At 61.1% G+C, this 52,244-nt stretch carries 52 protein-coding genes and 1 tRNA gene; 19 read left to right on the top strand and 34 right to left on the bottom strand.

The window, feature by feature from the left end; all coding sequences use genetic code 11:
- Window positions 1-346: 346 nt before the first annotated feature.
- Window positions 347-4,033 (bottom strand): vitamin B12-dependent ribonucleotide reductase, encoded by a 3,687-nt coding sequence (locus IE095_RS11855; protein ID WP_189411866.1) that lies wholly within the window; start codon window positions 4,031-4,033, stop codon window positions 347-349.
- Between the two features lie 140 nt (window positions 4,034-4,173).
- Here IE095_RS11855 and IE095_RS11850 point away from each other — a divergent pair, with 140 nt between their 5' ends.
- From IE095_RS11850 to eno, 4 genes are all read left to right on the top strand, one after another.
- Complete coding sequence (locus IE095_RS11850; protein ID WP_189411865.1) at window positions 4,174-4,347, top strand: hypothetical protein; 174 nt, start codon at window positions 4,174-4,176, stop codon at window positions 4,345-4,347.
- 198 nt (window positions 4,348-4,545) lie between these two features.
- Window positions 4,546-4,971 carry a Fur family transcriptional regulator gene (locus IE095_RS11845; protein ID WP_189411864.1) on the top strand — a complete coding sequence of 142 codons (426 nt, stop codon included), beginning with the start codon at window positions 4,546-4,548 and terminating at the stop codon, window positions 4,969-4,971.
- Window positions 4,968-5,897 (top strand): DMT family transporter, encoded by a 930-nt coding sequence (locus tag IE095_RS11840; RefSeq protein ID WP_189411863.1) that lies wholly within the window; start codon window positions 4,968-4,970, stop codon window positions 5,895-5,897. The genes IE095_RS11845 and IE095_RS11840 overlap by 4 nt, the downstream gene beginning before the upstream one ends.
- Window positions 5,898-6,010: 113 nt before the next feature.
- Window positions 6,011-7,288, top strand: coding sequence for a phosphopyruvate hydratase (gene eno, locus IE095_RS11835; RefSeq protein ID WP_189411862.1), 1,278 nt, complete (start codon window positions 6,011-6,013; stop codon window positions 7,286-7,288).
- Window positions 7,289-7,432: 144 nt separating this feature from the next.
- Here eno and IE095_RS11830 read toward each other — a convergent pair whose 3' ends face one another.
- From IE095_RS11830 to IE095_RS11810, 5 genes are all read right to left on the bottom strand, one after another.
- A complete protein-coding gene (locus IE095_RS11830) occupies window positions 7,433-8,035 on the bottom strand; it encodes a superoxide dismutase (RefSeq protein ID WP_189411861.1) in 603 nt (200 codons plus the stop codon).
- A 116-nt stretch (window positions 8,036-8,151) separates the two neighbouring features.
- Entirely contained in the window at window positions 8,152-8,919 is a 768-nt protein-coding gene (locus tag IE095_RS11825; protein ID WP_189411860.1) for a hypothetical protein, read from the bottom strand.
- 79 nt (window positions 8,920-8,998) lie between these two features.
- Entirely contained in the window at window positions 8,999-9,544 is a 546-nt protein-coding gene (locus IE095_RS11820) for a sarcosine oxidase subunit gamma (RefSeq protein ID WP_189411859.1), read from the bottom strand.
- A complete protein-coding gene (locus IE095_RS11815; protein ID WP_189411858.1) occupies window positions 9,537-12,548 on the bottom strand; it encodes a sarcosine oxidase subunit alpha family protein in 3,012 nt (1,003 codons plus the stop codon). The genes IE095_RS11820 and IE095_RS11815 overlap by 8 nt, the downstream gene beginning before the upstream one ends.
- A gap of 172 nt (window positions 12,549-12,720) precedes the next feature.
- A complete protein-coding gene (locus tag IE095_RS11810) occupies window positions 12,721-13,041 on the bottom strand; it encodes a sarcosine oxidase subunit delta (RefSeq protein WP_189411857.1) in 321 nt (106 codons plus the stop codon).
- Window positions 13,042-13,099: 58 nt separating this feature from the next.
- Here IE095_RS11810 and IE095_RS11805 point away from each other — a divergent pair, with 58 nt between their 5' ends.
- Entirely contained in the window at window positions 13,100-13,261 is a 162-nt protein-coding gene (locus IE095_RS11805) for a hypothetical protein (protein WP_189411856.1), read from the top strand.
- A 275-nt stretch (window positions 13,262-13,536) separates the two neighbouring features.
- On the opposite strand, the gene IE095_RS11800 is transcribed toward IE095_RS11805, so the two are convergent.
- Window positions 13,537-13,821, bottom strand: coding sequence for a hypothetical protein (locus IE095_RS11800; RefSeq protein ID WP_189411855.1), 285 nt, complete (start codon window positions 13,819-13,821; stop codon window positions 13,537-13,539).
- On the bottom strand, window positions 13,821-15,068 hold the full coding sequence (locus IE095_RS11795; RefSeq protein WP_189411854.1) for a sarcosine oxidase subunit beta family protein: 1,248 nt from the start codon (window positions 15,066-15,068) through the stop codon (window positions 13,821-13,823). Before IE095_RS11795 ends, IE095_RS11800 begins: the two co-directional genes overlap by 1 nt.
- Window positions 15,069-15,221: 153 nt before the next feature.
- On the opposite strand from IE095_RS11795, the gene ccmI reads away from it, so the two are divergent.
- From ccmI to IE095_RS11780, 3 genes are read left to right on the top strand one after another with little or no spacing between them, the layout of a single operon-like run.
- On the top strand, window positions 15,222-16,418 hold the full coding sequence (gene ccmI, locus IE095_RS11790; RefSeq protein ID WP_229804738.1) for a c-type cytochrome biogenesis protein CcmI: 1,197 nt from the start codon (window positions 15,222-15,224) through the stop codon (window positions 16,416-16,418).
- Window positions 16,415-16,909 carry a Holliday junction resolvase RuvX gene (gene ruvX, locus IE095_RS11785; protein ID WP_189411853.1) on the top strand — a complete coding sequence of 165 codons (495 nt, stop codon included), beginning with the start codon at window positions 16,415-16,417 and terminating at the stop codon, window positions 16,907-16,909. Before ccmI ends, ruvX begins: the two co-directional genes overlap by 4 nt.
- Window positions 16,902-17,147, top strand: a complete 246-nt coding sequence (locus IE095_RS11780) for a DUF1289 domain-containing protein (protein WP_373295413.1) — start codon at window positions 16,902-16,904, stop codon at window positions 17,145-17,147. The genes ruvX and IE095_RS11780 overlap by 8 nt, the downstream gene beginning before the upstream one ends.
- A gap of 88 nt (window positions 17,148-17,235) precedes the next feature.
- Here the strand turns inward: IE095_RS11780 and queA are convergent, their stop codons facing one another.
- Window positions 17,236-18,285 (bottom strand): tRNA preQ1(34) S-adenosylmethionine ribosyltransferase-isomerase QueA, encoded by a 1,050-nt coding sequence (gene queA / locus IE095_RS11775; RefSeq protein WP_189411851.1) that lies wholly within the window; start codon window positions 18,283-18,285, stop codon window positions 17,236-17,238.
- 2 nt (window positions 18,286-18,287) lie between these two features.
- Window positions 18,288-21,605: a YhdP family protein gene (locus IE095_RS11770; protein WP_229804737.1), complete on the bottom strand. Its 3,318-nt coding sequence runs from the start codon at window positions 21,603-21,605 to the stop codon at window positions 18,288-18,290.
- Between the two features lie 78 nt (window positions 21,606-21,683).
- Here IE095_RS11770 and IE095_RS11765 point away from each other — a divergent pair, with 78 nt between their 5' ends.
- The 4 genes from IE095_RS11765 (at window position 21,684) to IE095_RS11750 (ending at window position 25,001) form a co-directional block, all read left to right on the top strand.
- Window positions 21,684-22,160 carry a peroxiredoxin gene (locus IE095_RS11765; protein ID WP_229804734.1) on the top strand — a complete coding sequence of 159 codons (477 nt, stop codon included), beginning with the start codon at window positions 21,684-21,686 and terminating at the stop codon, window positions 22,158-22,160.
- Window positions 22,157-22,987 carry a ferritin-like domain-containing protein gene (locus IE095_RS11760; protein ID WP_189411850.1) on the top strand — a complete coding sequence of 277 codons (831 nt, stop codon included), beginning with the start codon at window positions 22,157-22,159 and terminating at the stop codon, window positions 22,985-22,987. The genes IE095_RS11765 and IE095_RS11760 overlap by 4 nt, the downstream gene beginning before the upstream one ends.
- Before the next feature lie 183 nt (window positions 22,988-23,170).
- The gene (locus IE095_RS11755) at window positions 23,171-24,505 is read left to right on the top strand and encodes a M23 family metallopeptidase (protein WP_189411849.1); all 1,335 of its coding nucleotides are present in this window, start codon (window positions 23,171-23,173) and stop codon (window positions 24,503-24,505) included.
- Window positions 24,495-25,001, top strand: a complete 507-nt coding sequence (locus tag IE095_RS11750) for a bactofilin family protein (protein WP_189411848.1) — start codon at window positions 24,495-24,497, stop codon at window positions 24,999-25,001. The genes IE095_RS11755 and IE095_RS11750 overlap by 11 nt, the downstream gene beginning before the upstream one ends.
- 48 nt (window positions 25,002-25,049) lie before the next feature.
- On the opposite strand, the gene IE095_RS11745 is transcribed toward IE095_RS11750, so the two are convergent.
- From IE095_RS11745 to IE095_RS11730, 4 genes are all read right to left on the bottom strand, one after another.
- Window positions 25,050-25,793: a DUF2189 domain-containing protein gene (locus IE095_RS11745; RefSeq protein ID WP_189411847.1), complete on the bottom strand. Its 744-nt coding sequence runs from the start codon at window positions 25,791-25,793 to the stop codon at window positions 25,050-25,052.
- Between the two features lie 56 nt (window positions 25,794-25,849).
- Complete coding sequence (prfB, locus tag IE095_RS11740) at window positions 25,850-26,977, bottom strand: peptide chain release factor 2 (protein WP_189411846.1); 1,128 nt, start codon at window positions 26,975-26,977, stop codon at window positions 25,850-25,852.
- Window positions 26,978-27,062: 85 nt separating this feature from the next.
- Entirely contained in the window at window positions 27,063-29,615 is a 2,553-nt protein-coding gene (locus IE095_RS11735) for a penicillin-binding protein 1A (protein ID WP_189411845.1), read from the bottom strand.
- 90 nt (window positions 29,616-29,705) lie between these two features.
- Window positions 29,706-30,896: an N-acetylmuramoyl-L-alanine amidase gene (locus IE095_RS11730; protein ID WP_189411844.1), complete on the bottom strand. Its 1,191-nt coding sequence runs from the start codon at window positions 30,894-30,896 to the stop codon at window positions 29,706-29,708.
- A gap of 146 nt (window positions 30,897-31,042) precedes the next feature.
- On the opposite strand from IE095_RS11730, the gene IE095_RS11725 reads away from it, so the two are divergent.
- Window positions 31,043-31,786, top strand: a complete 744-nt coding sequence (locus IE095_RS11725; RefSeq protein ID WP_189411843.1) for a DsbA family protein — start codon at window positions 31,043-31,045, stop codon at window positions 31,784-31,786.
- A gap of 9 nt (window positions 31,787-31,795) precedes the next feature.
- Here IE095_RS11725 and IE095_RS11720 read toward each other — a convergent pair whose 3' ends face one another.
- Window positions 31,796-33,100, bottom strand: a complete 1,305-nt coding sequence (locus IE095_RS11720) for a calcium-binding protein (RefSeq protein ID WP_189411842.1) — start codon at window positions 33,098-33,100, stop codon at window positions 31,796-31,798.
- Window positions 33,101-33,221: 121 nt separating this feature from the next.
- Window positions 33,222-33,298, bottom strand: a tRNA-His gene (locus IE095_RS11715).
- 127 nt (window positions 33,299-33,425) lie between these two features.
- Here IE095_RS11715 and IE095_RS11710 point away from each other — a divergent pair.
- Window positions 33,426-33,641 carry a DUF6324 family protein gene (locus IE095_RS11710; RefSeq protein ID WP_189411841.1) on the top strand — a complete coding sequence of 72 codons (216 nt, stop codon included), beginning with the start codon at window positions 33,426-33,428 and terminating at the stop codon, window positions 33,639-33,641.
- 15 nt (window positions 33,642-33,656) lie between these two features.
- Here IE095_RS11710 and IE095_RS11705 read toward each other — a convergent pair whose 3' ends face one another.
- The 3 genes from IE095_RS11705 to IE095_RS11695 all read right to left on the bottom strand — a co-directional run bounded on the left by IE095_RS11705 (window position 33,657) and on the right by IE095_RS11695 (window position 34,889).
- Window positions 33,657-34,142: a hypothetical protein gene (locus tag IE095_RS11705; RefSeq protein WP_189411840.1), complete on the bottom strand. Its 486-nt coding sequence runs from the start codon at window positions 34,140-34,142 to the stop codon at window positions 33,657-33,659.
- A 3-nt stretch (window positions 34,143-34,145) separates the two neighbouring features.
- Window positions 34,146-34,334 (bottom strand): hypothetical protein, encoded by a 189-nt coding sequence (locus IE095_RS11700; RefSeq protein ID WP_189411839.1) that lies wholly within the window; start codon window positions 34,332-34,334, stop codon window positions 34,146-34,148.
- Between the two features lie 87 nt (window positions 34,335-34,421).
- Window positions 34,422-34,889 carry an MmcB family DNA repair protein gene (locus IE095_RS11695; protein WP_189411838.1) on the bottom strand — a complete coding sequence of 156 codons (468 nt, stop codon included), beginning with the start codon at window positions 34,887-34,889 and terminating at the stop codon, window positions 34,422-34,424.
- A gap of 126 nt (window positions 34,890-35,015) precedes the next feature.
- On the opposite strand from IE095_RS11695, the gene cmoA reads away from it, so the two are divergent.
- Window positions 35,016-35,747, top strand: coding sequence for a carboxy-S-adenosyl-L-methionine synthase CmoA (gene cmoA / locus IE095_RS11690; protein ID WP_189411837.1), 732 nt, complete (start codon window positions 35,016-35,018; stop codon window positions 35,745-35,747).
- On the top strand, window positions 35,744-36,442 hold the full coding sequence (locus tag IE095_RS11685) for a methyltransferase family protein (protein WP_189411836.1): 699 nt from the start codon (window positions 35,744-35,746) through the stop codon (window positions 36,440-36,442). The genes cmoA and IE095_RS11685 overlap by 4 nt, the downstream gene beginning before the upstream one ends.
- Window positions 36,443-36,648: 206 nt before the next feature.
- Here IE095_RS11685 and IE095_RS11680 read toward each other — a convergent pair whose 3' ends face one another.
- The 8 genes from IE095_RS11680 to IE095_RS11645 all read right to left on the bottom strand — a co-directional run bounded on the left by IE095_RS11680 (window position 36,649) and on the right by IE095_RS11645 (window position 42,921).
- Entirely contained in the window at window positions 36,649-36,990 is a 342-nt protein-coding gene (locus tag IE095_RS11680; RefSeq protein ID WP_189411835.1) for a hypothetical protein, read from the bottom strand.
- A gap of 55 nt (window positions 36,991-37,045) precedes the next feature.
- A complete protein-coding gene (locus tag IE095_RS11675; RefSeq protein WP_189411834.1) occupies window positions 37,046-37,342 on the bottom strand; it encodes a hypothetical protein in 297 nt (98 codons plus the stop codon).
- Window positions 37,343-37,403: 61 nt separating this feature from the next.
- On the bottom strand, window positions 37,404-37,868 hold the full coding sequence (nusB, locus tag IE095_RS11670) for a transcription antitermination factor NusB (protein WP_189411833.1): 465 nt from the start codon (window positions 37,866-37,868) through the stop codon (window positions 37,404-37,406).
- A gap of 5 nt (window positions 37,869-37,873) precedes the next feature.
- Window positions 37,874-38,347 (bottom strand): 6,7-dimethyl-8-ribityllumazine synthase, encoded by a 474-nt coding sequence (locus tag IE095_RS11665; protein WP_189411832.1) that lies wholly within the window; start codon window positions 38,345-38,347, stop codon window positions 37,874-37,876.
- Between the two features lies 1 nt (window position 38,348).
- On the bottom strand, window positions 38,349-39,449 hold the full coding sequence (gene ribB, locus IE095_RS11660) for a 3,4-dihydroxy-2-butanone-4-phosphate synthase (RefSeq protein ID WP_189411831.1): 1,101 nt from the start codon (window positions 39,447-39,449) through the stop codon (window positions 38,349-38,351).
- 151 nt (window positions 39,450-39,600) lie between these two features.
- Window positions 39,601-40,938, bottom strand: coding sequence for a cytochrome P450 (locus tag IE095_RS11655; RefSeq protein WP_189411830.1), 1,338 nt, complete (start codon window positions 40,936-40,938; stop codon window positions 39,601-39,603).
- Window positions 40,935-42,134 carry a hypothetical protein gene (locus tag IE095_RS11650; protein WP_189411829.1) on the bottom strand — a complete coding sequence of 400 codons (1,200 nt, stop codon included), beginning with the start codon at window positions 42,132-42,134 and terminating at the stop codon, window positions 40,935-40,937. The genes IE095_RS11655 and IE095_RS11650 overlap by 4 nt, the downstream gene beginning before the upstream one ends.
- 43 nt (window positions 42,135-42,177) lie before the next feature.
- Window positions 42,178-42,921, bottom strand: a complete 744-nt coding sequence (locus tag IE095_RS11645; RefSeq protein WP_189411828.1) for a cytochrome c biogenesis CcdA family protein — start codon at window positions 42,919-42,921, stop codon at window positions 42,178-42,180.
- A gap of 90 nt (window positions 42,922-43,011) precedes the next feature.
- On the opposite strand from IE095_RS11645, the gene IE095_RS11640 reads away from it, so the two are divergent.
- Window positions 43,012-43,254, top strand: a complete 243-nt coding sequence (locus IE095_RS11640; protein WP_189411827.1) for a sulfurtransferase TusA family protein — start codon at window positions 43,012-43,014, stop codon at window positions 43,252-43,254.
- Between the two features lie 221 nt (window positions 43,255-43,475).
- Here the strand turns inward: IE095_RS11640 and IE095_RS11635 are convergent, their stop codons facing one another.
- A complete protein-coding gene (locus tag IE095_RS11635) occupies window positions 43,476-46,250 on the bottom strand; it encodes an Rne/Rng family ribonuclease (protein ID WP_189411826.1) in 2,775 nt (924 codons plus the stop codon).
- 519 nt (window positions 46,251-46,769) lie between these two features.
- Between IE095_RS11635 and IE095_RS11630 the strand changes: the two genes are divergently transcribed.
- A complete protein-coding gene (locus IE095_RS11630) occupies window positions 46,770-48,044 on the top strand; it encodes a DUF4874 domain-containing protein (protein ID WP_189411825.1) in 1,275 nt (424 codons plus the stop codon).
- Here IE095_RS11630 and IE095_RS11625 read toward each other — a convergent pair.
- From IE095_RS11625 to IE095_RS11615, 3 genes are all read right to left on the bottom strand, one after another.
- The gene (locus tag IE095_RS11625; RefSeq protein WP_189411824.1) at window positions 48,041-48,493 is read right to left on the bottom strand and encodes a hypothetical protein; all 453 of its coding nucleotides are present in this window, start codon (window positions 48,491-48,493) and stop codon (window positions 48,041-48,043) included. The genes IE095_RS11630 and IE095_RS11625 overlap by 4 nt on opposite strands.
- A 72-nt stretch (window positions 48,494-48,565) precedes the next feature.
- Window positions 48,566-49,255, bottom strand: coding sequence for an ABC transporter ATP-binding protein (locus IE095_RS11620; RefSeq protein WP_189411823.1), 690 nt, complete (start codon window positions 49,253-49,255; stop codon window positions 48,566-48,568).
- Window positions 49,248-50,534, bottom strand: coding sequence for a lipoprotein-releasing ABC transporter permease subunit (locus tag IE095_RS11615; protein ID WP_189411822.1), 1,287 nt, complete (start codon window positions 50,532-50,534; stop codon window positions 49,248-49,250). Before IE095_RS11615 ends, IE095_RS11620 begins: the two co-directional genes overlap by 8 nt.
- Before the next feature lie 159 nt (window positions 50,535-50,693).
- Here IE095_RS11615 and IE095_RS11610 point away from each other — a divergent pair, with 159 nt between their 5' ends.
- Window positions 50,694-50,960 (top strand): hypothetical protein, encoded by a 267-nt coding sequence (locus IE095_RS11610; protein WP_189411821.1) that lies wholly within the window; start codon window positions 50,694-50,696, stop codon window positions 50,958-50,960.
- A 33-nt stretch (window positions 50,961-50,993) separates the two neighbouring features.
- On the opposite strand, the gene IE095_RS11605 is transcribed toward IE095_RS11610, so the two are convergent.
- From IE095_RS11605 to IE095_RS11595, 3 genes are read right to left on the bottom strand one after another with little or no spacing between them, the layout of a single operon-like run.
- On the bottom strand, window positions 50,994-51,272 hold the full coding sequence (locus tag IE095_RS11605) for a helix-turn-helix domain-containing protein (RefSeq protein ID WP_189411820.1): 279 nt from the start codon (window positions 51,270-51,272) through the stop codon (window positions 50,994-50,996).
- Window positions 51,241-51,513 carry a BrnT family toxin gene (locus IE095_RS11600; protein ID WP_189411819.1) on the bottom strand — a complete coding sequence of 91 codons (273 nt, stop codon included), beginning with the start codon at window positions 51,511-51,513 and terminating at the stop codon, window positions 51,241-51,243. Before IE095_RS11600 ends, IE095_RS11605 begins: the two co-directional genes overlap by 32 nt.
- A 59-nt stretch (window positions 51,514-51,572) precedes the next feature.
- On the bottom strand, window positions 51,573-52,232 hold the full coding sequence (locus IE095_RS11595; RefSeq protein WP_189411818.1) for a ThuA domain-containing protein: 660 nt from the start codon (window positions 52,230-52,232) through the stop codon (window positions 51,573-51,575).
- Between the last annotated feature and the right edge of the window lie 12 nt (window positions 52,233-52,244).

Below are 52,244 nucleotides of genomic sequence, written 5' to 3'. Positions count from 1 at the left end.
ACAGTCCTCAAACGAGGATCAAAATGGACCCCCACCGCAATCTGAACACGGTTGCTACTTCGATCGTGCCAAAACCAACGCCGCCCAGATTGCTTTCAAATTCGACCCAATAGGGTCCATATAACGCCACCATGATGGTGCCCTCGCATCTTTATCCCCAGCACCCCACACAAAAGATTGGGCAAAGCTGTGGATGGTTGATGAGACCAATTGAAACGAACCACTCATCCTCCTATGGCTCTTTGGCCACTTTCCATTTGTGGTTGCTCTTCAGGCCAGTCTCTTTCTCGCCTGAAAGCTAGGGCGCGGAACTCTCACCTTCCGCGCCCCAACCCAATCTCAAAACTCAGCTACACCCGCTCGTGCCACCACAAGTGTTGCACTTCATGCAGGTGCCATTCCGCACCAGCGTGAAGTTCCCACACTCGCCGCAAGCTTCGCCCTCATAGCCCTGCATCTTCGCCTTTGCCCTTGCATCCATCGGCGTGGTCACCGAGGCGATGGTGTAGCTGGATGCGCTTTCGGCAAACCCAGCCACCCGCGCCTCTGGCATCAGCATCGACAGGGCCGCGCCATCGGTCCCGGTCAGGGCCGTCGCCCCCATCCCGCCTTGCAGCACCACGAAATCTTGCGGCACGCGCTTGCGCAGGAAGCCGGTGGAGCTGATCTGTTTCAGCACCTCCAGCGAAGACGACGCTTTCACTTCGCTGACGGTCGAGATGTTCGGCCGCCCTTCATCCGTGCCGCCGCCCAGATCGTCGAACGACGCCCCCTGCGGTTTCACATGGGCCAGGTCCGAACGGTCCAGATAAGACACGGCCAGTTCGCGGAAGATGTAATCCAGGATCGAGGTCGCGTTCTTGATGCTGTCATTGCCCTGCACCATGCCCGCCGGTTCGAATTTGGTGAAGGTGAAGGCCTCCACGAATTCCTCCAGCGGCACGCCATATTGCAGACCAACCGACACCGCGATGGCAAAGTTGTTCATCATCGCGCGGAAGCCCGCGCCTTCCTTGTGCATGTCGATGAAAATCTCGCCCAGCGTGCCGTCCTTGTATTCGCCGGTCCGCAGGTAAACCTTGTGGCCGCCGACGATGGCCTTCTGGGTGTAACCCTTGCGGCGTTCCGGGAGCTTTTCGCGGTGGTTGCGGATGATTTCCTTGACGATCACCTTTTCGACGATCTTTTCGGCAATCACCTGCGCCTTTTCCATGACGGAACCCGAGGCGAGGATTTCTTCGGCCTCTTCGTCATCCTCAACCAAGGCCGAGGCCAAAGGCTGGCTCAGTTTCGACCCATCCCGATACAGCGCATTCGCCTTGATGCCCAAGGAATGCGACAGTTCATAGGCCGCCAGCGTTTCGCCGATGGTCGCCGTGTTCGGCATGTTGATGGTTTTCGAAATCGCGCCCGAGATGAAGGACTGCGCTGCCGCCATCATGTGGATGTGGCTTTCGACCGAAAGGTAACGCTTGCCCGTCTTGCCGCAGGGATTGGCGCAATCAAAAACCGCATAGTGTTCGGCCTTCAAATGCGGCGCGTTTTCCAGCGTCATCGTGCCGCAGACATGGTCATTCGCGGCGGCCACCTGCGCACGGGTAAAGCCCAGATGCGCCAGCAGATCAAAGGTCGGATCGGCCAGCTTTTCCGCCGGAATGCCCAAGGTGCCTTTGCAGAAATCCTCGCCCAGCGTCCACTGGTTGAAGACAAACTTGATGTCAAAGGCCGTGGGCAGCGCCGCTTCGATCTTTTCGATCTCACGCGGTCCAAAGCCGTGACCGATCAGCGAGGTGTGATTGATCGCAGGCGCCTGCCCCAAGGAACCATGACCCACCGCATGTGCGATGATTTCCGCGATCTGGGCCGAGCCATAGCCCAGCTTTTCCAAAGCCGCTGGAACCGATTGGTTGATGATCTTGAAATAACCACCGCCCGCCAGTTTCTTGAATTTCACCAGCGCAAAGTCCGGTTCAATCCCGGTCGTATCGCAATCCATCACTAGGCCGATAGTACCCGTGGGCGCAATCACCGTGGTCTGCGCATTGCGGAAGCCGTGCTTCTGGCCCAGCGTCAGCGCCTCATCCCAAGCGGATTTCGCAAGGGCAACAAGGGTTTGATCGGGGCAGTTCACAGCGTCCAAAGGCACCGGGTTGACGTTCACCCCCTCATAGTCGCTGGCCGAATAGGCCGCCGCGCGGTGGTTGCGGATCACGCGCAGCATATGCTCCGCGTTGCGGGCATAGCCGGGGAAGGCCCCCAGCTCGCCTGCCATTTCGGCCGAGGTCGCATAGGAAACGCCCGTCATCAGCGCCGTCAGACCGCCGCAAAGGGCGCGGCCTTCGACGCTGTCATACCCCAGCCCCATGTTCATCAAGAGGCCGCCGATGTTGGCATAGCCAAGACCCAGTGTGCGGAAGTCATAGGAACGCTGCGCGATTTCCTGCGACGGAAATTGCGCCATCATGACGCTGATTTCCAGCGTGATCGTCCACAGACGCGAGGCGTGGATATAGGCGGCGTTGTCGAACTTGCCAGCCTTGAGGAAGGTCAGCAGGTTCATCGACGCGAGGTTACAGGCGGTGTCGTCCAGGAACATATATTCCGAACAGGGGTTCGACCCCCGGATCGCGCCATCTTCGGGGCAGGTGTGCCAAGCGTTGACGGTATCGTGGAACTGAATTCCAGGATCCGCACAGGCCCAAGCGGCATGGCCCACCTGATCCCACAGATCACGCGCTTTGATCGTTTTGGCGACCTTGCCATCGGTGCGGCGCACCAGCGCCCAGTCGCTGTCGTTCTTAACTGCCGTCAGGAAAGCATCGGTCACCCGGACCGAGTTGTTCGAGTTTTGGCCCGAAACGCTGATGTAAGCTTCGGAATCCCAATCCGTGTCATAGGTCGGAAATTCAATCGAACCAAAACCTTGGCGTGCGTATTGCAGAACCCGGTTGATGTAGGTTTCCGGGATCATCGACTTTTTCGCCGAACGGATCGCGGTTTTCAAAGCCTCGTTCTTGGTGACATCGGTCGCGCCTTCGGGCGTGCCGTCCCAGCCACGGATCGCGGCGAAAATCTCATTCAACTTCTGTTCGTGCATCTTGGAACCCGCGACCAGGCTGGCCACTTTCTGTTCTTCGATGACTTTCCAGTTGATGAAATCTTCGACATCCGGGTGATCAACGTCGATGATTACCATCTTGGCCGCGCGGCGGGTCGTGCCGCCCGATTTGATGGCGCCCGCCGCGCGGTCACCGATTTTGAGGAATCCCATCAGCCCCGACGATTTGCCACCGCCCGAAAGTTTTTCGCCTTCGCCCCGCAGCGAAGAAAAGTTCGTGCCGGTGCCCGAGCCGTATTTGAACAGGCGTGCCTCACGCACCCACAGGTCCATGATGCCGCCATCGCCCACCAGATCATCCTTGACAGACTGGATAAAGCAGGCGTGCGGCTGGGGGTGTTCATATGCGCTGGCGGATTTCGTCAGCACACCCGTTTTGTAATCGACATAGTAGTGCCCCTGCGACGGGCCGTCGATGCCATAGGCCCAATGCAGACCGGTATTGAACCACTGGGGGCTGTTCGGCGCGGCCATCTGCGCGGCCAGCATATAGCGCATTTCATCGTAATAGGCGCGTGCGTCGACTTCGGCGGTGAAATAACCGCCCTTCCAACCCCAATAGGCCCAAGCCCCCGCCAGCCGGTCAAAGACCTGCCGCGCGCTGGTTTCGCCGACGATCCGCTGATCTTCGGGCAGGGCTTCCAGCGCCTTGGTATCGGCCACCGAACGCCACAGGAATTCGGGAACCCCCGCCTCTTTCACCTTTTTCAACCGGGCCGGAACGCCCGCCTTACGGAAATATTTCTGCGCCAGAACGTCAGACGCCACCTGGCTCCACCCGTCGGGAACCTCCACCGCTTCGTTGCGGAAAACGATCTTGCCGTCCGGATTGCGGATTTCCGACGTGGTCAGCCGGAAGCCCAGCTTGCCATAGGCCCCCGATTCCGCCGTCGTGAAATTGCGTTCGATTTTCATATGCCTGCTGCCCCCGTTTATAACCGCGATTCGACGCGGATTCATGACCAAAAAATCACCGGCCGGGGCAAGAAAATCAGGCCATCAGCGCCGATGCGCTGTCAATACGGCCTATTTTGACAAACCCTACGTCCCCCGGCATGACCACAACATCTAGTGTGCTGATTGGCCACGAACGCCAAGGTGAAGTGTTTGACCGCGCAGCGCAACGCAAAAATTTGCCTTTGATACCGCATTTTTTGCTTGACGCAATTTTGCCTTATTCACACGACTGCGGGTTCTGGCGTGGATCATTCTGTGGACAAATCGGCTGACCTTTTCGGCATGTGCCGAATTTCCTTAGTTGGGGCAGGCTTGGCCGCAGCAACTGCAATGTGGGATGAAGTCATCCACCGCTGTGGGAATCGGGGGGGCCTGTCGAAAGACGATTCCCCAGCCTGTTGCCGCAGTGCCACCCCGCTTTGCAACGCGCATCAAATCGCCTATGGACGGGGCAAGAACGGGGGCGCGTCATGGCAGACAGCACAATCATTCAGCGCTGCGAGGCCAAGGGCCTGCGCATGACCGACCAACGCCGCATCGTGGCCCGCGTCATCGGTGCCGCCGATGATCACCCCGATGTCGAAGAGCTTTATGCCCGCGCCAGCGCAGTGGACCCGAAAATCTCGCTCGCCACGGTCTATCGCACGGTCAAACTGTTCGAAGAGGCTGGGATTCTGGAACGCTTGGAATTTGGCGATGGGCGCGCGCGCTATGAGGATGCCGAACGCGATCACCATGATCATCTGATCGATGTCACAACCGGGCAAGTCATCGAATTCATTGATCAGGAAATCGAAGACCTACAGGAAAAGATCGCCGCCCGGCTGGGATACAAGCTGATCGGCCACCGCCTTGAACTATTGGCGGTGCCGGTGGCCAAGCCCAGCAAGACATGAACGGCCCGGACAACACCCGCGCCGCGCTGCTGATGGTCGGCAGCATGGCGGCCTTTGCCTTTGAGGATCTGTTCCTGAAACGCGCCGCGGGTTCCCTGCCCCCCGGTCAGGTCATTGCCCTGCTGGGCTTTGGCGGCATGGTGATCTTTTGGATCATTGCGGCCCGCATAGGCCAACCGATTCTGACTCGCGCAGCCGTGCAACCAGCGCCCCTGCTGCGTTCGCTGTCCGAAGGTGGCGCTTCGATGCTATATGTCACAGCGCTGTCGCTGATACCGCTGACGATCAACTCCGCGCTTTTGCAAGCCACGCCGTTGATCGTCACCATGGGCGCGGCCCTGTTTTTGCATGAACCCGTCGGCTGGCGGCGCTGGTCGGCCATCTGCGTCGGCTTTGTCGGGGTGCTGATCATCCTGCGCCCCGGCACCGAGGGCTTTCACTGGGCCGGTCTGCTGACCGTCGCCTGTGTCGTGCTGATGTCCGTGCGCGACCTGTCGACACGCATGATGCCCGCAAGCATCGGAACCTTCCAGCTGACGACTTGGGGCTATATGTCGCTGGTCCCTGCCGGGCTGCTGTTGATGCTCCTTCAGAACACCGCCCCTGTTGGGCTGGATCCCAAGGGCAGCATCGACATGGGCGCAGCCCTGATCACGGGACTTATCGGCTATTACGCCGTCACAGCCGCCATGCGGATGGGTGAGGTGTCGGTCGTGGCCCCCTTCCGCTATACCCGTCTGGTGTTCGCCATGACGCTCGCTTGGATGTTTCTGGGGGAACGCCCCGATCTGCTGACGCTGATCGGTTCGGCACTGGTTATCGCCTCGGGGCTTTACACCCTATGGCGCGAGGCTTTGCGCAAGCGCCGCGCGCTGGCCAGCCTAGCCAGCAACCAGCCGCTGGGCAGCCCGCTGAAAAACGGCTAGACCCTTGACACAAGCCTGTTCCAAATTCTGCGCAGAATGGCCGAATGGGTCGCAATTTTCTTCCAAGCGCGCTTTGTTAGCGCTAAAAGCCCACAAACCGACAGGAGACAGTGATGAGCACGATCATCGACATTCACGCCCGCGAAATTCTGGACAGCCGGGGCAACCCGACCATCGAGGTGGACGTCACCCTTGAAAGCGGCGCGATGGGCCGCGCCGCCGTGCCCTCGGGCGCATCGACCGGCGCACATGAGGCCGTGGAACGCCGTGACGGCGACAAGGGCCGCTACAAGGGCAAGGGCGTGTTGGAAGCCGTGGCCGCCGTGAATGGCGAGCTGGCCGAAGAGCTGGTGGGCTTTGACGCGGTGGATCAGGTCGGCATCGACCGCACGATGATCGAAATGGACGGCACCCACAACAAAGGCCGTCTGGGCGCGAATGCGATTCTGGGCGTGTCGCTGGCGGTGGCCAAGGCTGCAGCAGAGGTGACGGGTCAGCCGCTGTATCGCTATGTCGGCGGCACCAACGCGCATATCCTGCCCGTGCCGATGATGAACATCATCAACGGCGGTGAACATGCCGACAACCCGATCGACATTCAGGAATTCATGATCATGCCGGTGGCGGCCACGAACATTCGTGAAGCGGTGCGGATGGGTTCGGAAGTGTTCCACACGCTGAAGAAAGAACTGCATGACGCGGGCCACAATACCGGCATCGGCGACGAAGGCGGCTTTGCACCAAACCTGAACTCGGCCCGCGATGCTTTGGATTTCATTCTGAAATCCATCGAAAAGGCGGGCTACAAGCCGGGTCAGGATATCTGTCTGGCGCTGGACTGTGCCGCGACGGAATATTTCAAAGGCGGTAAGTATGAGATGAAGGGTGAAGGCAAATCCTTGTCCATCGCTGAAAACGTCGATTTCCTGGCTGGCCTTGCCGCCGACTATCCGATCATCAGCATCGAAGACGGCTGTTCGGAAGATGACTGGGAAGGCTGGAAACTGCTGACCGACCGTCTGGGCAACAAGATCCAACTCGTCGGCGACGATCTCTTCGTGACCAACCCCAAGCGTCTGGCCGAGGGCATCAAGAAGGGCTGCGCCAACTCGATGCTCGTCAAGGTCAACCAGATCGGCACGCTGACCGAAACGCTGGCCGCCGTCGACATGGCCCACCGTGCGCGTTACACCAACGTGATGAGCCACCGTTCGGGCGAAACCGAAGACAGCACCATTGCTGATCTGGCGGTTGCGACAAACTGCGGTCAAATCAAAACCGGCTCGCTGTCACGGTCGGACCGTCTGGCGAAGTACAACCAGTTGATCCGGATTGAAGAGATGCTGGGCGAAGTGGCCGAATACGCGGGCCGTTCGATCCTGCGCGCGTAAGCCTTGCTGAAAGAATTGAAAAGGCCCGCCGGTTGGCGGGCCTTTGTCGTTGTAAATGGGCTCACTACAAACTCAGCTGGCGAAACGTCACCCAAAAGAAAAGGCCCGCCAGATCGGCGGGCCTTTCGCATTCCATAGGCCAGATCAGCCCATCTTGGCGGCGACGGCTTCCCAGTTGACCAGCTTTTCAAGGAAGTTAGACAGATAGGCCGGGCGCTTGTTGCGGAAGTCGATGTAATAGGAATGTTCCCACACATCACAGCCCAGCAGCGCCGTCTGGCCAAAGCACAGCGGGTTCACACCGTTTTCCGTCTTGGTCACGCGCAGCCCGCCATCAGCGTCCAGCACCAACCAGCACCAGCCCGAACCGAACTGGCTGGCCCCTGCGGCCGAAAATTCCTCTTTGAACTTCGCCACCGAACCAAAGCTGTCCTTCAGCGCCTTTTCCAGCTCACTGGGGATCTTTTTCGGGCCGGGGCCCATGATCTCCCAGAACAGGTTGTGGTTCCAATGCTGGCTCGCATTGTTGAAAATGCCGTTTTGCGCCACAGCGCCCGCCTGATAGGTGCCGGTCACGATATCTTCCAGCGGCTGGTTTTCCCATTCCGTGCCCGCGATCAGCCGGTTGCCGTTGTCGACATAGGCCTTGTGGTGCAGGTCATGGTGGTATTCCAAGGTTTCCTTCGACATGCCAAGGGCGGCCAGCGCGTCATGAGCATAGGGAAGATCAGGAAGGGTAAAGGCCATTTTCGGGCTCCTTTGCGGATATGTCGGTTTTTTCCAATAAGAGACCGAAGCCCCGAAAGGTCAAGGGCGCGAATGGCCGCGCCCTTGGAATTGTTGACGAAATTCTTTTCTTGGCGCTATTCCGCGCCAGTTTCATCCACCGCCAGCAGAATACCCCAGCCCCCCGCATTGTCGCCCAGCACATCGTCATTGATGCAGAACTCCAACGGGCCGGTCTGGTTCGCCACAAAGGACCGCCCCTTGCCGCCCTGCTCCACCTGCGTCCCGATCCGCATGACCAGCGAATGCGCCTTCAGGCCGGGGAAGGGAAAGGCATAGGGCGGGCCAAGCGCCACTTCGGGCGACCCGTCGATCCCGCGCTTGATCACACCGTTAAAGCTGATCATCGATTCCGGATTGGTGATGGCGTCCACGCTCACCCGACTGCCTGCCCGCACCGGCGGAAAACCCGGCACCGGCGTGCAGGCACTGGCCGGGCGCCCGAACATAGCGATCTTCAACTGCGCGGGTTCCACATTCACCGTGCTGCTGACCTGCCCGATGCAGTTTTCAACACTTTCCGCTGTCAGCTTTTTCGGCCCGCTCCAACCGGTATAGGTATGCGGCACGCTCACCTCACCGTCGAAATTCGCAGGGCGCACCTCGGTCGATGTGCCGTCGCCAAAGCGCACGCGGATGGCCCCGCATTCGCCGCGCCCCTTGACCACGAACTGCGCACCGGGGCGGTCGCGCACCAACCGGTTGCGCTCTCGAATCGCAGCCTTGTGGTCTGGGGCTAGGCCTTCATAGATTGGCCATTGGGAATGTTCGACGCTTTGGATCGTGCCTGCGGTGCAGGCCGCAAGCGTCAGGCATGACACGGCAAGGATTGGAAACAATCGCATGGGAATCTCCTATAGGTGCTGAAAACACCGTTAGGATAGGCGACGGATCCGATTTTGCAAGGAACACAGGTCTTGGGTGTCAGCCCAACTCACTTCCCGGCTGCGCCGAATGCTCCAGCAAGCCCATGACATAAGCCGCAACCGACCGGAAACAAACCAGGGTATAGCCCGTTTCATCCTTCCAGAACGCGACGGCCACCTGCGCGGCGCGGGTCCTGCGAACCTCATTCGGCGCCATTTGCGCCAAATCAGCGGGGCATAGTTTCGCAATCACCTGATCGGCCTTTTCCCCTTCGATGCGGAACACGGCGCGGGCATCGGACACATTGGCGGCCAGATGGTGCTGGCCCTCCAACTTTTTGGCCAAAGCCTCCATCGCCTTGCCGACCCCATCATAGGGCACGATCAGCAGATATTCGTCGGGCGACATCCAGGCGGTGGCCTTGTCCCCATCCATCACAATCCGCCGCTGTTCGGGCAGGCCCGCCGCCACCTTCAACGCCGCCGTCAGCCCCTTGACATCGGGCTTGGCGCGCAGGGAAATCATGCCCAGCGGCCCCATTTCCCGCACAGTCACAAAGCCTTCGAACGAAACGCCCCCAAGGGCCGAAACCGCCTTAGACATTCTGTTTCGCCCCTTCCTTGTCATAGAACACCGGATCGACGATCCGCGCCACCACCTGACCGCCGCCCACTTTGGGGAAGGTCACGCTTTCACCCAGCCGTGCCATGCCGCCCTTGACCAAACCCATCGCGATGCCGCGTTTCAGCGTGGGAGAATAATAGGTGGACGTCACCCGCCCCTCGACATTCCGCTGCCCGTTGGCATTCACCCCCTCGGCCGCCGCATAGGCTCCGTCGGGGATGACCGAACCGTCCAGCGTTTCCAAGCCCACCAATTTCCACCGATCCGGGTTGACCAGATGGTTGCGCTCTTGCCCCCGCTTGCCCAGATAGTCGGCCTTTTTCTTGGAAATGGCCCAGTCGAGGTTCAGATCCTGCGGAATAACCGTCCCATCGCTTTCATCACCGATCATGATGAAACCCTTTTCGGCCCGCATGATATGCATCGCCTCGGTCCCATAGGGCATGACCCCCAAGGCCGCCCCTTCACGCACCAAAGCCTCCCACAGCGCCAGCCCATGCCCCGCCGGAACGGCCAGCTCATAAGACAATTCGCCCGAGAAGCTGATCCGATAGGCGCGCACCGGCAGTCCCGCCAGCGTGCCTTCTTTCATTGTCATGAAGGGGAAGCTTTCGGCGGAAACATCCATCCCACCGAGCCGTTCCAGCAGCATCCGCGCTTTCGGGCCCGCAACGGCAATTTGCGCGTATTCCTCGGTCACATTGGCAGTATAGACCTGCCAATCCCACCATTCGCATTGCAGCCAGTCTTCCATCCAGCCATGGATCCGGTCCGCCCCGCCGGATGTCGTATGGCAAAGCCAAGTATCCTCGGCCAGACGCACCACCACGCCATCATCCGACAGAAAGCCCTGTTCGTTGCACATCAGCCCATAGCGGCATTTGCCCACGGGCAAGGACGACATGACATTCGTATAAAGCATGTCCAGAAACCGCCCCGCATCCGGCCCTTTGACAAGGATCTTGCCAAGGGTTGACGCATCCAGCAGCCCCACATTGTCCCGCGTGTTCAGGATTTCCCGATGCACCGCTTGTTCATGGTTTTCACCGCTGCGCGGATAGCAGAACGGCCTGCGCCACAGACCCACGGGCTCCAGATAAGCGCCCTGCCCCTCATGCCAGCCATGCATCGGCGTTTGCCGCACGGGTTGGAAAATCGTGCCCCGCGATTCCCCTGCCAGCGCGCCCAAGGTGACAGGCGCATAGGGCGGGCGGAAAGTGGTCGTCCCAACCTCGGGGATCGCAATATTCAAACTGTCGGCCAAAATCGCCAAACCGTTGATATTCGACAGTTTCCCCTGATCCGTCGCCATGCCCAGCGTCGTATAGCGTTTCGTGTGTTCCACCGAAACATAGCCTTCGCGCGCCGCAAGCTGCACATCGCTGACCTTCACATCGTTCTGATAGTCGAGCCACATTTTTGAACGCAGCTTGACCGGCGCCCCCTGCGGCATCACCCAGACCGGGGCCATCGTGGCCCCCTCCAGCGGGTTCGTCGCTACCTTGGCCCCGTGGCCAGGCGCTTTGCCTGCCAGTTTCACCGCCTCGGCTGCCACCTGCGACGCATCGGCCAGCACATCGCCCGCCAGAAAATGCCCATTCGCCGCGCCCAAGGCCAGAACCATCGCGCTGCCATCATGGTTCAGCGGAGGCCGCGCCGCATCGGGGCGGAAGCAGGACAGGCTTTCGTCCCACAGCAGTTTCCCGCCACAATGGCTCCACAGATGCACCACAGGCGACCAACCGCCCGACATCGCCACCGCCTCGCAAGGCAGTTCCTCGGTCGCCGTCCCCTCACCGGCCTGCGCGCAAAGCGCCACGCCGACAACCCGCTTGCCACCCTTGACCTTGGCCACAGCCTTGCCAGAAGCCACACGCAGACCCAAGGCGCGGGCCTTGTCGACGCCGGGCCCGGTCGGATTGTCCCGTGCATCGACAATCGCCGCCACGTCCAGCCCGGCCTGTTTCAAGGCAATCGCCGTCAGATAGGCGTCGTCGTTGTTGGTCACCACCACCGTCCGGTCGCCCGGACTGATCCCGAAATTCACCACGAAATCGCGGGCCGAGGCGGCCAGCATCACCCCCGGCACATCATTCCCGGCAAAGGCCAAGGGCCGTTCAATCGCCCCGGTCGCCGCCAGAATCCGCCCCGCCCGAATGCGCCACAGCCGATGCTTCGGCCGCCCGTCGCCGGGCGTGTGGTCCGCCACCCGCTCGTCGGCCAGCACATAGCCGTGGTCATAGACCCCCGCTACCATACAGCGCGCCCGCAGCGTGACATTCTCCATCTTGGCCAGCGCCGAAAGCGTCGCCTCGACCCAATCGCCCGCCGGAACGCCATCCACCAGCACGCCATCAACCGGCGCACGCCCGCCCCAATGGGCCGCTTGCTCCATCACGATCACCCGCAGCCCCGCCTGCCCCGCAATCAGCGCCGCCTGCAAGCCCGCCAACCCGCCCCCGGCAATCAGCAGATCGCAAAAGGCATAGGCCTGCTCGTAACGATCCGCATCGCGGTCTTTCGGGGCCTTCCCCAGCCCCGCCGATTTGCGGATGATCGGTTCAAAGACATGCTTCCAGAACGCACGCGGGAACAGGAAGGTCTTGTAATAGAACCCCGCCGGAAGGAACCGCGACAGCTTGTTGTTGATCGCGCCCACGTCGAATTCAAGGCTTGGCCAATGGTTCTGGCTGGTCGCTTCCAGCCCGTCAAACAGCTCCGTCGTTGTCACCCGCTGGTTCGGCTCATGCCGCGCGCCCGTGCCAAGGTTCACCAGCGCATTCGGCTCCTCTGGCCCCGCCGCGACAATCCCGCGCGGACGGTGGTATTTGAAACTGCGCCCCACCAGCATCTGGTCATTGGCGAGCAAGGCCGAGGCGAGCGTATCCCCCGGATGCCCGGTCAACCGCTTGCCGTTGAAGGAAAATTCCAATTTCGTGGTGCGGTCGATCAGGCGACCGCCTTTGGCAAGACGCGTGCTCATGGGCGGACTTTCAGCTTAGGTTTCGACAGGGCGGGCGTGGTGTCCCCCCACCCTAGCCCTCCCCCACAGGGGGGGAGGGAAGCGCCCATTCGGTTAGGGCGCGACAGATTGGCCGGGTGCAACAGGGCCCCTCCCCCCGCGTGGGGGAGGATGGGAGGGGGGGCGACGCGCGTCATTCCATCACCCATTCCGGCCGCCGCGCCTTGATCTTGGCAATGATATCCTCGGGCGGTGCGCCAACCTGCGCCGGATAAGTCCCGAACACCTCCAAAGTCGCCGTGCAACGCGCCGCAAGGAACCACTTGCCGCAGCCATAGGCATGGCGCCAACGTTCAAAATGCACGCCCTTGGGGTTTTTGCGGGCGAACATATAGTCGTTGAACTGCTCGTCCGTGGAACCCGGACCAAAGCGTTTCAGATGCGCCTCATAGCCGGGCGCGAGTTCGGTTTCCTCGGCGGTCACACCGCAATAGGGGCATTCAAGCGTGAGCATCGTCTAACCCTGACAAGAGAGAGTTTACATGGAATCGAAGGTGGCCTAGCATCAAGACATGCAGTGGTTTTGGATCGCCCTCAAACTTTGGCCTATCCTGCTGATTGTGATATTGGCCGCATTTTTCATTTGGCTTGCCCGACCTAAAAAGCTTAAAGCGACCGATCTCAACGAACTTGGTAGCACCAGCAGTGCGGGCGACAGCGTCGGTTCTGACTGATGTAATCTTTTTGCGCCTTTGCACCTTGAACAGCAAAAGTTCGCTGACGATCTCACATGTATGAGCCCGCCCTCTGAGTCCCTTACGCCAGTGATTACAGCCGCTATCAGCGGCGGCATCTTCGTTGCATTTTTGGCCATCTGTTGGGCCCACTGGCGTAAACAAGAACGCGAAAGGCCCAAGGAAAATTTCAGTGGTCCGCCTGTAGCGCGGTTCGCAAAGACAGTCCTTTGTGCTCTTGGCGATGGCCTGCTTTCTGGTTTGAGCTCTTTTATCTAGCATTCCGGTGTCCCCCGCAAATAGGGGGCCATCGTTTTTTGGAATTTTTCTTGCGGGATATGCACCTCATCAAACTCTGGCAAAATGGCATAGACAGAGATCAGCGTCGTGGCGGGATCATAGCTGTAGCCGATCGTATTGCCTTGCAGGCTCAAAGGTTTGCCAGCATCAATAGCCTTCTTCAAAGGCTTCCAAATATCATACCAAGTCCCACCACCTGCCGCCCGCGCAGACAGAAGCCACTCTTGCAATCCGGGCGGAATCTTCACCAATTCCCCCATCAATGCGCCACCCCAGCCGCGACGCTTTCATCAATGAAGCGCCCCTCTTTGAACCGCCACATATCAAACTCCGCCGCAAGCGGCCCCGGCTCGCCCTTCGCCATCAGTTCCGCCATTGCCCAGCCCGAACCGGGGATCGCCTTGAACCCACCCGTCCCCCAGCCGCAGTTAATGAAGCACCCGGCCAAGGGCGTTTTGGAAATGATCGGCGAACGGTCCCCCGTCATATCGACAATCCCGCCCCACTGCCGAAGCATTTTCAGCCGCGAAATCATCGGGAAAGTCTCTACCAGCGCCCGCAGCGTTTCCTCGATATGGTGGAACGAACCGCGCTGGGTAAAGTTGTTGAATCCGTCCGTGCCGCCGCCAATCACCATCTCGCCCTTGTCGGATTGCGACATATAGCCGTGCACGGTGTTGGCCATCACCACCACATCCATGCAGGGCTTGATCGGCTCCGACACCAGCGCCTGCAGCGCCACCGCCTCGACCGGCAGCCGGAACCCCGCCATATCGGCCACCTGCCCCGAATGCCCGGCGACAACGATCCCCAACTTGCCGCAGCCGATGAAACCCTTGGTCGTATCGACCCCCGTCACCCGCCCCGCTTCGGACCGCACACCCTTCACCTCGGTCTGCTGAATGATGTCCATCCCCATCGCGCTGCACGCCCGCGCATAGCCCCAGGCCACCGCATCATGCCGCGCCGTGCCGCCCCGCGCCTGATACAGCGCGCCCAAAATCGGATAGCGCGGCCCGTCAATGTTGATGATCGGGACCAGTTCCTTGACCCGCTCCGGCGTGATGTATTCCGTCGCCACCCCTTGCAGCATATTGGCATGAACCGTGCGCAGATACCCCCGCGCCTCATGATGCGTCTGCGCCAGCATCAGCAGCCCACGCGGGGAAAACATCACGTTATAGTTCAGATCCTGCGACAGCGTTTCATAAAGGCTCCGCGCCTTTTCATAGATCGCGGCGGATGGGTCTTGCAGATAGTTCGACCGGATGATCGTCGTATTCCGCCCGGTATTCCCGCCCCCCAGCCAGCCCTTTTCGATGATCGCCACATTGGTGATGCCGAAATTCTTGCCCAAGTAATAGGCGCTGGCCAACCCATGCCCCCCGGCCCCCACGATGATCACATCGTAATGCTTTTTCGGCTGGGCATCGCGCCAGGCCTTTTCCCAACCCAGATGGTTGCGCAGGGCTTCGCGGGCGATGGCAAAGGCGGAATAGCGGCGCATGGTGGCTCCCTTGTCTGTGCGTTGTTTATCGCGCTTTGACGCAGAAATTGCATCCCCCACCTGCGGCAAGATGGGGAAAATTGCGACATTGGGGGATGGGGGGTTTTTCGGCGGGGGCAGAAGGGCTATCTAAGGGGCGAAAGGCAGGCGATCTTGAACGAGACTTGGATTTTCTGGGCGCTTGCGGGCGTGATGGGCTTGGGTGTCGCAGGGGTTTTGGCGCGCAGCCTGCGCCCTGCCGGTGCGGATACGACGACAGAATCGGCCGAACGCCCCGATCTCGCCATCTACCGCGATCAGCTGGCCGAGGTGGAACGCGACCTTGCCCGTGGCGTGTTGGGGGCCGATGAGGCTACACGGCTGCGCGTCGAAGTGTCCCGCCGCCTGCTCGATGCCGACCGTCAGGCGCAAGCGCGCGGCAGTCGCGGGCCGGGCCTGCCCGCCGTGGCGCTGATCCTGCTGGCCCTTGGCGGGGCGGGAGCAACCTACTGGCATTTGGGCGCACCGGGCTATCCCGACCGGTCGCTGGCCACCCGCATCGCCGCCGCCGATGATCTGCGCCTGAACCGTCCCACCCAGGCCGAGGCTGAGGCAGAACAGCCCGCTTGGACCGACCCGCAGATGGATGCCGAAACCGCCGATCTCATGGCCCAATTACGCGCCGCCGTCGCCGCCCGCCCCGAGGACGCGCAGGGTCTGGAATTCCTGCGCCGTTATGAGGCCGAGTTGGGCAATTTCCGCGCTGCCGCCGCCGCCCAATCGCGGCTGGTGGCATTGATGGGCGACAGCGCCGGGGCCTCTGACCGTCTGGCCTTGGCCGATCTGCTGATCCGCGCGGCCCAAGGCTATGTCTCGCCCGAGGCCGAGGCGCAACTGACCGCCATCCTGACCGAAGACCCAGAAAACGGGCTGGCGCGCTATTATTCCGGCCTCTTGCTGGCGCAGGTCGGCCGCCCCGATCTGGCCTTTCGTCTGTGGGAACGGCTGCTCGCCGACAGCCCACCCAACGCGCCCTGGCTCTCACCGCTTCAGGCCAATATCGCCGCCGTCGCGGCCGAGGCCGGGGTCAGCTATGATGCCCCCGCCCTGCCCGGCCCGACCGAGGCCGATGTCGATGCCGCCGCCCAAATGTCGGCCGAGGATCAGCAGGCCTTTATCCGCAGCATGGTGGACGGGCTTGAAGAACGCCTGCGCGGCCAGGGCGGCACAGCCGAAGAATGGGCGCGGCTGATCCAGGCCTATGGCGTTCTGGGCGACACCTCCCGGCAAAGCCGCACGCTGGCCGACGCCGAACGCATCTTTGCAGGCGATACGGCGGCTTTGGCCCTGATCCAAGGGGCCATGCCATGACCCAAACCTATGAAGACGCCGCCGAATTTCTGGCGATCCTGCCCAAACATGCCGCCCTCGCGGGCCTCGATCTGGGCGACAAGACCATCGGTCTGGCGCTCTCAGACCCCCGCCGTCAGGTTGCCAGTCCCGCCATGACCATCCGCCGCGTCAAATTCACGCTGGACGCGCAGGCGCTGCTGGCCTTTTGCACTGAACGGCAGATTGCAGGCCTTGTGCTTGGCCTGCCCCGCAACATGGATGGCAGCGAAGGCCCCCGTGCCCAGACTACCCGCGCCTTTGCCCGCAACCTGCTGCGCCTCTCGCCCCTGCCCATCCTATTCTGGGACGAACGCCTGTCCACCGTCGCCGCCGAAAGGGCGCTGCTCGAGGCGGATATGTCGCGCAAGCGTCGCGATCAGGTGATCGACCATGTGGCGGCAGGCTATATTCTGCAAGGCGCGCTGGACCGCATGGGGTATCTGGCGCGGCAGGGAAATGCCGATGGATAAGCGCATCGACGAAAACAACATCTGGGCGCGGGAAGAGCTGGACAGCCCCTGTGTCAAGATTTGCGTGATCCATCCCGAAGAACGGCTTTGCGTCGGCTGCCTGCGCAGTCTCGATGAGATCGCCAAATGGTCAAAAATCACAACTGCAGAACGCCGCGCCATCATGGCAGAACTGCCCGCCCGCGCGCCGCGTCTGCGCAAACGCCGTGGCGGTCGCGCCGCGCGGATCGAAAGCTGAGGGCCCGATCTCTTGTTTTGTTGGCCAAATGGCCCTGATAGAAACGCTGGAATCACGAACGGCTGCGCCGACAAAGCAACACGATGCCCTAAGGGATCAGCAAAGACCCATCGCCATAGCTGAAGAAGCGATAACCCTGCGCAACGGCATGAGCATAGATCCGGTCGATCCGATCCTTCCCCATAAGAGCCGAAACCAACATCAGCAGAGTCGATTTTGGCAAATGGAAGTTGGTCATCAAACCATCCGTCACCCGAAACCGATGGCCGGGGTAGATGAAAATATCTGTCGGACCTTGCCAAGGCTGCATCTGGCCATGTTCATCAGCCGCGCTTTCGATTAGCCGCAGCGCGGTGGTGCCCACCGGGATGACCCGCCCCCCGGCCGCCTTGACGGCGTTGATCTGAACCGCCGCCTGCGGTGTTACCTCACCCCATTCCGCATGCATCTTGTGGGTCGTCACGTCTTCGACCTTCACCGGCAGAAAGGTGCCGGCACCCACATGCAGCGTCACCTCTGTCAAGAGCACCCCTTTGGACCGCAGCGCCGCTAGCAGGGCTTCGTCAAAATGCAGGCTTGCCGTGGGCGCAGCGACGGCCCCCCGATGCCGGGCAAAGACTGGCTGATAGTCGTTATTGTCTTGGGCATCAGGCGCACGTTTGGCGGCAATATAGGGCGGCAAGGGCATCAAACCCGCCTGCAATAGCGCTGCGTCGAAATCCGGACCAGTCAGGTTGAATGTAAACGAAAGGTCGGCTTCAGATTTGGAGTCGACCGTCCCCACCAATCCAGCCGCAAAATGTACGTGCTCACCAACTTCAACCTTCCGCAACGGCTTGGCCAGTGCCCGCCAATGCCCATCTGGCAAGGGTTCCAGCAGCGTCACCTCGATTTTTGCCGACACCGGCCCCTGTGCGGACTGCCGTTGCCGGTGACCGGTCAACCGTGCGGGAATGACCTTGGTGTTGTTCAGCACCAACAAATCGCCGGGGCGCAAGATATCGACCAAATCAAAAATATGTTTGTCCTGAATTTCATCACCTTCTGCCAGCAACAAACGGGCCGATGTGCGCGGTTTAGCGGGCCTTGTGGCGATCAGCGCCTCGGGCAAGTCGAAATCGAAATCGGAAAGCTGCATGCCTATCCCCTTGGCAAGGCCGGTGGGGCGGTGCGAAAAATCTCGCGGAACATGCCGGGCGTCAGAATCGACAAAGGATTCACCCCCACCTGTGGCGCATCCGCAGTGCCGGACAGTGTGTAGTTAAATCCAAACAATCCTTCACCTTTCTGTCCGAAAATTTCGCCGATGCCATTCACCAGATAGATGGGAGAGACAACCCCCTGCATCCGCAGCTTTTTGCCCTGATGCACATAGAGCCCTGCCATCGAAACCCCCATCGAGGCCCCAATGGCCGAGGCGCGGCTGATTTCAACGGCTTGCGGTGTCAGGCGGAACTGGGCCTCGGCCTGACCGAACAGAATGCCCTGTCCACCCAGTTGTTCCAGCAAACCAATCACGCTGACCGCTGAAAGCATCTCGGCCAGAATCGGCGCATTTTGGACACGGATGCCGCTGGCCTTGGCCACGCCGTCATAATTCCCCTCACCGCCGGTCGGCACCAGTTGCATGTCCAGTGCGCCACCTTGGGCCTTTTCAAACAGGCCCGCCGCGGCCATCACGCCCCCCGCGTCATTCGACAGGATGCGCACACCTGTTCCGTGATCCAAGGGTGCCACGGCCCCTGTGACTGCCGCCTTGCCGTTTACGGCACCGCTGAACTGGCCCTTGATGCCGCCGCGCAGGGTGAATTCGCCGCGAAACCCTGTCAGGGCGATGCCTTCGGTGACTTGCAAGCGATCCAGCCGCACAGGCAGCGTGCCAAAGGAACCGCCACCACTGCGCCCACCGCTGAACTGCGGCAGCGCGCGCAGATCGACCCAGCCGGACTGCACAGCAATGGCGGGGGTCTTGCCTGCGCCCTGCCCTGTCAGGGTCACCTGCCCCTCCAACCATTTGCCCAGTTTCAGCGGGGCAAAACGCGCGACGTCCAGCCCGCCTTTGGCCCGCAGCGACACTTCGCCCTGCAAGGACAGGCCTGGGGCGGACAGCGACAGGTTTTCGACGCGGGCCGGCTGGGCAAGCGCAGCGGTCAGGTTGAGTTTGCCCTTGGCCCCCTTGTCCTTTTTGAAACCGACTTCCGGCAAGGCCAAACCGACCCCTGCCAGATCCGAGGTCAGATTCATGACGGGCGGCTGACCCTTGCTCAGCGCAATATCGACCTGCGCCTTGCCCTTGCCCGAAACCATCCCATCGGGCAGACCCAGATTGAATTCTGCGACCGTAAGCGAAGACAGCTCCACCGTGCCCTCGACCCGCGACTTGCCCTTTGCCTCTGGCCCAAAGGCCTGCGAATAGCGCACATCGAAGGGCAAAGCCCCGATCTTGCCAGGCCCGAGGATCGAGAGGCCCTTCGGATCAGCATGAAGCGTCAGACGATCCGCAACGATGGCCTTGCCCGGCACGATTTTTTCGGAACGCACCCCCATCAGCACGCCGTTCAATTCATAGCGTACGTCCTTGGGCATCACCTTCTTGACCAGTGGCAGGCGCAGGATCCCTTCGGTCAACGCCCGCCCCTCGGCCAGATCAACCGGCTGACCCGCTTTGGTCAGAAACTCAAAGGGCTTTTCATCCAGCAAAGACAGCGCCGCCGTCACCGAACTGTCGGTGCGCAACTGAATTTCAGCCTGCGCCGGTTTCTGCGTGATGTCGAGCACGGTAAAGATCGTCCCCGCCAGATCAACATCGCCCCCTTTCGGCGGCGTCACATGGCCTTGATCCAGCACCATGGTAAAGGTGTTGCCCTCGACCGTGGCATAGCCCTTGCCCTGCTGCGCCGGGGGCAGTGTGCGAATAAAGCGCACATCCGTCCCTTCGAATTCATAGCCCAAGGACAGCTGCGGTGCGCGGCCCGGCTTGATCCGAACGGCCCCTTTCACGTCGAACAACACGCCCTGCTGCACATTGTCAGCCAGCCATTCCCGCGTTTTGGGCACCAACGTCACCGGCCACAACGCCATCAGCCGGTCATTGGCAATCTCATTCAGCCGCAGGTCCAGCCCCACATCCCAACCCTGATCCGCCGCAGCAATCCGCCCCTTGGCGTTCAAACGCAACTTATCCTCGACCAAGGCCAGTTGGCCGATATCCACCACAAACGGATCTAGCCGCAGTCGCAGGTCGAGCGCCCCATCGGAAAAGCGCACCGGTTGGCTGAACAGGCCTTCGGGATCAATCTGCACCTCGTCTAAAGCGATCTGGGTGATGAACTCGCCAGCCCTGCCCTGCGCGATGCCCGGCACCAGAACCTGCGCGCTGGCCTTCAGACGCAGCGTCCGCCCCTCGGCCTCAATCCGGCCCAAGGTCAAACGTTCCTGCCCCGCATCATAGGCCAGATCAATCGCCAGCCGGTCAAAGGCCACAGGCCGCGTTTCGGCGGAAGGCAGCACCGCCCCGGGGCCAATCTCCAACCCGCCGGTCAGCGTCGAAAACCCCCCTTTGGCATCGACATCGACCTGCAAGTCGCCGGCAATCGGCGCATCCAGCACGGTCAGAAAACCCAGGGGCGGCGACAATGCCGCCAGATCGCCCGCGCGCACCCCATCCACCCGTGCCGAAAGCCGCGCGGCAGCGCTGGCCTTCTGCGTGACCGCTGTCACCTCGGCCCGTGCAGGCATGCCCTGCCCGCCCGAAAGCGTCATCCCCAGCACCACGGCCACGGCGTCGGGCCGGTTGTCCAGCACCAGCCGTCCATCGCCCACATCCCATGTTCGCCCGGAAAGCGCATCGGTCAGCGTCAAGGACATCGCCTCGGCCTCGATGCTTTGCAGGCTGGACAGCAGAGGCAGTTCAAAGGCTGCCTCGCCCTTGTCCAGCAAGGCCGCGAAACTGTCGGCCCCCGCCCCGCCCGCACCGCCGAAATCCACATCGAAACGACCGCTTTCATCCCGCCGCAGGCTGGCCTGCGCCCCGACAAGCGTGATGCTTTCTGGCTGCAAGGCCCCCCGCAGCGCCGCCGCCGGATCCAGCGCAATCCGCGCCTCGGGCAGCGACAGCAGGGTTTCGCCATTTGGTCGGTTCACCCGCAGGTCGCGCAGCAACAGACGCGGGGCCCATTCGCGGTCGACCGCCATGCCGATGCCCTTCACCGTCAGCGCAAGGGGTGCATCGTCGCCCAACCCCTTGTTCAAGCGCCGCTCAACCTCGGTCACGGCCCAGCCGGGCAGGTTCATCGGCCTACCCGAAAGCGAAAGAAAGACATAGCCCAGAACGGCGACGACCAAGGGCAGAACGATCAGCACATGCACAAGCGCGCGCAGCAAACGCAGCGTCATATGCGCCCGCAGATGGCGGCGCATGAAGATGCCCATCTTGCCTTGCCCCGCCCCATCGGTCATTCGTCGCGTAACCTTTCCGGGTTGCCGTCCAGCCTTGTAACCTTGCCAGACCTGCCCCGAAACCGCAAATCCACTGCCATGCGCAAAGAGGTGCCGATGATCACGACTGGCGATGCCGCCCCCGATTTCACGCTGATCCGCGACGGCGGGACGGAAGTTACCCTTTCGGCCAGTTGGCCGCTGGTGCTGTTCTTTTACCCCGGCGACAGTACGCCGACCTGCACGACCGAGGCACAGGCGTTTTCGGCGACGGTTGCAGCCTTCCATGCCAAAGGCGTCAAGGTCATGGGTGTTTCACGGGACACCTTAGCCAAGCACGACCGCTTTGTCGCCAAATCCGGCCTGACGGTTCCGCTGTTGGTGGATGAGGATGGGTCCGTCTGCAATGCCTATGGCGTCTGGGCAGAAAAAACGACCTTTGGCAAAACCTATATGGGAATCGTGCGGACGACATTCCTGATCGGGCGCGATGGCCGCATCCTGCATCGGTGGGAGGTGGCGCGCATCAAGGGCCATGTCGATGAGGTTCTGGCAGCGGTGGAGGCGATGGGATGATGAGTCTGGCCGAACGGGCGGTGCAGGTGCTGACCACGGCGGATGGGCGGGAGAAGACGCGTCTGGCCCGCGCCCATGCCGCCGATTGGTTCGCAGCGCGGGCGGCGGGCACGCCCCTGCCCATCGGCCATTCTGCGCCCCCCGACAGTCCGGCGCGGCCGGAAAAGCCCGAACTTTTGCAGCCGCGCGACATGCCAAAGCGGGGGTCAGGCTCGCTGGAGGGGCGGCTGGCCCTGCTGCATGCGGTGGCGCATATCGAATTGAACGCGGTCGATTTGCACTGGGACATCATCGCCCGTTTCACCGACACACCCATGCCCTTGGGTTTCTACGACGATTGGGTGAAATCGGGCGACGAGGAAGCCAAGCATTTCAACCTGGTCAGCGATTGCCTTGAGGCCCATGGCAGCCACTACGGGGCCTTGCCCGCCCATGCCGCGATGTGGCGGGCGGCGCTGGAGACAAAGGATGACTTTCTGGGCCGTCTGGCGGTGGTGCCGATGGTGCTGGAGGCGCGGGGCCTTGACGTGACGCCGGGGATGATCGAGATTTTCAGGCGGGCCAAGGACACGCAGGCCTTGGCGGCATTGGAAACGATCTATGCCGAAGAGGTTGGGCATGTCGCCTATGGGTCGAAATGGTTCAACTGGCTATGTGGCCGGGCGGGGCATGATCCAAAGGAACAGTTCCACGCGCTGGTGCGGCGCTATTTCCACGGCACGTTGAAACCGCCCTTCAATGAAGAAAAGCGGGCCGAGGCGGGACTGCCGCCGGATTTCTATTGGCCCTTGGCGGATGAAACAGCGGTGAAGGCACGGGGCGTCTAGGCAAAAACCCGCCGATGTCGCGGCGAAACCGGCGACTTCCCCCCTGAAGCGCACGGCCATGTTGCGGGCCTGCCGCCCGGTCGCTAATCCTTTCCGCGGGGGAAGATCGGCGGCCCGGCAGGGTTGCCAGAAGTTTGCTGTTGCACCTTGCGGGGTGTGACCACTGACAGGGGATAGGGCGGCTTGCTGACAAGGCTTGGCTACCGGATCAATACAACGCTGGAACAATACCTGCCTGAACAGCGGTTGTTCCTGAAATCGGATGAGGCAACGCGCTTTGTGCGTCTGCGTCCTCTGACCCAAGCCTTGGGGCTTGGCATTGCGGGTCTGACACTTACCTGGACCATCATCGCCACGGCGATGATTCTGATGGATTCGATCGGGGCCGGATCGGGCCGTGATCAGGCGGCCCGACAGCAAGCGCTTTATGAACAGCGGTTGACCGCGCTTTCGACCGACCGCGACCTTCGCGCGGATGAGGCGATGCGCGCACAGGAACGGTTCAACCTGGCGCTGGCGCAAGTGTCTAAGATGCAGGAAACCCTGCTGGCCTCGGAAGACCGCCGCAAAGAACTGGAAACCGGCATCGAGGTGATCCAGAACACGCTGCGCCGCACCATCAAAGAACGGGACGAAGCGCGGGCTGAAGTGGCTGCGTTGTCCGGAACGGGCGATGTTCTGGCGGCGATGACGCCCGATGAAAAGATCAAGGATACGGTCGCCACGCTGGAATATGTGACGGCGGCTTTGGGCGGAATCGCGGCCGAACGCGACGCCAGCGAGGCCGAGGCGGAAGAGGCGCGCAAGGAAACCGATGAAATTGCGCTGGCCAAGCGGTCGCTGGAAATGCGCAACGACGAAATCTTCACTCGCCTTGAAGAGGCGGTGACCGTGTCGATGGAACCTTTGGACAAGATGTTCCGTGACGCGGGCCTTTCCCCCGATGATCTGCTGGATCAAGTCCGCAAAGGCTATTCGGGGCAAGGCGGGCCGCTAAGCCCTTTCGTGGTGTCGACAGCAGGCATGCAACTGACCCCAGATGAAGTCCGCGCCAATGCGATCCTGCAAGGTTTGGACCATATGAACCTTTATCGTATGGCCAAGGACAAATCGCCCTTCATGATGCCCATCAGCGACAGCTTCCGCTTTACCTCGGGCTTCGGCTATCGCCGCGATCCCAAAGGCGCTGGCACGCGGATGCACACCGGTCTCGATTTCGCCGGCTCCTATGGCACAGCCATCTATGCCACCGCTGACGGCGTTGTCACAGATGCTGGCTGGGAAAACGGTTATGGCCGGATGATCACCATCCGCCATGACTTTGGCATCGAAACCCGCTACGCCCACCTTTCTGATATCCATGTCTCGGCAGGCCAAAGGGTCTCGCGCGGGGAAAGGATCGGTGATATGGGTAACTCAGGCCGGTCGACCGGCACCCATCTTCACTATGAGATCAGGATCGGGGGGGACTTCGTAAACCCCATGACCTTCATCAAGGCAGCCAAAGATGTTTTCTAAGAGCAGAATCAACGAACCCGGCCCGAAGCAAGGCGAAACCGCCGACAAGCCGCGCACAGAGATGCCCATGACCAAACCTGCACCTGATTTCGCCTCGCCCGCGTCCAAGGCCAAACCCGGGGCCTCGGTGCTTTCGGCTGACCTGACCGTGGTGGGCAACCTGAAAACCACCGGCGACATTCAGGTCGAAGGCACTGTCGAAGGCGACATCCGCGCCCATCTGCTCACCGTGGGCGAAAGCGCCACGATCCGGGGCGAAATTGTTGCCGACGACATCGTGGTCAACGGTCGCGTCATTGGCCGGGTGCGGGGCCTCAAGGTCCGCCTCACCTCGACCGCACGCGTCGAAGGCGACATCATCCACAAGACCATCGCCATCGAAAGTGGCGCGCATTTCGAAGGCTCGGTCCAACGGCAAGAAGACCCGCTGGCCGGGGCCGACGCCAAAGCCCTGCCACCGATGCGCGGCGGTTCGGCCGAAACGGCTGGCGAATAATCTGATCGACAGAATCAGGCAAGGCCGGGTCACAAGACCCGGCCTTCGTCATTCCAAAGCGCGGCGATAAAGATGCCAGGTGGCATGGCCGAACAGCGGCAGAACCAGAAACAGCCCCAAAAACCCCGGCAACATCGCCGCGAACAGGGCCAGTGCGATCAGCGTGGCCCAGCCGAACATCACAAAGGGATTGGTGCTGACCACCCCGACCGAGGTGATCATCGCGGTGACAAAATCCACCTCGCGATCCAGCAGCAGCGGCAGGCTGATCACCGTCAGGCTGAACAATGTGGCCGCAAAAACAGCCCCAATGACGGTTCCGGTCGCCAGCATGGTCAGACCGTTGGGCGTCAGAAACACGCCAAAGGAAGACGACACATTCGTCATGGTGGAAAAGCCCAAGAACAACGCAAAGATCATATGGGCCAGAAAGTTCCAGAACAGAAAGAACACCACAATGATCGCCGCCATCGACGGGATCTGGCGGTTCCTTTGCTGAAAGATCACCCCCATCACATCGCGCCAAGACAAAGGCTCGCCCGCCTCTAACCGGCGGCTGATGTCGTAAAAGCCGCAAGCGATGAACGGGCCCAGAATCGGAAAACCGGCCATGGCCGGAAGGCTCCACCACAGCCGCCCCGCCTCGGTAAAGGCCAGCAACAGAACCCAGCCACCCAGGACGTAAACCCCGGCAAAGAACAGGCCCAAGGCCGGCGCACGACGAAAGTCACGCCAGCCCAAGGCCAAACTGATCCGCAGGTCCGCCCATGTTAGAATGTTTGGCTCCATCATCCCCCCGATCACTACAAAGGGACAGCATGGCCTGCCAAGATTATGCGGCTTTGATCCTAGTCAATGTCCTGCACATCGGCCCGGCTTTTGCCCGAAACCTGCAAGGCCAGCGTCGCCGCCATGAACTTGTCCAGATCGCCGTCCAGCACGCCGCTGGTGTCGCTGGTTTCCACCCCCGTCCGCAGGTCTTTGACCATCTGATAGGGTTGCAGCACATAGGAACGAATCTGGTTGCCCCAGCCCGCATCGCCTTTGGCATCATGCGCCGCGTTGATCGCTGCCGTCCGCTTTTCCAGCTCCATCTGATAGAGCCGCGATTTCAGCGCCTGCATGGCGATGTCCCGGTTCTGGTGCTGCGATTTCAGGGATGACGTCACCACAATCCCCGTCGGAAAGTGCGTGATCCGCACCGCCGAATCGGTCTTGTTGACGTGCTGCCCACCAGCACCCGAGGAACGATAGGTATCGATGCGGATGTCCTTGTCCTGCACCTCAATCTCGATGGTTTCATCCACCACCGGATAGACCCAGACCGAGGAAAACGACGTATGCCGCCGCGCGGCGCTGTCATAGGGCGAAATCCGCACCAACCGATGCACGCCGCTTTCCGATTTCAGCCAGCCATAGGCGTTCTTGCCGCTGATCTTGTAGCTTGCCGAACGAATACCGGCCTCTTCGCCGTCGGTCTCCGATTGTAGCTCGACCGTATAGCCTTTTTTCTCGGCCCAACGCACATACATCCGCGCCAAAATGCTGGCCCAGTCGCAGCTTTCCGTCCCGCCAGCACCTGCGTTGATTTCCAAGAAGGTGTCGTTCCCGTCCGCTTCGCCGTCCAGCAAAGCCTCCAGTTCCTTTTCCGCGGCTACCGCGACCAATGCCTTCAGTGCCGCCTCGGCCTCGGCCACGATGTCCGCGTCGCCCTCCGCCTCGCCCATTTCGATCAGCTCGACATTGTCCCGAACGCCACTGTCCAGCAGCCGATAGCCACCCACGGCATCCATCAGCGCCTGCCGTTCCCGCATCAGCTTTTGCGCCTTGGCCGGGTCGTTCCACAGGTTCGGATCTTCGATCAGCGCGTCGAATTCTTCCAGCCGATGGGGCGCCGTTTCCCAATCCATCCGCTGCGCCAGCAGCGCCAGCGTCTTCTGGATTTGATCGACATGGTTCTGGGTTTCGGCGCGCATCTTCGTCGTCCTATTATCATCCCGGCTGCAAATAGCCGTTCGGCCCCGCCCCGGCAAGGGCAGGCCCCTTGTTCAAGCTTTTAGGTCAGTAAAGGCCGCCGGTCGCCATCGTGCCGATGCTGGCATTGTCGGGAATGATCGCCGTTTCGCCCGTCACCGTCGTCACCGTCGTGCCGCTGTCGCTTTCACCATAGGCAAAGAGCGGCAGGTTTTCCCCCATCGCAAAGCCACCATCGACGTAGCCCAACCCAAACAACGGGTCTTCGCCTTCGCGGAAATACTCCGACACGACATTCGGCCCGCTGGCATCATCCGGCAAAGGGGCACCGCTGAAACGGTCGATCTTGCGGAAATAGCCACCCGGCGGCACCTTGAACTTGCCGCCACCGTATTTCTTGACCGCTTCTTTCATGAATTCCTGAAACACCGGCCCGCACAGGCCGCCACCCGAGGCCCCACCGCCCAAGGTCCGCGGCTGATCATAGCCAATGTAGCACCCCGCCGCGATGTTCGAGGTAAAGCCGATGAACCACACATCCTTGGCGTCATTGGTCGTGCCCGTCTTGCCCCCCACTGGAACCGGCAGGTCAATCGCGCCCGAGGCCGTGCCGCGCACCACCACACCCTCCAGCATCGAGGTCAACTGATAGGCGGTCACCGCATCCATCACCCGTTCACGGCTGGATTCGATCCGTGGCCCCAGGCCATTTTCCAACATCGCCAGCTTGCAATCGTCGCAAATCCGATTGTCATGGCGATAGATCGTCTTGCCGTAACGGTCCTGCACACGGTCCACCAGCGTCGGCTCCACCCGCTCGCCCCCGTTGGCAAACATCGCATAGGCCGCCACCATCTTGAACAAGGTGCTTTCCTGTGCGCCCAAGGCATTGGCCAAAAACGGCTGCATCCGATCATAGACGCCAAAGCGTTCCGCATAACCCGCCACCGTCTGCATCCCGATTTCTTCGGCAATCCGGATCGTCATCAGGTTCCGCGACTGTTCAATGCCCGTCCGCAAAGGTGTCGGCCCATAAAATTTGTTCGAAGCGTTCTTAGGCGTCCAAAGACCCTGCGGCGTATCGACCTCAATCGGGGCGTCAATAACGATGGTCGCCGGTGTAAATCCACTGTCCAGCGCCGCGGCATAAACAAAGGGCTTAAAGCTGGAACCCGGCTGGCGTGTCGCCTGCGTCGCCCGGTTGAACACCGAGTATTGATAGGAAAAGCCGCCCTGCATTGCCAGAACACGGCCGTTGAACACGTCCATCGCCATGAACGCGCCCTGCACTTCGGGCACCTGCCGCAAGGTCCAGCGGCGGAAACTGCCATCGTCATCATTGGTCATGGCGCGGACCATCACCACGTCACCCACGCTGATCAGATCGCCGGCCACCCGCGCCTTGGGGCCCAGCCCGCCATCGGCGTTCTTCTTGCGCGCCCAGGTCACATCCTCTGCCGGGATGAAATGCCCTTCGCCATTTTCAGCAACGCCCTCAATCCCGATCCGCGCATCACTTTCACCGACCGACAGCACCACCGCCGCAAACCAGCCTTCCACATCGCGCGGCAGGTCTTTCACATCGGCCAAAGCGGCGCGCCATGCGGTTTCGTCGCCCAGAACCTCGACAGGAAGCGTCTTACCCGTGCCACGCCAGACGCCCTGCCCCCGGTCAAATTTCTCCAAACCCGATTGCAGCGCCTTGGCGGCCACCTTTTGCAATTCCGGGTCCGCCGTGGCCCGGATCGCCAAGCCGCCAGTAAAGAATTCCTGTTCACCAAACTCGGTCGACAACTGCCGCCGGATTTCGTCGGTGAAGTAATCCCGCGGCGGCAGGCTTGTCCGCGATGATTCATAGTCGCCGTTTTGGACGGAAAGCAGCGGCTTTACCCGTTCGGCCTCATAGGTCGCCTCGTCGATATAACCGTTCTGCCACATTTCGCGCAGCACATAGTTCCGCCGCTCGGTCACACGCTCCTTCGCCGTCACCGGATGGTACTTGCCCGGTGCCTGCGGCATCGCAGCCAGCATCGCCGCCTCACCCGCCGTCAGATCGCGCAAGGGCTTGTTGAAATAGGTCTGGGCGGCAGCCGCCACACCATAAGAGTTCTGGCCCAGAAAAATCTCGTTCATGTAAAGTTCAAGGATCTTGTCCTTCGACAGGCTCTCCTCCAGCCGGCTGGCCAAAATGATTTCCTTGATCTTGCGCTCTGCCGAACGTGTCCCATCCAGCAAAAAGTTCTTCATGATCTGCTGCGTGATCGTCGAAGCCCCGCGCAGGTTCTGCCCACGCGAAACGATCGCATCGCGAAAGGCCGACACCATCCCCGTCACGTCATAGCCGTGGTGCGAATAGAAATTCTTGTCCTCGGCGCTGATGAAAGCATCCTTCACCAGATCAGGCACATCCTCGATCGCCACGAACAACCGCCGTTCCTGCGCGAATTCGTCGATCATCTTGCCTTCGCCGCTGTAAATCCGGCTGATCGTCGGCGGCGCATAATTTGCCAATTGTTCATGGCTGGGCAGGTCGTGCGCATAGATATAGAAAACTGCGCCAATGGTCAGCGCGCCGAAAAGCACGCCCAGCGTCACAAAGCTGAAAAGTCCGCCGATGAAGGACGCGGTGAATCGCAGCACGAAAGGGCCTGTCTGTTAGGGTTCTTTCACAACCCCATACCCCCGATGGGCCGCAAGGTCAAAACACACTGGCGATTCTTTGCGCGTGACCTAAGGGTTGCGCAGCGCACGCAGGGCGGCATCCTCGTCCGCCCAGACCTTTAGCCCATCGGCAATGGCCAAAGCCATTTCGGCCCGCCACTCCTTGTCGTTGATGCGCTTGAAATCGGCGGTCGAGGATAGAAAGCCGATCTCCACCAGAACCGAGGGGATGTCTGGCGATTTCAGCACGGAAAATCCCGCCTCTTGTCGCGCATGGCGGTGCATTTTCAGATCGGCCGATTTGATCGCCGTTTCCAGCGCCAGTGCCAGCCGCGCGGTGCGGGGCGCGGTTTCTGTGCGGGCCATGTCCATCAGCACCCCCGCTACCACGTCGTCCTGTTCCGTCAGATCAATCCCCGCCAGCAGATCATCCCGATCATGCCGTTCCGCCAAGGCCTGCGAAGCGGCATCGGATGCTTCTTCCGACAGGGTATAGACCGTCGCCCCCACAGCCTCCCCCTCGGCCAAGGCGTCGGCGTGAAGCGAGACGAAAACGCTTGCCCCCTTGGCCCTTGCTGCCGAAATCCGCGCCTCCAAGGGCACAAAAATATCTTCTTCGCGTGTCAGTTCCACCCTGACGCCCTGCCCGCGCAGCACATCGCGCAATTCGCGGGCAAAGGTCAGCATCAGTTCCGCCTCGGTGATCGAATCGCGCTCGGCCCCTGGATCAATGCCGCCGTGGCCGGGGTCCAGCATGACGACGAAGGGCCTGTCCTTTGGCAGTTCCGCAAGGGGTGTCGGTTCGGGCAAGGCCCATTCCAGCGGTTCGGGCAAAGCCGCCAGCTCGGCAAAACGCTTGGGATCAATCGGGCCCAATGTCAGATTGATCTGCACCGGCCCATCGGTCTGCATCTGCGCGGCCTGCACCGCCATCGGACGCGCCAAGGTCAGCACCAGCCGCGACCAGCCGGGGCGAAAAGGCCCAGCCCGCAGGCCTGTGACGTTTGGGCTTTGCCCGTCCAGCGATTGAACGGATTTCCAATCCACCTCACGCGTGTCAATCACCACCCGCGGCGGATTGTCCAGAACCCGCACCCGCCAAGCGACCGGCTGGCTGATGGTCAGCCTCAACTGCGTGAGCCCCGCTTCGTCCTTCACGCCAGAGGCGGTTGCGTCGAAACGCGCCAGCGCCGACAACTCTTGGGCCTGCGCGAAACCGGCCCAAACCGCCAGAAGAAAAGCCAAAAAGATGCGGATCACGTTCTGCCCTGCCCTTTTTCCCAATCGAATAGGGCCGCCCCCCCGCAAAGGCAACCACGATCACGATGGGGCGATAATCCCCTGTCCGCCTTGCAAGGGCCATTCCCTGCCCTTAGGCTGCCGAAAACCCAGTGATCGGACCTTTTATGCGCGCTCTTCTGCTTGCCACCCTGATGTCGGCCACCGCCCTTCCCGCCCTAGCCTTTGATCCAGCCGCTATGTCGGAGGCCGAGAAAGAGGCTTTCGGTCAGGCCGTCCGTGCCTATCTTTTGGAAAACCCCGAGGTTCTGCAAGAAGTCGTCTCCGAACTGGAAAGCCGCCAGCAGGCCCAGCAGGCCAGCAGCGATACGGAAATGGTCCAGACCTATGCCGACGCCCTGTTCAATGACCCGAACAGCTGGGTCAGCGGCAATCCCGAAGGAGATCTCGTTCTGGTCGAATTCATGGACTACCGCTGCGGCTATTGCCGCAAGGCCTATGATGAGGTCGAAGAGCTGATCAGTTCGGACGGCAATATTCGCTTTGTCGTCAAGGAATACCCGATTTTGGGCGAGGAATCCGAGCTTTCGGCCCGTTTCGCCATCGCCGTCCGCCAGATCGCCGGAGACAAGGCCTATGAGGCGGCCCATGACGCGCTGATCACCTTTCGCGGTGACGTGACCCCAGACTCTTTGGCGCGTCTGGCCAATGATCTTGGCGTCGATGCCAAAGCGGTCTTGGCCAGAATGACCGCACCGGAGGTCGAAGCCGTCATTGCCGCCAACCACGCGCTTGGCCAACAGATGCAGATCAGCGGCACGCCGACCTTTGTCGTCGGCGGCCAGATGCTGCGCGGCTATGTGCCCTTGGACGGCATGCGCCAAATCGTCAGCGAAGAACGCGGCGGCTGACGCCCGCGCCTAGCCAAAGATAAAATCAACCGCCTTCAGATCGGCTGTATAGCGAAACGTGATCTTCATATCGGTCTGCCCGTCGCCATTCGCGTCGATCAGCAGCGTTTCCTCGGCAAAGTAACATGACGCCTGTCCACCGCCGCGATAATCGTCGGCCCGATAGGTCATGGGCCCAAGGCTCGACAGATTGATTTTGTCTCGCCCACTGACGAAGCCCTCGACATAGTCCATCTCGTCAGGCGTCAGGCCACTGTCTCCCAGCCGAAACACCAGCACATCCCGCGCGCTGCCTTCTTCCCACAGATAGATCCGGTCCGCCCCCTCGCCGCCATCCACCGTGTCAGATTGATCGCCGCCGCCCAACTCGTCCCGTCCACTCCCGCCCTGGATAAAGTCCTCACCGGAACCACCAGAAAAAGAATCAGCACCCGCGCCCCCGAACATGCGGTCATGGCCATTGTCGCCATGGGCATCGTCGTTCCCATCGCCGCCATAGATGCGATCATTGCCCGTCCAGCCATAGATCGTATCGTTGCCCTCGCCGCCATCCAGCATATCACCGCCAGCACCGCCGCCCATCTCTTCATCGCCAGCGCCGCCATAGATGCTGTCCCGCCCGTCATCCGACCAAAGCGTGTCATTCCCCGCCTCGCCATACATCCGGTCGCGACCATCACCCCCACCAGACTGATCGGCCCCTGCGCCGCCAAAGATCCGGTCATTACCCTTGTCGGCCCAAATCTTGTCTCGGCCGTCTCCGGCATACCACCATTCACTAGCCGCCGCCCGAAACGCCTTGCTGTATTTCCCACTCGACAGTTCATCCGCGCCATCGGTGCCGAAGATCGTGTTCTTGCCGAACAGAAAATAGTTCAGCCAACCCGCAACATCATCAACACGTTCGTTGTCATTGCCATCTTCGTTGAAATAGCGGCCGTTTCGGATCTGAAATCCAAAGTGGTAGATCGCGTCTGCCACCGTATCAATGAAATTTCGCCCTTGGAAAAGCAGTGTCCCACCGTCGTTTTGCACATGATGAAAGCCCGTAGTTCGCCCCGCATCATTGCCATGTCCCAAAATGAAAGCCCGAAAGTACTCGGGCGTGCGATAGGTGATCTCTGACACCTCCCGCATTTCGCCAACGCTGACGATCCCATCATCCAAAGCGTTGATCTGCTCCAGCACCGTCAGCAGGACATCATTCATCCGCCGCGCCGCATCGACACCTTTGTCGATCTTGGTTTTCGGTATGCTGCTTTTCAGCCCAGGGTCCGCACGGACCCCGTCAATGATCGTTTGCAACGATGCCATTTTCCACCCATTGGCTATCCTGCCGTCGGGCAGGCTTTGCTACGGGCAAGCTGTCACGCAAACGTTATCTGCGCAATCGCCTCTGGGCGAATGCGGCGAAAACGTGCCCATCTGGTCAGGATGGTACCGACTGCCCGGCTCGAACGGGCGACCCCTAGATCCACAATCTAGTGCTCTAACCAACTGAGCTAAGTCGGCACTTGCGGGCCATGTAGCCCCCCCCGCGCGGGAATGCAAGACCTGTGCGGGGGAAGTTTTGGATGAATGGTTGCGGGATGCATCGAAGGGCGTTAGGTCGCAGAAACGGTCAATGCGGGGACAGAAGATGAGCATCAACAAGCAAAGCGAAATTGCCGCCAACATCCAGATCGGCCCCACCGATCAGGGTATGGTCCGCATCTATATCGAAGCCGATGGCGGAATCGAAATTCCCTTGGATTTTGACCCGGAAGAAGCCGACGAAATTGCCGAAGAACTGCGCGCCGCAGCCGAGGCTGCACGCCTGCTGGCCTCTGGTGGGCCTAAAAAGGGTAAGCGTTAAGCGCCTACCCTCATTTCAGACCTCGACCGGCCTTGGCAGGCGGCAGATCAACCGCACGGCCGCCGCAATCAGCGGCGCAGTGTCGTTCCCCTCGCACAGGATCATCGCATGGGCCGCCACATCCGACTGCCGCCCCCGCCGCAGCGCTTGCACCAGACCAATCAGGTTCTGTTCATCCCGCGTAACCCGCAACCGGCAATTCAGGCATAGGGGATCACTGAAATGGAACCCCGCCTGCCGCGACATCCGCAAGGCTTGCACCATATCAAACACCGCCATGCCCAGCGCCGTGCCGCCCTGATCCGCAAAGCGCTCCTGCGCAATTGTCAGCGCATGTGACCAAGACTGACTCTCGGGGCAAGCAAAGGTCGCGCAGAAATGCCGCGCCACGGTAAGGATGCCCGCTTCGGCGTCATCAGGCCCCATATCCGCCAATCGCTTGATGCCCTTGGCATGGCCATGATGCGGATCCTTACCGTCAGATGAGGAAAGGTTGAACATCGCCTACCCCCTTGCCTGACGGGCCGCTTGCGGAAAAGCCACCACCTTCGGCCCGAAAGCCCCCGCCCGCACCTGCGCCGGAATGTCGCGTTCCTGCATCGCCTGCAACAACGCCGGATGCAGCCCCCCCGCGCCATATTCCCGCGCCGTCCTGTCCAGCACATGCAGGCTGTAGATCAGTTCCTCGTCCATCACATTTCCCTTACCAATGGGTTCGGGCCGGGCGATGGCTGGGCCTGTCCGGTATTTCCTATTCTTTTTGTCAGATATAAACAAGCCCTAGAGAGCGGCCCCCGGCAAGACGCTGCCCGGATCGCGCAAGGCCTGCAACCGCAGCGCCGCATGGCGCGCGAATTTCAGGGTCATCGCCTTGCGCCGCGCCGGGGGTAGCGCCAGTTCCGGCCCCATCCGCAAGATTTCCGCATCATAGGCATCGGCGATGATCAGCCCTGTCTCATCAGGCAGCAGCTCCACCGGGAAATCGGCATCAACGGCCCAAAAGAACCGGTCACAATAGCCCAGATAGCCCTGCCATTTCCGGTCGGTCAGATAGTCCGCCCGCCCCGACTTGCACTCGATCACCCACAGCTCACCCTTCGGCCCCAAGGCCATCACGTCCACCCGCAACCCTGCCTCGGGCACGAATTCCTCGACCGTCACAAAATCAAACGACCGCATCGCCCGCGCCACGCCACGCGCAAGGCGAAAGCCGGGCATCAATGGCAAGGAAGGGTCCAGCGTATCCATTCGCAATTCATGAACGAAAGATGAACATCTGTCCAGTCCCGGTTGCAGAACCCTGATCTGCAACCGCAGTTGCATGGCTTGATGCCGCGCAATCCCCCAAGTCCGCCCCAAACAGGCAGGACCAGCATGACACGAACCGACCAGATATTCGCCGATCCGATCACCCGCCCGCATGACTTTGCCTTTGACGGCAAGGTCGCCGGGGTCTTTGACGACATGGTGGGGCGATCCGTGCCCTATTACGATGAAATCCAGCGCATGACCTGCGAACTGGCGGCCGATTTCGCCCAACCCGGCAGCGCCGTCTATGATCTCGGCTGTTCCACCGGCACCACGCTGTTGCAGCTTCATCCCCGGCTTGATCCTTCGATCCGCCTTGTCGGCATCGACAATTCGCAGGCCATGCTGGATCAGGCCGCCGAAAAGCTTGCCCCCATCCGGGCCCAGCGCGAGGTTGACCTGCGGCTGGCCGATATTGAATCCACCGGCCCCCTGCCGCAGGCCAGCGTCGTGCTGATGGTGCTGACGCTGCAATTCGTCCGCCCCCTGCACCGCGATCGCATCGCCCGCCGCATCTTTGACGGGATGCAAAAGAACGGCGTGCTGATCATTGTCGAAAAGCTGCTCTCGGCGGACAGCACGCTCAATCGCCTGTTTATCGACCATTACTATGACTACAAGCGCCGTCAGGGCTATTCCGAGCTAGAGATCAGCCAGAAACGTGAGGCGCTGGAAAACGTGCTGATCCCCTACCGGATGGAAGAAAACGTCGCCCTGCTGAAAGACGCAGGCTTTGCCCATGTCGAGGATTTCTTCCGCTGGTACAATTTCAGCGGCATCGTGGCGGTCAAGAAATGAACGACAAATCCCGCTTCATACGCATCGGTGACTTCTTCTTCAAATGGCGCAATCAGGTGTTTCCCCTGATCCTTGCCACCCTGTTTCTGACCTTTACACCCACCAAGACCGCCCTTGCCCTCTCGCTGCCGATTGTGGGGCTTGGCTTGGCAACCCGCTTTGCCACCATCGGCTGGGCCTATATCAAGCGCGGCGGCAAGGCCAAGCAGGTCTATGCCGATGATCTGGTGACCACGGGCTACTTCGGCCTCTGCCGCAACCCGCTTTATGTCGGCAACCTGCTGATCTACCTAGGCTGCTTCCTTTATCACGGCAATGCCATCGTGATCTTGGCCGGCGGTCTGACGTTTCTGCTGATCTATTCGGCCATCGTCGCCGCCGAGGAACACTTCCTACGCGCAAAGTTTGGCAAAGACTATGACGCCTATGCCGCCCGCGTGCCACGCTGGCTTCCCCTGATCTGGAAGCATAAGGCCGTAACTCAAGGCATGGGCTTCAGCCTGCAACGGGCCCTGACCAAAGACTACACCACCATCGCCAGCACCCTGACCTCGCTGGGCGTGATCCACCTTTTACGCATCTGGGAATGGCACCCCAACGCACTGCCACTGCATACCGCGATCAGCTTGGTCTTGGCGGGGGCGCTGCTATTCCTGACCCTGACGATCCGCCGCTACAAACGCAGCCTTGTCTAAACCCTGCCCTGCGCCTATCTGTCATTTTGGCGGGTGCTGCTCTGCGCGTGTTTCCGGTCCTTTTCCAGTGGCCGATAAGCAAGCGAACGGGGGCTGGCTCTGCCGGGATCCTGGTCCCGGTATCTGGCGCCCACCTGAGACCTCTGGCTCTCGGGAAAACCAAACCGGACACGGCTGCTGCGGGCCCGCCACCCGCCTTTCCATAATCAGGATCGCGGAATGCGTCGGTATTCCGCTTGCAAAACGGCTGCCGCCCAGGGATTGCGCGGACGCAACTCCTCGATACAAGCGCGGCATTGCTGGTCGGCCCGACTGCGCGCCTGTTCGGCCATGCCCTGCTCAATCAATGCAAAACCAAAGCTGCAACAGGCCAGCGCCGCTCCGCAGATAAGCGCCAAAAGCAATGCCACCAAGGCCGAATAGGGGGCCCGGCTGACCGCCGTCTGCAACCCGAAAAAGTCCATGGCAAAGGCCAGTGCGGTCAAGGCAAAGCCCAGACCCAAACAGATCAGCAGAATTTGGTGGTATTGTCGGCGCAGATGTTCCATGGGCAGGCCCCCGATGAAACCAGCCTACACCTGCCGCCCTTAACCCAAAACAAATTCAGCGTGAACGCCGCGACCGTACCTTGACTGGCACCAGAACCGGGGCGCGCAACCCACCACGCGGCGGCTGATCATCATCCTGCATCGCCATGATCCGCACGCCGAACTGAACGCCTGCAAAGACGATGCCATTGAAAACAAACATCATCAGCACCGCCAGCCAACCCAAGGGCGATGCACCCACCAAATGCCCCAGCCCCGCCACATCGAACCAAAGCAGACCCGATACAAACACCCCCGAAAGGGCAAAGCCGGTCGCCACACTGGACAGATACAGGCGAATCAGTTGGGGCATGTTCGAATTCCTCCACACCCCTTGATGATAGCGCGCCATGGCCTGACGTAAATGACCCAAGTCAAAAGGCGGCGGGTTTCGCCTCACGCGCCATATGGTCCAAAACGGCGTTCACAAAGGACGCCTCTTTCCCATCCGGGAAAAACGCCTTCGCCACATCGACATATTCCGTGATCGCCACCTTGGGTGGCGTCTCCAACTGCGTGATCTCGGCCCCCGCCGCGCGGAACAGCGCCCGCAGCACCGGGTCGATCCGATCAATCGGCCATTTCGCCACCAAGGCCCGGTCGGTCAACTGGTCAATGGCGGCCTGCCAGTTCACCGCCTCGCCCACCACTTTGCGGAAATGGTTCACGTCGCCTTCGGCAAACTCGCCCTCTTCATAGGTCGCCCCAAAGCGGTGATCTTCGAATTCGCGCGTGACCTTTTCGACGGTCTGGCCGCTGACCTCCATCTGGAACAGCGCCTGCACGGCATAAAGCCGTGCTGCCGATTTCATCTGCCGTTTGTCGGGTTTTGTCGTCATCGTCATCAAACTTTCCAACGCCGTTTCAGCGCCACCAGATGCAGCGCCGCTGCCGCCGCCCCACCGCCCTTGTTCTGCCCCGCCGGGTCAGCCCGCACTTCGGCCTGTGCCCGATTTTCAACGGTCAGAATGCCGTTGCCGATGCAAAGCCCTTCGATCCCCAGCAGCATCAAGCCCCGGCTGCTGTCGTTGCAGACCGTGTCGTAATGCGTCGTCTCGCCGCGGATCACGCAGCCCAGCGCCACATAGCCATCATAATCCGCCCCCTGCTCTGCCAGCGAAATCGCCGCGGGCAGTTCCAGCGCCCCCGGAACCTCCACAACATCCGCCAAAGCCCCCGCCTGCGCCGCCACCGCCTGCGCCCCGGCAATCAGCCCATCCGCAATATCGCGGTAATAAGGTGCCACCACGATCAGCAGCTTCACCGCTGCGTCGAATTTCGGCAGCGCCAGTTCATAGTGGGTTTCGTGTCCAGCCATCTTACTTGCCTTCCGGAATGGGTCGCGTGCCGGAAATGGTCAGGCCATAGCCCTCCAGCCCCACCACTTTGGGTGCCTTGGAATTGGTCACCAGCTCAATCTCTTGCAGCCCCAGCGCCGAAAGGATCTGCGCGCCTAGACCATACTGCCGCAGGGTCTGGGGCGAGGCTTCGCCATCGGCCACCATCTTCATCGTCACATCGCGCAGCAAGACAACCGCCCCACGCCCTTCGGCGGCAATCACTTCCATCGCGCCCGGCAGTTCCTGACCGCCACCGATCCCCAGCACATCCTGCATCGGGTTCAGCGCATGCATCCGCACCAGCACCGGCCCCGGCGCAGTCAGGTCGCCCTTGGTCAGAACCACATGTTCCGCGCCCTGCGTCTCATCCGCAAAGATCCGCATCAGCCAATCGCCGCCGTGCGCCGAATGCACAGGCTGCACATCGCGTTCCCGCACCAGATTGTCATGCCGACGGCGATAGGCGATCAGGTCGCTGATCGTGCCGATCTTGATCCCGTGCTTTTGCCCAAAGGCAATCAGGTCGGGCAAACGGGCCATTGTCCCGTCTTCGTTCATCACTTCGCAGATCACGCCCGAAGGGTTCAGCCCCGCCAGCCGCGACACATCCACCGCCGCCTCGGTATGACCGGCCCTGACCAGCACGCCGCCATCTTTCGCTCGCAGCGGAAAGACGTGACCCGGCGAGGCGATGTCTTGCGGCCCCTTGGTCGGATCAATCGCCACCGCCACCGTTAGGGCCCGGTCCGCCGCCGAAATGCCCGTCGAAACACCCTCGCGCGCTTCGATTGACAGGGTGAAGGCCGTTTCATGGCGGCTTGAATTCTTCGGGCTCATCAAGGGCAGACCCAAAGCGTCAATCCGGCTGCCCGGCAGCGCCAGGCAGATCAACCCGCGCCCATGCGTCGCCATGAAATTGATCGCGGCAGGTGTGCACATCTGCGCCGGGATGATCAGATCCCCCTCATTCTCCCGGTCCTCATGGTCCACCAGAATATACATGCGCCCATTGCGCGCATCGTCGATGATTTCCTCGACACTGGAAATCGCATCGCTGAATTCGGATTTCGCTTGGCTCATCGTTCCTGCCCCCGGCGTTTGATTGGGCTTTACCCTGCCCCGGCCCGATTGGCCAGAGCCGCGCCCCGCCCTTCCGACACAGAGACTGTGCAAAAGAACATGGCCATGGTCTAGCCGATCCTTCGGGGAACAGGCTTTCCAAAAGACGACGCTATTTGGAACGCGGGGCTACCCTTAACCATATACCGGCCCGCGACCGCACGGTCAGATTGGCCACCGGCACCGGCGGCGGCCCTTCTGGCGCGAACTGAAACGACCGGATCAGCATCGCCAGCAGCAAAACCCCCTCGGCCATGGCGAATCCGGCCCCGGTGCAAACCCTTGGCCCCGCCGAAAACGGCAGATAGGCATCCCGCGCGCTTTGCTTGTTTTCGTCCCGCGTCCAGCGATCGGGGTCAAAGCCGTCGGGATTGTCCCACATCCGTTCATGCCGATGCAGATGCCAAGGCGAAAGCACCACCTGACTGCCCACCGGCGCCTGCCTGCCGCGAAAGTCCTCGGTCTGCACGTTCTGCCGCACCATCATCGCCACTGGCGGATAAAGCCGCAACGTTTCGCGGAACACATCCCGCGTGAAACGCAGTTTGGACAGGTCTGACATTGTCGGGTTTTCGGGCAAGGTCAGCGCCTCGGCCGCCACCTTGGCCTGCGCATCCGGGAAAATCGCCAACAGATACAGCCCCCAGGCCAAAACTGCCGCGCTGGTCTCATGCCCCGCAAGGAAAAAGATCGCCACCTGATCGACCATTTCGGCGGGGGTAAAGCACTCCCCTGTCAAAGGGTCAGGGGTCGTGATGATCCGCGTCGCCAGATCGTCTGGCGCTGTCCCCGCCGCAATCTGAGCCACCCTTTCATCAACCATATCCTTGATCAGCGCCCGGATCGCCATCGCCGTATTCTTGACCTTTCGCCCATGAAAGCCCGGCAGGCGCGGCAGAAAGGCCCGCACGTTCAGAATGGGCTGTGCCCTCTGATGCTTGCGGAACGCCTTAAACACGCGGCTCGCCGTTTCGCTTTCGATCGGTATGGAAAACAGCGCGCGAAAAATCACATCAGCGGCAGCATGGCTGGCCTGTTCCTCAACCTCCACCACGCCCAAGGGCATCCGCCCCGCCGCCCCCTGCCCCGCCGCCACCATCGCCGGGATCATCTCGCGCAATCGACCGCCCTCAAAGGCCGGGTCAATGATCCGCCGCTGCCGCTCCCATTCTTCCCCACTGGTCACAAAGACCGACCGCCCCAGCAGGGGCTGCAAACCTGCCGTCACCCGTTCGGATTTCGGAAAATCCTTGGGCCGTTCCTCCAGCACGCGGCGCACAAGCGCGGGATCATTGCACAAATAGGACCGGAAGAAGGGCGTTTTGAATTCGGCCATCCACGCCCGGTAAAGCTTTGCAGGCTGTGCTGACAGGATGTCCGAACGGAACAGCCGCAGATAGCGCAGCCTTGACACCTTTTCGGGCCGCGTGGCGGGTTTCGGGGGGATCATCTGGCGTCCCAATCCTTGTTCGCCGATTGCGTCAGGCGGCTTTTCGATGGCGGCCTTGCACCAAATCGTTGCCAAAGCGTTAATGGACCGGCCGTGATGCGAAAGTAATCGTAATCATCGCTTTTCCCGGCCAATTGATCAAACGCACAAAGATATTGAAAATGCAGCCGAAAGAACCGCCAGCGCAGTTGTTTCCAGCGCGGTGGGGAAAGCGTCTGGGTAAAGGCCGCCGAAAGGATCAAGGGCCAACGTTGCCCTTCGGTCGCAACGCCCGAAACCCCCACCGGATCGCACAGCGCAAAGGCGCAACCATCACCGGGTGCCGTCACATCGACCCAAGGAATGTCGCCCTTGGCCATCACCGCAAGATCCGCCCGCAAAGCCTTCGCTTTGGGCAAAAACGAAACCATCGGGACGACATGGCCCAAGGTTAACAAACTGACCTTCCCGCGAACGCTGTCCCTGACGCAATCGGCCAAGATCGACACCGCCAGATGCGCGCCCGAAGAATGGCCGATCACCAGAACCTCATCCCAATCCTGCTCCATCGCCTGCCGGATTGTTACTCCAAACTGCTCCATTCTTTGCGCCAGATCATCGGGATAAGCCCCGCCATGCTGGGCGGTATGGGCATAGTCGTGCATCAGATACCAAGCAAAGACATGCCGGTCGATCCGGCGGAAACCCTGCAAGATCAGCCAGACCAGCGCCATCCCCGGTAACAATCCCCAAAGCCCAAGCCAAGTCCAAACCATCGCGCCGGCCCCCAAGGCCACGGCCAGTTGCAGCAAAAGCAAGGCAATCGGGTAAAGCGCCGCAATCACAGGCCCCTTGCGCAGCCGCATCAGCCTGAACAGCGCGCCCGATCCGATATAGGCCCAAGCGGTGCGGAAAAGCTGGGCATAGGTGGCCACGATCCCGGTCGCCATTGAATCCCGTACAAGATCGGCCCAGACCAGCATCCGAAAATCAGTCTCGACCGACCGCCCCTCGACCTGCCCACGAACGCCCCAGCCATAGCCCTCGCCTTTGGAGGGCATCAATTCCAGCCGATAGCCCTGCATCGCCGCCTGCGCGGCCCCCTCTTTCCGGTAAAGCTCGCGGTAGCGGCGGGGGGGAAAGGGGTCATAGCCCGGAATATAGAACACCTTCCGCCGGAAGTAGGGGGTGGTTTTATGTGCGGGCACGGGTTCCATTCCCCAGCCTTACCCAAGGATCGCGGCGGAAAACAGGCCGTTCCTAGCCAAGACTTGCCAGCGCGGGAAAGGTTTCCAGCAGCCAGTAGGACATGGCGGCGAAACCGCCGGTCAGCATCATCAGGCCGACGGTCCAAAGCATGAGGCCCATGATTTTTTCGATGGCCTCCATGTGCCGCTTGAAGAATCCCAAGGCCTCGCCCAAACGCGGCAGAAAGGCCGCGACGATCAGGAAGGGGATGCCAAGACCAAGGGCATAGATCCCCAGCAAAAGCGTGCCGCGGGTCAGGCTAGCCTCGGACGCAGCCATCGACAGGATCGCGCCCAGTTGCGGACCGATGCAGGGCGTCCAGCCAAAGGCGAAGGCCAGACCCAGAAGATAGGCCCCAAAGGCCGAGCCGCCCTGATCACCCGCATCCAACCGGATATCGCGCATCAGGAAGGACAGGCGGAGGATACCCAGAAAATGCAGGCCGAAGGTCATCACCACGAGGGCGGCCAGGGTGTTGAACCAGCCCATCCATTCGAGGATCAACCGCCCCAGAGCCGAGGCAGCGAAGCCCATCAGAAGAAAGACGGTGGACAGGCCGAGGACGAAGAAGATCGCGGCAGGCAGGGCCGAGCGGCGTTTCTGGCCGATCTCGGACAGGGAAACCCCGCTCATATAGGCCAGATAGGGCGGCACGATGGGCAGGACGCAGGGCGAAAGAAAGGACAGAAGCCCGCCCAGAAGGGCGACCAGCATGGCGGGCGCGAGGCTTGCGTCTAAAAGGTCGATGCCGAACATGGGGCTTGGATAGCTGAAGGGTGGCGGGACGTCACCCCCCGGCTTTTCACGTTGGCTTGACAGGAGGGCTTGCGCAGGGAATGGGAAGGCATGGAAAATCCCGCCGATCAGACCGCCGATTGTGAGGGCCTGCTTTGCCCCCTCCCGGTTTTGCGGGCGCGGAAGATCTTGCTTTCAATGGGGGTCGGGCAGGTTCTGGAAATCCGGACGACCGATCCGATGGCCCGCATTGATCTGCCCCATTTTTGCGGGCAGGCCGGGCATGAATATCTGGGGCTGGCCGAGGTGGGAGGGGTGCTGATCCACCGCATTCGGCGGGGATTTCACGCGTGAAAATCCCTTCAAGTCATTGAATTAGAAAACAATTTCGATTTTTGTTAAGATTTGATTAGGCAGTTTGAGGGTGGAATTGCGGGGTTAGGGGCTTGTGCGCGGGGCGATTTTTTGCGGCATCGGGTTGTTGGTGGGCTGGCACCCACCCTACATTTCGGCCGCGGGGGTTTCGCGTGACGATACGAATGAAAAACCCCGGACCGATGGTCCGGGGTTTTGCTTTAGCGACCGAGTGACCACCAGCCTTTGCGGCGTTCTTTCGGCGGTTCAGGCTCCTTCGGTGATTCCGGCTCGGGTGCGGCGACCGGGTCTTGGGGGTCGGCGTGCAGCACGGCGCTGGCTTCGGCGGCAAGGCCCGGATCAGCTTGCAGCTTGGGGGCCGCAGGGGGTTCGGCAACGGGCGCCGGTTCTGCCCCAGATTCTGCCGCCACCTCGACCTCTGCAACGGCCGCTTCGGCCTTGGGCTTGCGGGCGCGGCTGGTTTTGGCCTTTGGCTTTTCAGCCACCACCTCAGCTGCGTCGACAGCCGCTTCGCTGCCAGCCTCGGCCACCGGCACATCAGGCTTTTTGCGGCGCGAGCGGCTGGGTTTGGCGGGCGCTTCTTCGGCCACCACAACCTCGGCCGCAACATCGGCGGCAGCGGCCACCGGCGCGGCATCGGCCACGGCCTCCTCGGGCTTTTTCCGCGAACGGGTGCGGCTGCGGGCTTTCGGCTTGGTCTCACCAGCCTCGGGCACTTCGACGGGTTCGGTCAGGGTCAGCGGCTCGACGGCAACCTCGGCCTCGTCGCCGTCTTCTTCACCCTCGGCGGTCACGCCATCGGCCTGCCCCGGCTTCTTGCCGCGACGCCGACGACGCCGTTTCTTTTTGGCCCCGCCGCTGCCCGGCAGGCCTTCACCCTCGGCCACCGCTTCGGGTGCCTCATCGCCCTCGCCCTCGACCTCTGCCTCGTCTTCCTCATCTTCGGGCAGCGGAATGATCTCATCCTCTTCCACCCAGCCATCCGCCAGACCCTGCATTCCCGGCAAGGTCACAGCGCCGCCTTCGGGGATCAGCCGGGTTGCCACTTTTAGCTTTTCGATGCTGAAATCCGGGCTGACCAGATGCGGGTCCGCCTCGATCCGCACGGCCATGCCGTAGCGTTGTTCGATCAGCGCGATATGTTCACGCTTTTGGTTCATCAGGAAATTGATGACGGCGACGGGCGCGCGCAGAACCACCTCTTTCGAGCGCTTCTTGGTGCCCTCTTCCTCGAGCTGGCGCAGGATCGTCAAGGCCAGACTGTCGGACGAACGGATCAGACCCGTGCCATGGCACGACGGGCAAGCCTGCGTTGTCGATTCCAGCATGCCGGGGCGCAGGCGCTGGCGGCTCATTTCCATCAGGCCAAAGCCCGAAATCCGGCCCACCTGAATCCGCGCGCGGTCGGTTTTCAGCTTGTCTTTCAGACGCTTTTCGACAGCCGCATTGTTGCGACGTTCTTCCATGTCGATGAAGTCGATGACGATCAGACCGGCCAGATCGCGCAGGCGCAACTGGCGGGCCACTTCATCGGCGGCTTCAAGGTTGGTTTTCAGCGCGGTATCTTCGATCGAGCCTTCTTTCGTGGCCCGACCCGAGTTCACATCGATGGCCACCAGCGCCTCGGTCACGCCGATGACGATGTAACCGCCTGATTTCAACTGCACGACCGGGTTGAACATGGCCGAAAGGTAGTTTTCCACCTGGAACCGCGCGAACAGCGGCGCGGTGTCGGTGTAGCGTTTCACCAGCGGCGCATGGGCCGGCATGATCATGCGCATGAAATCTTTGGCGGTGCGGAAGCCTGCCTCGCCTTCGACCAGCACTTCGTCAATCTCGCGGCTGAACAGATCGCGGATGGTCCGCTTGATCAGGTTGCCTTCCTCATAGATCGAGGCCGGGGCGATGGATTTCAGCGTGGTTTCGCGGATCTGTTCCCAGAGCCGCATCAGGTATTCATAGTCGCGCTTGATTTCGGCCTTGGTCCGCTTGGAACCCGCCGTGCGGATGATCAGGCCAGCGCCTTCCGGCACCTCCAGTTCCGAGGCGATTTCTTTCAGTTTCTTGCGGTCGGTGGCTTGGGTGATCTTGCGCGAGATGCCGCCGCCCCGGGCGGTGTTGGGCATCAGGACGCAGTAACGGCCAGCGAGCGAGAGATAGGTGGTGAGAGCCGCACCTTTGTTGCCACGCTCTTCTTTGACGACCTGGACCAGCATGATCTGCCGGACCTTGATCACCTCTTGAATTTTATAGCGGCGCGAACGCGGCTTGCGCGGGGCGCTGATTTCCTCATGCACATCTTCTTCGGCGACGGATTCGATTTCGTCGTCGATTTCCGAGGCGTGATCGACGGCATGATAGGTCTTTTCGCCGTTTTCGGCGGAAACCTCATGGTCGTGATCGTGTTTGTGATCATGGCCATCATGCGCATGGTGATGGGCGTGATCTTCGGCCGCGTGATCTTCGACGGGCGGTTCTTCGGTGCGGGCGGTTTCAATCAGAGCATCAGCCCCAACCTCTTCGCCCAGATCGACGACATCCATGCCGCCGATTTCGCCTGTGACGACCTGATCGGCTGTTTCAACCGTCGCAGGTTTCGGGCCACGGCGCGAACGGCGGCGATTGCCACCATCGCCCGACGAACGACCGCCACGCGGGCGTTCGTCTTCTTCATCCTCGGCCCGGGCCAGGGCGCGTTCTTCTTCCAGCAGGGCTTTGCGATCCTCGACCGGGATTTGGTAGTAATCCGGGTGGATTTCGGCAAAGGCCAGAAAGCCGTGGCGGTTGCCGCCGTATTCGACGAAAGCCGCTTGAAGCGAGGGTTCGACCCGCGTGACTTTGGCTAGATAGATATTCCCAGCAAGCTGGCGTTTGTTGACGGTTTCAAAATCGAATTCCTCGACCTTGTTTCCGTCGACCACGACCACGCGAGTTTCCTCGGCGTGGGTGGCATCGATAAGCATTTTCTTGGCCATGTTGTTCCATCTGGCCGCATGCGCGAAACCGGCCCGGTCTGTGACCGGGGGTCAGGCCCCACGAGGATGCAGCGATTTGTTCGGGCGAGGGGCGGCGACAGTGGAACGCGGGCCGCGCCATCCGGGCGCCCCCTGCCTGTTCCGATCATGGCGTCGCTGCTCATCGCGGCTCTCAACTTCCGGGGACGATTGCCCCCAACTCACAGCCCGGAACGCCGGGGCGTCATGGGCAATCTCGCGGTCTTGCGACCGATCCGGCTGCGCCCCTTTGCGGCCATTTGAACGGCAATGCGCGGGGGGCAGAGAATTCTTCCGCGGCGCAAGCGCGCGCGTTGGACTGACCCTAGCGGGAAATGGCGGGAAAAGACAATGGGGAAATCGGGGGGCGTTTGGGCTGGGGGGCGAATTGTGAAAAAATTATGGCAAGGCGTCGGGCGGATTTTGGCTGGGGTTGGTGAATTTGAAAGACGGGGGGGCGGGGTGTTGCTATGGGTTTGGGAAAGTTTGAAAGGGCGGCGGATGGGCATTCTGCGGAAAATGGTTTGGGCGGGGGCTTTGGTTCTGGGGCTGGGATCGGGGGCCATTGGGCAGACGGTGACGTTCAAGGAATTGGAACGGCCGGTGGTGTCGACAGAGCGGGGCTGGTGGCGGTTTGCGGGGGACAATTTCCGGAATGTGCAGTTGGATGAGCTAAAGGATATCCGGTCAGAGGGGATCACGCTGGTTTACGGGGTGGTGCGGCTGGATCCGTTTCGCGAGACGGAATCGCTGGGGTCGGTGCCGGCGGATCTGGAGCGGAGCTTTGGCTATGCGCGGCAAGCAGGGGTGAAGGTGATCCTGCGGTTTGTCTATAACTATCCGCAGTCGAGCCAGGAATATGAGGACGCGGAAGACGCTTCGCTGGAGATTGTGGAGGCGCATATCGGGAAGCTGGCGCCGGTGATTGCGGCGAATGCGGATACGATTGCCGTCTGGCAGGCGGGGTTTATCGGGGCCTGGGGGGAAGGGCATACCTCATCGAACGGGCTGGACAGTGATGCGAACAAGGCGAAGGTGCGGGATATGATCCTGGCGGTGGCCCCGGGGGGAATGCATCTGCAATGGCGCTATCCGGCGGATTTGCTGGCCTGGGAGGCGAAGGACAAGCGGGGGCGCTTTGGGATGCACAATGATTGCTTCCTGTCCTCGCCGACGGATGTGGGCAGCTATTCGGAAAACCCAGCGCAGCGGCAAAAGCAGCGGGCGGCCATCGCCAAGATGTCGGGTTCGACCTATTTCTCGGGTGAGACCTGCGACGCGGAAAAGAACAAGATCCGGAAGGGTTGCGGCGACATCCTGCAAGAGGGGGCGCAGTTCCATGTGCAGGCCTTGGGCATCGACTATTACACGGCTTTCCATAAGGCGTGGAAAAGCGGCGGCTGCTATGAGGATGTCTCGGCGCGGATGGGTTATCGCTTTGTGCTGGTGAAGGCGGTGGTTGACGGCGACAAGCTGCGGCTGACGATCCGGAACGAGGGCTGGGCAAGGCTGATGTCGCCGCGCAAGGTGAAACTGAAGGTCGGCAGCAACAGCGTGACCTTTGGCCCCGATGGGCTGGAAAGCATTGGCCCCGGCGACGTGGTGCGCTTGTCCGCCAAACTGCCCGGCGGCCCCCTGCCCCGCAAAGCCTGCATCGCAGCCCCTGACCCCAGTGAAAGACTGGCCAGCAAGGCCGCCTATGCCATCCGCTTTGCTAACGCCGATCAGAAAGGCCAAAAGTGGGACGCCGGCGCATTCTGCTTTAACCTGCCCTAGCCATTCTTGCGTTTCGGGCTGGGGCAGATGCGGATCTTTGGATCAAGCTGCACCAGCCTTTCGGCGCTGATATAGTGCAAATCTTTCGAGCCAAGGTGAAAACGCCACTTGTCAATAAAGCGGCGGCGCACTTCGCCCCGGTAGAATTGACCGATCTGCATGTCGAGAAAGTAATCCACCTGCGGCACACCGGTTTTGGGTGAGGCCCCATGAAAGCCGAAGGTCGCCTTGGGTCCGACGCAAACGTTTGGCAGCGTTGTGAAAATGGTGCAGGCGCTGTTGCAATAGCCCTGAATACGGACCTGTTCCGCCTTGGCCAACTCTCTGCGTCGTGCCTGATACTGCAAGACGTTTCCACCCGGGTCGTTGCTGACCACCACCACCTCGGCCCGTGCCGGGACCAAGGGTGCGCCCAGCAACAGCGCCAGAACCAGTAGCTGCTTGATCATCCCGCCCGCCTTTCCTTGCAGAACAACTTCAACACGGGCGGCGGGTTCCCTCAACCCCGCATCGCGTCGGGGTCAGGAGGCTTTGGCGGAAATGCGCCCGGCATCGAGCCTGATGGTGCGGTCCATTCGGGCCGCCAGTTCCATGTTGTGGGTGGCGATCAGCGCGGCCATGCCGGTTTCGCGGACCAGCCCCATCAGCGCGGAAAAGACTTGTTCCGACGTGGCAGGATCAAGGTTGCCAGTGGGTTCATCCGCCAGCAGCAGGCGTGGGCTGTTGGCCAAGGCACGGCAGAAGGCAACACGCTGTTGCTGGCCGCCGGACAGGGCCGCAGGGCGGTGGCTGGCGCGGTCTGCGACGCCAACACGGGACAGAAGATCCATCGCCTTATCTATGGCTTGCCTACGTGGAGTGCCGTTGGCCAGTTGGGGCAAGACGATATTTTCGAGAGCAGAGAATTCGGGCAGAAGATGATGGAATTGGTAGATAAAGCCAATCTCTTGCCGCCGGGCCGCTGTTCTGGCCGCGTCATTGGCGCGGGACATGTCTTGGCCGGACAAATGAACCTCACCACCGTATTCATCGTCAAGTAGCCCGGCGATGTGCAGCAACGTGGATTTCCCAGCCCCAGAAGGCGCGACAATTGCGACAACTTTGCCCGCAGGCAGTTCCAGATCGATCCCTTTCAGCACAGGGATGGCTTGTTCCGTGCCATAGTTGTGGGTCTTTTTGATCTTTCTGAGCGAGAGGACCATTTTATTCATAACGCAACGCCTCGACCGGGTTCATCCGCGCGGCGCGGCGGGCGGGAAAGATGGTGACGATGAAGGACAGGCCAAGGGAAAGGCCAACGGCGGAAAGCACATCGCCCATCTGCAATTTGGCAGGCAGGTTGTAGATGCCGCGGATGGAGGGATCCCAGACGCCACCGCCGGAAAGGGCGTTCACCGCCGAAAAGATCGGATCAATATAAAGGGCGAAAAGGCAACCCAAGGTGACGCCGGCAATGGTGCCGATGGTGCCTGTAAAGGCGCCGCAGATGAAAAAGACGCGGAGGATCGAACCCTCGGTCAGGCCCATGGTGCGCAGAATGCCGATGTCGCGGCCCTTGTTTTTCACCAGCATGATGAGGCCGGAGATGATGTTGAGTGAGGCGATGAGGACAAGGATCGACATGATAATGAACATGACATTGTCCTCGATCGTCAGCGCCCGCAGGAAGGAGCCGGAACGGTCGCGCCATGTCCAGAGGAGGGCGTTGTCGCCGCCTGCGCCCAGAAGGGCGAGTTGGTAGTCGTCGATCTGTTCGGGGTTTTCGACGCTAACCTCGACCTCATCCGCCACGCCGTCGCGGTTGAAATAGGATTGAGCCTCGGCAAAGGGCATGTAGATGCGGGTGTTGTCGATGTCATAGCGCCCGGCGGTGAAGATATAGGTAACGGTATAGGCCTTGACGCGGGGGCTGGTGCCCATCGGGGTTTTCGCCCCGTCCGGCGTGATCAGGCGCAGCTTGTCCCCCACTTGCAGGCCCAGTTCGCGGGCAATGCCAGAGCCGATGGCGATGCCTTGATCAAACTGGGTGATATCGCCCATGTGGTCGGGGCCGTGGCCGATGCGGGGGATTTCGGCCAGATCGGCCTGGGATAGGCCCATCACCTCGGCGGCAGCATTGCGGCCATTGGCATTGGCCATGGCCTGCCCCTTGATCATCGGGGCGGCGCGCAGAACACCGGGGATTTCGCGGATGCGTTCAGCGATCTCGGCGTAATCGGGGAAACCCTTGGTGATACGGCCGTTTTCGTCGATGGTTTCGGCGGCATAGACGCTGACATGACCATTGGCCCCAAGGATAGTATCCACAAATTCCGCGCGGAAACCGGCGCGGACCGAAAGGGTGGCGATCAGCGCGAAGACGGCCAAAGTGATGCCCACAAGGCTGATCCAGGTCATGACGCTGACGCCACCCTCGGCCCGGCGGGCGCGCAGATAGCGCCAGGCGATCATCCATTCAAAGCCCGCAAAGGGGGGGGTGCGTTCGGCCAAGGCGCTCTCCTGTGCATTGCTGGCGCAAAGTGGGGGTTGGGGCGGGCAAGGTCAACCCGCCCCGGCAAAAGGGTGCGCAAGGCCCCTTCACATTGCCACGATCTTGCCGTAATTGGCCGCAGGCCTTTGGCCGGAATAAAGAAAATATCGAGGGATATGATGCGTTACATGAAATTTGCCGCCGCCTTGCTGGCCGCGTCGCTGCTGAGCGCCTGCGGGGAAGAGGAATGCACGGAAGAGCTGGTGCAGGCGAAAACCGCCGAATTGACAACGCTGATGCAAGAGGTTCTGGCGAAAGACCCGCAAAAGATGCTGACGTTGCAGCCGAAGCTGGAAGAGATCCAGAAGGACGCGATGGCAGCAGGGGATGATATGCAGGCGGCCTGTGCGGCGCTGGATGAATTGATTGCAGAACTGAAGAAGTAAAGGGAAAGCCCCGGCCAAGGCCGGGGCTTTTTCTTAGGCGACGGCCTTGGCCACGATGTCGGGGTGCTGGGCGATGACCTTGACATAGGCCACAGCAAAATCGGGGGCGGTGGCGCGCGCCTGTTCCCAATCGCGCAATGTGCCGACCGGCACATGGAAGCGGCTGGCGAATTCGGTCTGGGAAAGGCCGAGCGTCGTGCGCGTCTTGCGGATCAGCCGGGCGCGCTGGCCACGGTCAAGCGCTTGGGCCGTGACGTCGAAATCTTCGGCATCCACAGGATCAGGCTTCAGTATGATAGGATCGTTCTTCACCCTTGTTGCTCCTTCGCACCGAGATGTAACGCGGCAGATCGTTCCGCCAGACAAAGACGGCGGTATAGTGTTTTTGCTCCACCCGTCCGATCACCTTGAAACGCTCTTCCCCGTCGATGGCCCGGACGGAGGGCAGGATCAGATGGTTTTCATCGGCAAAGATCTTGTCGCCGAAAGTCAAGGGCAGGCCATGCTTGGCCAGATTTGCCGCGTTTTTTGAGGGATCGAACGGATCGACCATAGGGTGATACTACGGGATTTCCGCAGATCTTGCAACAAGACTGCGGAAATCCCGTATTTTTAGGCGACGCGCCGACGGGCGGCCCATTGGAGGCCGCGTTTCAAAAGCTCGGCGGGGGGGCCACTGGCGATGACTTCGGCCTTGTGGCCAAGGGCGTTGTAGTAGACGCGGCCCCTGCCCCAGCCTTTGGTAAAGACGACGGGCATTTCGACGGCCCCGTTCACCGAATGCGGGCCTTCGACGAGGGGGAAGTCGGTGACGGCGTGGATTTTGACCGCCGGATCGACATGCAGGTAATATTGTTCGGTCGAAACGTCGAAATCGCCGATGCCTGCGACCAAGGGATCGTTGGTGACGATCCGCACGCGGTAATCGACGCCGTCGTTGCCGGGATGGGCGACCCATTGCGCGCCGGTCATGAATTGCCACAGTTCATTTTCACGAAAGGAATCGCACATGCCGCCGTGGCAACCGGCCAGCCCCGTGCCAGCGGCGACCACATCGGCGACGTTCTGCGCCTGTTCCTTGGTGATTTTCGACATGGTCCAGACCGGCAGGATCAGGTCATAGCTGGCCAGCGTCTGGGCATCATCGAAACAGGCTAGGCTGTCGGTCAGCGTCACATCGGCCCCCGCCTCGGCCAGCCAACCTTGGAAAAGGGCGGCGACCTTGTCGGGTTCATGCCCGTCCCATCCGCCCCAGGTGATCAGTGCTTTCATCGTCCCCTCCGG

Origin of the sequence: Neogemmobacter tilapiae (assembly GCF_014652215.1) — a bacterium.
Classification (GTDB): domain Bacteria; phylum Pseudomonadota; class Alphaproteobacteria; order Rhodobacterales; family Rhodobacteraceae; genus Neogemmobacter; species Neogemmobacter tilapiae.
This window is presented reverse-complemented; position numbering and strand designations above follow the sequence as displayed.

Coding starts and splice junctions, on each gene's coding strand:
- IE095_RS11855 (WP_189411866.1), bottom strand. CDS start 4,033: ATGAAAATCGAACGCAATTTCACGACGGCGGAATCGGGGGCCTATGGC.
- IE095_RS11850 (WP_189411865.1), top strand. CDS start 4,174: ATGACCACAACATCTAGTGTGCTGATTGGCCACGAACGCCAAGGTGAA.
- IE095_RS11845 (WP_189411864.1), top strand. CDS start 4,546: ATGGCAGACAGCACAATCATTCAGCGCTGCGAGGCCAAGGGCCTGCGC.
- IE095_RS11840 (WP_189411863.1), top strand. CDS start 4,968: ATGAACGGCCCGGACAACACCCGCGCCGCGCTGCTGATGGTCGGCAGC.
- eno (WP_189411862.1), top strand. CDS start 6,011: ATGAGCACGATCATCGACATTCACGCCCGCGAAATTCTGGACAGCCGG.
- IE095_RS11830 (WP_189411861.1), bottom strand. CDS start 8,035: ATGGCCTTTACCCTTCCTGATCTTCCCTATGCTCATGACGCGCTGGCC.
- IE095_RS11825 (WP_189411860.1), bottom strand. CDS start 8,919: ATGCGATTGTTTCCAATCCTTGCCGTGTCATGCCTGACGCTTGCGGCC.
- IE095_RS11820 (WP_189411859.1), bottom strand. CDS start 9,544: ATGTCTAAGGCGGTTTCGGCCCTTGGGGGCGTTTCGTTCGAAGGCTTT.
- IE095_RS11815 (WP_189411858.1), bottom strand. CDS start 12,548: ATGAGCACGCGTCTTGCCAAAGGCGGTCGCCTGATCGACCGCACCACG.
- IE095_RS11810 (WP_189411857.1), bottom strand. CDS start 13,041: ATGCTCACGCTTGAATGCCCCTATTGCGGTGTGACCGCCGAGGAAACC.
- IE095_RS11805 (WP_189411856.1), top strand. CDS start 13,100: ATGCAGTGGTTTTGGATCGCCCTCAAACTTTGGCCTATCCTGCTGATT.
- IE095_RS11800 (WP_189411855.1), bottom strand. CDS start 13,821: ATGGGGGAATTGGTGAAGATTCCGCCCGGATTGCAAGAGTGGCTTCTG.
- IE095_RS11795 (WP_189411854.1), bottom strand. CDS start 15,068: ATGCGCCGCTATTCCGCCTTTGCCATCGCCCGCGAAGCCCTGCGCAAC.
- ruvX (WP_189411853.1), top strand. CDS start 16,415: ATGACCCAAACCTATGAAGACGCCGCCGAATTTCTGGCGATCCTGCCC.
- IE095_RS11780 (WP_373295413.1), top strand. CDS start 16,902: ATGGATAAGCGCATCGACGAAAACAACATCTGGGCGCGGGAAGAGCTG.
- queA (WP_189411851.1), bottom strand. CDS start 18,285: ATGCAGCTTTCCGATTTCGATTTCGACTTGCCCGAGGCGCTGATCGCC.
- IE095_RS11770 (WP_229804737.1), bottom strand. CDS start 21,605: ATGACCGATGGGGCGGGGCAAGGCAAGATGGGCATCTTCATGCGCCGC.
- IE095_RS11765 (WP_229804734.1), top strand. CDS start 21,684: ATGCGCAAAGAGGTGCCGATGATCACGACTGGCGATGCCGCCCCCGAT.
- IE095_RS11760 (WP_189411850.1), top strand. CDS start 22,157: ATGATGAGTCTGGCCGAACGGGCGGTGCAGGTGCTGACCACGGCGGAT.
- IE095_RS11750 (WP_189411848.1), top strand. CDS start 24,495: ATGTTTTCTAAGAGCAGAATCAACGAACCCGGCCCGAAGCAAGGCGAA.
- IE095_RS11745 (WP_189411847.1), bottom strand. CDS start 25,793: ATGATGGAGCCAAACATTCTAACATGGGCGGACCTGCGGATCAGTTTG.
- prfB (WP_189411846.1), bottom strand. CDS start 26,977: ATGCGCGCCGAAACCCAGAACCATGTCGATCAAATCCAGAAGACGCTG.
- IE095_RS11725 (WP_189411843.1), top strand. CDS start 31,043: ATGCGCGCTCTTCTGCTTGCCACCCTGATGTCGGCCACCGCCCTTCCC.
- IE095_RS11720 (WP_189411842.1), bottom strand. CDS start 33,100: ATGGCATCGTTGCAAACGATCATTGACGGGGTCCGTGCGGACCCTGGG.
- IE095_RS11710 (WP_189411841.1), top strand. CDS start 33,426: ATGAGCATCAACAAGCAAAGCGAAATTGCCGCCAACATCCAGATCGGC.
- IE095_RS11705 (WP_189411840.1), bottom strand. CDS start 34,142: ATGTTCAACCTTTCCTCATCTGACGGTAAGGATCCGCATCATGGCCAT.
- IE095_RS11700 (WP_189411839.1), bottom strand. CDS start 34,334: ATGGACGAGGAACTGATCTACAGCCTGCATGTGCTGGACAGGACGGCG.
- IE095_RS11695 (WP_189411838.1), bottom strand. CDS start 34,889: ATGGATACGCTGGACCCTTCCTTGCCATTGATGCCCGGCTTTCGCCTT.
- cmoA (WP_189411837.1), top strand. CDS start 35,016: ATGACACGAACCGACCAGATATTCGCCGATCCGATCACCCGCCCGCAT.
- IE095_RS11685 (WP_189411836.1), top strand. CDS start 35,744: ATGAACGACAAATCCCGCTTCATACGCATCGGTGACTTCTTCTTCAAA.
- IE095_RS11680 (WP_189411835.1), bottom strand. CDS start 36,990: ATGGAACATCTGCGCCGACAATACCACCAAATTCTGCTGATCTGTTTG.
- IE095_RS11675 (WP_189411834.1), bottom strand. CDS start 37,342: ATGCCCCAACTGATTCGCCTGTATCTGTCCAGTGTGGCGACCGGCTTT.
- nusB (WP_189411833.1), bottom strand. CDS start 37,868: ATGACGACAAAACCCGACAAACGGCAGATGAAATCGGCAGCACGGCTT.
- IE095_RS11665 (WP_189411832.1), bottom strand. CDS start 38,347: ATGGCTGGACACGAAACCCACTATGAACTGGCGCTGCCGAAATTCGAC.
- ribB (WP_189411831.1), bottom strand. CDS start 39,449: ATGAGCCAAGCGAAATCCGAATTCAGCGATGCGATTTCCAGTGTCGAG.
- IE095_RS11655 (WP_189411830.1), bottom strand. CDS start 40,938: ATGATCCCCCCGAAACCCGCCACGCGGCCCGAAAAGGTGTCAAGGCTG.
- IE095_RS11650 (WP_189411829.1), bottom strand. CDS start 42,134: ATGGAACCCGTGCCCGCACATAAAACCACCCCCTACTTCCGGCGGAAG.
- IE095_RS11645 (WP_189411828.1), bottom strand. CDS start 42,921: ATGTTCGGCATCGACCTTTTAGACGCAAGCCTCGCGCCCGCCATGCTG.
- IE095_RS11640 (WP_189411827.1), top strand. CDS start 43,012: ATGGAAAATCCCGCCGATCAGACCGCCGATTGTGAGGGCCTGCTTTGC.
- IE095_RS11635 (WP_189411826.1), bottom strand. CDS start 46,250: ATGGCCAAGAAAATGCTTATCGATGCCACCCACGCCGAGGAAACTCGC.
- IE095_RS11630 (WP_189411825.1), top strand. CDS start 46,770: ATGGGCATTCTGCGGAAAATGGTTTGGGCGGGGGCTTTGGTTCTGGGG.
- IE095_RS11625 (WP_189411824.1), bottom strand. CDS start 48,493: ATGATCAAGCAGCTACTGGTTCTGGCGCTGTTGCTGGGCGCACCCTTG.
- IE095_RS11620 (WP_189411823.1), bottom strand. CDS start 49,255: ATGAATAAAATGGTCCTCTCGCTCAGAAAGATCAAAAAGACCCACAAC.
- IE095_RS11610 (WP_189411821.1), top strand. CDS start 50,694: ATGCGTTACATGAAATTTGCCGCCGCCTTGCTGGCCGCGTCGCTGCTG.
- IE095_RS11600 (WP_189411819.1), bottom strand. CDS start 51,513: ATGGTCGATCCGTTCGATCCCTCAAAAAACGCGGCAAATCTGGCCAAG.
- IE095_RS11595 (WP_189411818.1), bottom strand. CDS start 52,232: ATGAAAGCACTGATCACCTGGGGCGGATGGGACGGGCATGAACCCGAC.